Origin of the sequence: Natrialba swarupiae (assembly GCF_008245225.1) — an archaeon.
Taxonomy (GTDB): domain Archaea; phylum Halobacteriota; class Halobacteria; order Halobacteriales; family Natrialbaceae; genus Natrarchaeobius; species Natrarchaeobius swarupiae.
In genome coordinates, this window is the sequence record NZ_VTAW01000028.1 from 1 (window position 1) to 44,523 (window position 44,523).

Annotated in this window: 44 protein-coding genes and 1 tRNA gene; 16 read left to right on the forward strand and 29 right to left on the reverse strand. The window is 57.2% G+C overall.

Annotated features, from left to right (window positions below; genetic code table 11):
* Positions 1 to 156 precede the first annotated feature (156 nt).
* Both FYC77_RS16540 and FYC77_RS16545 read right to left on the reverse strand, forming a co-directional pair.
* On the reverse strand, positions 157 to 1,062 hold the full coding sequence (locus FYC77_RS16540) for an ABC transporter ATP-binding protein (RefSeq protein ID WP_149082604.1): 906 nt from the start codon (positions 1,060 to 1,062) through the stop codon (positions 157 to 159).
* A gap of 348 nt (positions 1,063 to 1,410) precedes the next feature.
* Positions 1,411 to 4,131, reverse strand: a complete 2,721-nt coding sequence (locus FYC77_RS16545) for a DNA-directed DNA polymerase (RefSeq protein WP_149082605.1) — start codon at positions 4,129 to 4,131, stop codon at positions 1,411 to 1,413.
* Positions 4,132 to 4,270: 139 nt separating this feature from the next.
* On the opposite strand from FYC77_RS16545, the gene FYC77_RS16550 reads away from it, so the two are divergent.
* The 3 genes from FYC77_RS16550 (at position 4,271) to FYC77_RS16560 (ending at position 5,540) form a co-directional block, all read left to right on the forward strand.
* A complete protein-coding gene (locus FYC77_RS16550) occupies positions 4,271 to 4,456 on the forward strand; it encodes a DUF7331 family protein (RefSeq protein WP_149082606.1) in 186 nt (61 codons plus the stop codon).
* A 92-nt stretch (positions 4,457 to 4,548) separates the two neighbouring features.
* The gene (locus tag FYC77_RS16555; RefSeq protein ID WP_149082607.1) at positions 4,549 to 5,073 is read left to right on the forward strand and encodes a DUF7322 domain-containing protein; all 525 of its coding nucleotides are present in this window, start codon (positions 4,549 to 4,551) and stop codon (positions 5,071 to 5,073) included.
* A complete protein-coding gene (locus FYC77_RS16560; RefSeq protein ID WP_149082608.1) occupies positions 5,070 to 5,540 on the forward strand; it encodes a DUF7346 family protein in 471 nt (156 codons plus the stop codon). Before FYC77_RS16555 ends, FYC77_RS16560 begins: the two co-directional genes overlap by 4 nt.
* A gap of 24 nt (positions 5,541 to 5,564) precedes the next feature.
* On the opposite strand, the gene rad50 is transcribed toward FYC77_RS16560, so the two are convergent.
* The 3 genes from rad50 to FYC77_RS16575 form a co-directional block, all read right to left on the reverse strand.
* On the reverse strand, positions 5,565 to 8,243 hold the full coding sequence (gene rad50 / locus FYC77_RS16565) for a DNA double-strand break repair ATPase Rad50 (RefSeq protein ID WP_149082609.1): 2,679 nt from the start codon (positions 8,241 to 8,243) through the stop codon (positions 5,565 to 5,567).
* Positions 8,240 to 9,616, reverse strand: a complete 1,377-nt coding sequence (mre11, locus tag FYC77_RS16570) for a DNA double-strand break repair protein Mre11 (RefSeq protein ID WP_149082610.1) — start codon at positions 9,614 to 9,616, stop codon at positions 8,240 to 8,242. The genes rad50 and mre11 overlap by 4 nt, the downstream gene beginning before the upstream one ends.
* A 114-nt stretch (positions 9,617 to 9,730) precedes the next feature.
* A complete protein-coding gene (locus FYC77_RS16575) occupies positions 9,731 to 10,000 on the reverse strand; it encodes a MarR family transcriptional regulator (RefSeq protein WP_149082611.1) in 270 nt (89 codons plus the stop codon).
* A 124-nt stretch (positions 10,001 to 10,124) separates the two neighbouring features.
* Here FYC77_RS16575 and pan1 point away from each other — a divergent pair, with 124 nt between their 5' ends.
* The gene (gene pan1, locus FYC77_RS16580) at positions 10,125 to 11,342 is read left to right on the forward strand and encodes a proteasome-activating nucleotidase Pan1 (protein ID WP_149082612.1); all 1,218 of its coding nucleotides are present in this window, start codon (positions 10,125 to 10,127) and stop codon (positions 11,340 to 11,342) included.
* Between the two features lie 88 nt (positions 11,343 to 11,430).
* On the opposite strand, the gene FYC77_RS20540 is transcribed toward pan1, so the two are convergent.
* On the reverse strand, positions 11,431 to 11,568 hold the full coding sequence (locus FYC77_RS20540; RefSeq protein ID WP_202911860.1) for a hypothetical protein: 138 nt from the start codon (positions 11,566 to 11,568) through the stop codon (positions 11,431 to 11,433).
* Positions 11,569 to 11,667: 99 nt separating this feature from the next.
* Here FYC77_RS20540 and FYC77_RS16585 point away from each other — a divergent pair, with 99 nt between their 5' ends.
* Positions 11,668 to 12,222, forward strand: a complete 555-nt coding sequence (locus FYC77_RS16585) for a GMP synthase subunit A (protein WP_149082613.1) — start codon at positions 11,668 to 11,670, stop codon at positions 12,220 to 12,222.
* Positions 12,223 to 12,293: 71 nt separating this feature from the next.
* On the opposite strand, the gene FYC77_RS16590 is transcribed toward FYC77_RS16585, so the two are convergent.
* Positions 12,294 to 12,839 (reverse strand): hypothetical protein, encoded by a 546-nt coding sequence (locus tag FYC77_RS16590; protein WP_149082614.1) that lies wholly within the window; start codon positions 12,837 to 12,839, stop codon positions 12,294 to 12,296.
* Positions 12,840 to 12,934: 95 nt separating this feature from the next.
* Positions 12,935 to 13,507 carry a SprT family zinc-dependent metalloprotease gene (locus FYC77_RS16595; protein WP_149082615.1) on the reverse strand — a complete coding sequence of 191 codons (573 nt, stop codon included), beginning with the start codon at positions 13,505 to 13,507 and terminating at the stop codon, positions 12,935 to 12,937.
* Between the two features lie 60 nt (positions 13,508 to 13,567).
* On the opposite strand from FYC77_RS16595, the gene FYC77_RS16600 reads away from it, so the two are divergent.
* Positions 13,568 to 14,587: a phosphorylase family protein gene (locus tag FYC77_RS16600; protein WP_149082616.1), complete on the forward strand. Its 1,020-nt coding sequence runs from the start codon at positions 13,568 to 13,570 to the stop codon at positions 14,585 to 14,587.
* On the opposite strand, the gene FYC77_RS16605 is transcribed toward FYC77_RS16600, so the two are convergent.
* Positions 14,584 to 16,356 carry an acyl-CoA carboxylase subunit beta gene (locus FYC77_RS16605; protein WP_149082617.1) on the reverse strand — a complete coding sequence of 591 codons (1,773 nt, stop codon included), beginning with the start codon at positions 16,354 to 16,356 and terminating at the stop codon, positions 14,584 to 14,586. The two genes, FYC77_RS16600 and FYC77_RS16605, sit on opposite strands and share 4 nt — an antisense overlap.
* A 735-nt stretch (positions 16,357 to 17,091) precedes the next feature.
* On the opposite strand from FYC77_RS16605, the gene FYC77_RS16610 reads away from it, so the two are divergent.
* Complete coding sequence (locus FYC77_RS16610; protein WP_149082618.1) at positions 17,092 to 18,249, forward strand: hypothetical protein; 1,158 nt, start codon at positions 17,092 to 17,094, stop codon at positions 18,247 to 18,249.
* 4 nt (positions 18,250 to 18,253) lie between these two features.
* Positions 18,254 to 18,655 carry a hypothetical protein gene (locus tag FYC77_RS20975; RefSeq protein ID WP_338016499.1) on the forward strand — a complete coding sequence of 134 codons (402 nt, stop codon included), beginning with the start codon at positions 18,254 to 18,256 and terminating at the stop codon, positions 18,653 to 18,655.
* Positions 18,656 to 18,791: 136 nt separating this feature from the next.
* Here the strand turns inward: FYC77_RS20975 and FYC77_RS16620 are convergent, their stop codons facing one another.
* The 7 genes from FYC77_RS16620 to FYC77_RS16650 all read right to left on the reverse strand — a co-directional run bounded on the left by FYC77_RS16620 (position 18,792) and on the right by FYC77_RS16650 (position 24,617).
* Entirely contained in the window at positions 18,792 to 19,928 is a 1,137-nt protein-coding gene (locus FYC77_RS16620) for an amidohydrolase family protein (RefSeq protein ID WP_394349030.1), read from the reverse strand.
* Positions 19,929 to 20,198: 270 nt separating this feature from the next.
* Positions 20,199 to 21,080: a class 1 fructose-bisphosphatase gene (locus FYC77_RS16625; protein ID WP_149082619.1), complete on the reverse strand. Its 882-nt coding sequence runs from the start codon at positions 21,078 to 21,080 to the stop codon at positions 20,199 to 20,201.
* On the reverse strand, positions 21,081 to 21,875 hold the full coding sequence (locus FYC77_RS16630; RefSeq protein WP_149082620.1) for a class I fructose-bisphosphate aldolase: 795 nt from the start codon (positions 21,873 to 21,875) through the stop codon (positions 21,081 to 21,083).
* 207 nt (positions 21,876 to 22,082) lie between these two features.
* On the reverse strand, positions 22,083 to 22,493 hold the full coding sequence (locus tag FYC77_RS16635) for a CoA-binding protein (protein WP_149082621.1): 411 nt from the start codon (positions 22,491 to 22,493) through the stop codon (positions 22,083 to 22,085).
* A 74-nt stretch (positions 22,494 to 22,567) separates the two neighbouring features.
* Entirely contained in the window at positions 22,568 to 23,194 is a 627-nt protein-coding gene (locus FYC77_RS16640) for an RAD55 family ATPase (protein WP_149082622.1), read from the reverse strand.
* Between the two features lie 292 nt (positions 23,195 to 23,486).
* Positions 23,487 to 24,335, reverse strand: a complete 849-nt coding sequence (locus FYC77_RS16645; RefSeq protein ID WP_149082623.1) for a geranylgeranylglycerol-phosphate geranylgeranyltransferase — start codon at positions 24,333 to 24,335, stop codon at positions 23,487 to 23,489.
* Positions 24,336 to 24,434: 99 nt separating this feature from the next.
* Complete coding sequence (locus FYC77_RS16650) at positions 24,435 to 24,617, reverse strand: DUF7511 domain-containing protein (protein WP_149082624.1); 183 nt, start codon at positions 24,615 to 24,617, stop codon at positions 24,435 to 24,437.
* A 162-nt stretch (positions 24,618 to 24,779) separates the two neighbouring features.
* On the opposite strand from FYC77_RS16650, the gene FYC77_RS16655 reads away from it, so the two are divergent.
* Positions 24,780 to 24,854, forward strand: a tRNA-Arg gene (locus FYC77_RS16655).
* 262 nt (positions 24,855 to 25,116) lie between these two features.
* On the opposite strand, the gene FYC77_RS16660 is transcribed toward FYC77_RS16655, so the two are convergent.
* Complete coding sequence (locus tag FYC77_RS16660) at positions 25,117 to 25,356, reverse strand: MarR family transcriptional regulator (RefSeq protein WP_149082625.1); 240 nt, start codon at positions 25,354 to 25,356, stop codon at positions 25,117 to 25,119.
* Positions 25,357 to 25,710: 354 nt separating this feature from the next.
* Between FYC77_RS16660 and FYC77_RS16665 the strand changes: the two genes are divergently transcribed.
* Both FYC77_RS16665 and FYC77_RS16670 read left to right on the forward strand, forming a co-directional pair.
* Positions 25,711 to 25,965, forward strand: coding sequence for a hypothetical protein (locus tag FYC77_RS16665; RefSeq protein ID WP_149082626.1), 255 nt, complete (start codon positions 25,711 to 25,713; stop codon positions 25,963 to 25,965).
* Positions 25,966 to 26,242: 277 nt separating this feature from the next.
* Positions 26,243 to 26,578: a hypothetical protein gene (locus tag FYC77_RS16670; protein ID WP_149082627.1), complete on the forward strand. Its 336-nt coding sequence runs from the start codon at positions 26,243 to 26,245 to the stop codon at positions 26,576 to 26,578.
* Positions 26,579 to 26,791: 213 nt separating this feature from the next.
* Here FYC77_RS16670 and FYC77_RS16675 read toward each other — a convergent pair whose 3' ends face one another.
* The 8 genes from FYC77_RS16675 to FYC77_RS16710 all read right to left on the reverse strand — a co-directional run bounded on the left by FYC77_RS16675 (position 26,792) and on the right by FYC77_RS16710 (position 35,552).
* Positions 26,792 to 27,427 (reverse strand): hypothetical protein, encoded by a 636-nt coding sequence (locus tag FYC77_RS16675; protein WP_149082628.1) that lies wholly within the window; start codon positions 27,425 to 27,427, stop codon positions 26,792 to 26,794.
* A 191-nt stretch (positions 27,428 to 27,618) separates the two neighbouring features.
* A complete protein-coding gene (locus FYC77_RS16680; protein WP_149082629.1) occupies positions 27,619 to 27,807 on the reverse strand; it encodes a hypothetical protein in 189 nt (62 codons plus the stop codon).
* Positions 27,807 to 28,064, reverse strand: a complete 258-nt coding sequence (locus FYC77_RS16685) for a hypothetical protein (RefSeq protein ID WP_149082630.1) — start codon at positions 28,062 to 28,064, stop codon at positions 27,807 to 27,809. The genes FYC77_RS16680 and FYC77_RS16685 overlap by 1 nt, the downstream gene beginning before the upstream one ends.
* Before the next feature lie 146 nt (positions 28,065 to 28,210).
* Positions 28,211 to 29,158 carry a DNA-processing protein DprA gene (locus FYC77_RS16690; protein ID WP_149082631.1) on the reverse strand — a complete coding sequence of 316 codons (948 nt, stop codon included), beginning with the start codon at positions 29,156 to 29,158 and terminating at the stop codon, positions 28,211 to 28,213.
* Complete coding sequence (locus FYC77_RS16695; protein ID WP_149082632.1) at positions 29,145 to 29,735, reverse strand: ComF family protein; 591 nt, start codon at positions 29,733 to 29,735, stop codon at positions 29,145 to 29,147. The genes FYC77_RS16690 and FYC77_RS16695 overlap by 14 nt, the downstream gene beginning before the upstream one ends.
* A 1,400-nt stretch (positions 29,736 to 31,135) precedes the next feature.
* Complete coding sequence (locus FYC77_RS21085) at positions 31,136 to 31,366, reverse strand: hypothetical protein (RefSeq protein WP_149082633.1); 231 nt, start codon at positions 31,364 to 31,366, stop codon at positions 31,136 to 31,138.
* Positions 31,363 to 31,917 carry a TATA-box-binding protein gene (locus tag FYC77_RS16705; protein ID WP_149082634.1) on the reverse strand — a complete coding sequence of 185 codons (555 nt, stop codon included), beginning with the start codon at positions 31,915 to 31,917 and terminating at the stop codon, positions 31,363 to 31,365. Before FYC77_RS16705 ends, FYC77_RS21085 begins: the two co-directional genes overlap by 4 nt.
* Positions 31,914 to 35,552 (reverse strand): Eco57I restriction-modification methylase domain-containing protein, encoded by a 3,639-nt coding sequence (locus FYC77_RS16710; protein ID WP_149082635.1) that lies wholly within the window; start codon positions 35,550 to 35,552, stop codon positions 31,914 to 31,916. Before FYC77_RS16710 ends, FYC77_RS16705 begins: the two co-directional genes overlap by 4 nt.
* A gap of 139 nt (positions 35,553 to 35,691) precedes the next feature.
* Here FYC77_RS16710 and FYC77_RS16715 point away from each other — a divergent pair, with 139 nt between their 5' ends.
* Positions 35,692 to 36,036, forward strand: coding sequence for a hypothetical protein (locus FYC77_RS16715; protein ID WP_149082636.1), 345 nt, complete (start codon positions 35,692 to 35,694; stop codon positions 36,034 to 36,036).
* Position 36,037: 1 nt separating this feature from the next.
* Here FYC77_RS16715 and FYC77_RS16720 read toward each other — a convergent pair whose 3' ends face one another.
* From FYC77_RS16720 to FYC77_RS16730, 3 genes are all read right to left on the reverse strand, one after another.
* Positions 36,038 to 36,460 carry a winged helix-turn-helix domain-containing protein gene (locus FYC77_RS16720; RefSeq protein WP_149082637.1) on the reverse strand — a complete coding sequence of 141 codons (423 nt, stop codon included), beginning with the start codon at positions 36,458 to 36,460 and terminating at the stop codon, positions 36,038 to 36,040.
* Between the two features lie 187 nt (positions 36,461 to 36,647).
* Entirely contained in the window at positions 36,648 to 37,022 is a 375-nt protein-coding gene (locus FYC77_RS16725) for a hypothetical protein (protein WP_149082638.1), read from the reverse strand.
* Between the two features lie 325 nt (positions 37,023 to 37,347).
* On the reverse strand, positions 37,348 to 39,075 hold the full coding sequence (locus FYC77_RS16730; protein WP_202911861.1) for a DUF262 domain-containing protein: 1,728 nt from the start codon (positions 39,073 to 39,075) through the stop codon (positions 37,348 to 37,350).
* A gap of 213 nt (positions 39,076 to 39,288) precedes the next feature.
* On the opposite strand from FYC77_RS16730, the gene FYC77_RS16735 reads away from it, so the two are divergent.
* The 3 genes from FYC77_RS16735 (at position 39,289) to FYC77_RS16745 (ending at position 41,327) form a co-directional block, all read left to right on the forward strand.
* The gene (locus FYC77_RS16735; protein WP_149082639.1) at positions 39,289 to 40,002 is read left to right on the forward strand and encodes a recombinase family protein; all 714 of its coding nucleotides are present in this window, start codon (positions 39,289 to 39,291) and stop codon (positions 40,000 to 40,002) included.
* A 453-nt stretch (positions 40,003 to 40,455) separates the two neighbouring features.
* Positions 40,456 to 40,674, forward strand: a complete 219-nt coding sequence (locus tag FYC77_RS16740) for a hypothetical protein (RefSeq protein ID WP_149082640.1) — start codon at positions 40,456 to 40,458, stop codon at positions 40,672 to 40,674.
* On the forward strand, positions 40,671 to 41,327 hold the full coding sequence (locus FYC77_RS16745) for a hypothetical protein (RefSeq protein ID WP_149082641.1): 657 nt from the start codon (positions 40,671 to 40,673) through the stop codon (positions 41,325 to 41,327). Before FYC77_RS16740 ends, FYC77_RS16745 begins: the two co-directional genes overlap by 4 nt.
* Before the next feature lie 813 nt (positions 41,328 to 42,140).
* On the opposite strand, the gene FYC77_RS16750 is transcribed toward FYC77_RS16745, so the two are convergent.
* Positions 42,141 to 42,332, reverse strand: coding sequence for a hypothetical protein (locus tag FYC77_RS16750; protein WP_149082642.1), 192 nt, complete (start codon positions 42,330 to 42,332; stop codon positions 42,141 to 42,143).
* Between the two features lie 134 nt (positions 42,333 to 42,466).
* Between FYC77_RS16750 and FYC77_RS16755 the strand changes: the two genes are divergently transcribed.
* Positions 42,467 to 43,543 carry a tyrosine-type recombinase/integrase gene (locus FYC77_RS16755; RefSeq protein WP_149082643.1) on the forward strand — a complete coding sequence of 359 codons (1,077 nt, stop codon included), beginning with the start codon at positions 42,467 to 42,469 and terminating at the stop codon, positions 43,541 to 43,543.
* Positions 43,544 to 44,523 lie beyond the last annotated feature (980 nt).

Here is a 44,523-nt window from a genome sequence, read left to right on the forward strand (position 1 = left end):
CCCTTCTCGGAGCGCACCGCGGCGTTCTCCTCTTTCTTGAACTCGAACCGGGCTTCAGTGTCGGTTTCTTTGAGGTGGTCTTGTTCGGAACTCATAATGTGATTGTGTATGTGGTTACGGCTGTAGGGTTATTACCGTTGTTCTAGCTGAATTTGGTTACGCCGTGCCGTAGACCTCTTCGCGAACCCAGTCGTACCCCTTGTCCTCTAACTCCTCGGCGAGTTCGGGACCGCCACTTTTGGCGATCTGGCCGTCGAGCATCACGTGGACGTGATCGGGCTCGACGTAGTCGAGAATACGCTGGTAGTGGGTAATCTGGAGAATGCCGGTGCCCTGCTCGTCGCGAAGGGCGTTGATGCCGTTCGAGACGTCTTGGAGTCGGTCGATGTCCAGCCCGGAGTCGATCTCGTCTAAGACGGCGACCGACGGCTCGAGGATGGCGGCCTGGAGGACCTCGTTCTGCTTTTTCTCGCCGCCGGAAAAGCCCGCGTTGAGGTATCGGCGGGCGAACTTCTCGTCCATGTCGAGTTGCTCCATCTTCTCCTGGAGAATCTCCTGGAACTCGGCGACGCCGACCTCGCCGTCGTCCGCGGGGCCCTCCATCGGCGAACTCTCGAATCCCTCGTCGTCTTCGTCGGCTTCGCCGTCGTCTTCCTCGAAGAGTTCCTCGCGTTCTTCGATCTTGGCGTTGAGCGCCGTCCGGAGGAAGTTCGTCATCGTGACACCTTCGATCTCCGCGGGATACTGGAACCCGAGGAAGACGCCGAGTGCGGCACGTTCGTTGGGCTCGAGATCCAGCAGGTTCCAGGTTCGCTGGTCCTCGTCGATCTCGATCTCGTCACCGAACTCGTCGTCCTCGAGATGGACCAAGACCTCGCCGTCGGTGACCTCGTAAGCGGGATGTCCGGCGATGACCTTTGCGGTCGTCGACTTGCCGGAGCCGTTCGGCCCCATCAGGGCGTGGATCTCGCCCGATTCGACCTCGAGGTCGACACCCTCGAGAATCTTCTCGTCGCCCTCAGCCACTTCCGCGTGCAGGTTGCGTAGTTCGAGACGTGCCATAGTACTCTGTCATATGAAGGGTGGGTCGTCCGACTCATAACGGTTTCGTATCCAACTGGATACGGTCTCGAATGCGAAATATTCGTTCTGGCGAACGGGCGAAATATTCCGCAACACGGAAAAATAGTTCCTCTTAAGGGAACTGAACAGCGTCGATAGCTATCGCTCTTGTCACTTTCATGTCGTACTTTCAATTAGTCTCACCCGACAAATCTCTCGGTTGAACACGAGGGTGACGTCGTCGCAAGCCGACCGTTCGCTCTCGCTCGTCGGCTGTCCCGAATCTTGTCCTCGGCGACGGCGATCCCGATTCCCCGTCTCTCGGGGCGTCGTTTCGCGGAACTCTCACTACATGAAACTGTCGAGGCCAGTCTGTTCCTGACCCGATTTGACCTCCTCCCAGGAGACGCCGAGTGCCTCGAGGATGCGCTCTATCGGCCCTTTGAGGGTCTTCTCGAGCATTTTGTCGTAGTCGATCTCGAACCCGTCGGGGATCTGGTCGTCGTACTCGAAACAGATCACGTCGGGGTCGCGTTTGAACGCGCCGTAGAGGTGATCGTGCTGTGGGTCGAATCCCTCCTCGTTTTCCATCCGGCGGAAGAACGCAGGATCGACCCGGTCGAGATAGAGGCGCTTCGGTTTGCTCCCCCGCTGGAAGTTGGTGCCCAACAGGAGGTTCGCGTACTTCGCGCCGCGAACCTGGGCCGTGTCGGTGTCGTAGTTGTCGAGACGTTTGCCGATCCCCCCCGGGATAGCGATCTCCTCGAGGCTCACGTCGCCTGCGAGGACGTCCTGGATGACGCCGTTGAGGTACTCCTTTGCCCCTTCGACGTCGCCTTCCTTGACGACCATCTCGATGACCTCGTGCTGGACTTCCTTGGTGATCGGGGCAATGTCCGAGCGCTGGTACTCGAAGCCGACAATGTCGACGGTGTCGACGTCCTTGCCCTCCTTCCAGGTGATGTGGCCGGCGTAGCGTTTCTTCTTGCCGGCCTGGAAGAACCGCCGGTAGAGCTTCTCGAATTCGATCTGGAACCGATGGCGTTCTGCGTTTAGATCCTCGCGGGCGAAGTCGTCGTACCGGCCGTTGATGTGTTCCTCGATCTCGAACGATTGCTCGAGGGCGTCTTCTTTGGGAACGCCGGGACCGAGCTCGAGCATGACGCTGTCGGTATCTCCATATGCAACCTGATAGTTCAGTTCGTTTGCGGCAGTTTCCGTAAACTCGATTACTTCACGGCCAGTGGCCGTAATAGCCGATGCCGCTTCCTTATCGTATAGTCTGAACTGTTCCCAACCTGACACACCGTAGAGCGAGTTCATGATAACCTTCACTGCACCCTGCTGGCGGTCGTACTGCTCGTACTCGGGAGTGCCGGGCTCGTACTGGTTCCGAAGCTCTTTCTTCTCTTCGCGCTCGGCGAGCAGTTCCTCGATCATCTGGCGGTTCACGCCGTCGGGTTCTTTCTGGAAGTGAGTCCCCGTCGGCGCTTCGTAGGTCTCGCCACCGTACGCCTCGGGATCGACTTTCGTCTCCGGTGAGGCGTTGATCGTCACCATACACATCGGGTACAGCGACTTCAGGTCCAGGACGGTGACGTTCTCCTTGACGCCAGTGATCGGCTCGAAGACGGCTCCACCCTCGTACTCCTCGCCTGCATCTTGCTGGCCCTTCGAGGGCAGTGCGAACTGTCCGTACGCCTGGTGGAGGACGTACATGTCGACCGCGTCGCCGGGCGTCGGGGCGTCTTCTAACTTGCAGCCGACGAACGCGCGCACCTCGTCCCAGAACGGGATGATCGACTGCTGGCGGTCGAGTTCGACACAGAGTTCGACGTCCCGAAGGTTGTACTCGAGCAACTGCGTCGGATCGTCCTCCCAGAGGTCGCCGATGTCGCCGGTGTAGCGTTCCTTGCCGACGCCGAGTTCGCTCTCGCCGACGGCGTCGAGACGGTAGGAGTCCAGTTCCGAGAACACCATCCGCTGGTAGCCATACAGCAGGTCGAAGACGACTCGGCCTTTGATGTCGGGCCCGCCCCAGTTGCTCCGCCAGACCTCGTCGACACGAGAGAGACGATCGATCGAGAGATCGTAGTCGTGGTGTGGCCCCTGTAGCTCCTCGAGGCGATCCAGGAGGTAGGGTGCGTCGAAATCCTCGAAATTCCACCCGCAGGTGACGTCTGGATCGGTTTCTTCGATATACTCGATGAACGCCTCGAGCATGGCTTCTTCCGCGTCGAAGGCCCGAACCGCGTGGTCGATGTCGCCCTCGATCGGCTCGTACTCGGTGATCTCGTCGGGGATGTCGCCATCCCCATCGCCTGCCGCACAGACCCACATGACGTACTCGTCACGGTAAGAGTCGTGGCTGGTAAGACAGACGATCGGTTCCTCGCCGTCCTCGGGGAAGCCGTGGCGGTCCTCGACCTCGATGTCGAACGTCAGGACGCGTGGGTCGGCATCGACGTCCACGGATTCGACTTCGTCGTGGGGGACGACGAGCGAATCGTCGTCGGCGCGTCGTTCCGGAACGCGAACCCCGCTTCTGACGTCCTTGTCGATCAGAAAACGGTTCGGAAAGAGAATGTCCGCTTCGTAGTGTTCGAAGTCGTCACGGATCTGTCCGACGTCCCGTGGCGTCTGGCCGAAGATCTTCGTAAGCTTCTCCCCACGGATACTCTCGTAGGGCTTGCCGTTCTCGTCTTCCGCTTCGCTTCTCGTGATCCGGTCGTACTCCTCCTCGGGCGGACGCTCGAGCGTGCTCGTCGGCGCATAGAAGTAGGGTTCGAAGCCGACGACCTGCACGTGCTCAAGTTCGCCGTCTGTGGTTCGACCGAACACGTGCATGATCGGCCGTTCCTCGTCGCCATAACCTGCAACCGTGTAGTCGACCTGCATCACGGCCAGCTCGAGTTCACCCTCGGGTTCGGGAAGGGTCTCAGCGACGACGTCGATCACGTCAGCGGCGTTCGATCCACCGTTTCCGGCGACGGCGACTGCCTCCTTGTCCGGCCGGTCTTCAGGCTCCGCGGCGAACTCCGCGAGACCGGTCTGGCCCGCCTCAGTCATGATATTCGACTTTGCAACCCCCGGATAAAAACCCCTGCAATCCGACTGTAATGGGTCACGCTCAGTGCCCGTTCGTCGTTCGAACGTGATATGCCGTGAGCAAAAAGACATATAATATGGTAACACATAGCATGAACTGGTGTCTGATGTGTCTTCCCTGAACGACGACGACGTGATGGATCGGAGCGAGCGAGGAACCGTCCCCGAGGGAACCGCCACGATCGAGTGCTACGAGATTGACGACGGCGTCGTCTTCTACGATGCCGAGAACCCACTTGCCTGGGTCGAGACGTCCCAGACGCTCACGCTCGCGGATCTCGCCTGAACGTCTCGAGCGCCGTCGCCCCCCGTACGTCGACGGCAACCGTATCAGCTGAAACGCGAATCCTTTTGCTCCTGGTTCCCCTCCGTTCGGACGTGATCGACGAACGGTCCGAGAACGAGCCGGACGAGTACGACCCGGAGGCCGAGTTCCGGGATCCCAACAGTGACTCGCTCACGATACCGCGCGTCGAGACCGAAGACGCCGGATCGACGCTCACCGAGGACCTGAAGTCGGATTTCGGTATCGGATCGGGAAACCCACACGAGCCGTCGATCGATACCTCCGACGTGCCGGCGGAGCTCAAGCGAACGTTCTGGGCGATCGTTCTCGTCGTCAACGCGGCGGTCTTCGCCGTCTCACTCGGTGTCATTTTTCTGATCTTCCACGGGATTTCGAACCACGCGATCGCGCTGTTGGTCGGTGGCGTTCTCCTGTTCGGGATGGCACACCGCCGTTACAGGAACTACCGAGCGTCACAGGACGACTCGCGTTCCACTGACGGCCGGGACGAACCGAGGACGGACGGCGACGAAAATGAATCCGATCTGTCACGCTCCGAAACGACTTCAAGGGACGTCTCCGAAGGGTACACACCGGACGACACCGACCATTCATGAAAACCGTCCAGGACGACACCGGCAAGCGGTACCTGTTGCTTAAACGATCCGAATACGCGAGTCTCGTTCGTGACCCACAGAACGGAAACGAGTGTTACGTCCAAAACGACCGACTCGAGTCGATCGACGGGACTGGCACACTCGAGGCCACAGCATGGACCATCTCCGAACCCGTTCGGACGTTCCTCACGACCGTCCACGACGAGGAGACACTCGGCTTGCTCCTCGAACTCGACGATCGCGGTCCACTTCGGGTGAAAACGTTACTCGACAGCTACGACCGCTGTGAGAGCGACCTTCACGGTCGACTGACAGTGTTGACCTCGGCCGACTTGCTCGAGGAGACGGACGTCAGCGGCGAACGCGGATACCGACTCACCGAACGATGTGAGACTGCCCTCGAGTCGATACTGGATACGGGCGACCGCGCCAGCCAACCGGTGACCCGCATCGAAGGCGAACCGTAAGCCACCAGACTCCGATTTCGACTGCTACTCCGGCGCAAGCAGCGCCGCTTCCGGGGGCCCACCACGCTCGAGGCGTGACCGATTCGACGTGGCGTCTTTCTCGACGCGGACCAGCGAGTCCGCCGCCCCGACGAGTTCCTCGTCGTGGCTGACGACGACGATCTGTTCGACCCCGAGTTCCCGCATCGATTCGACGAGTGCGATGAGCTGGGTGACGTGGCCCGAGTCGAGAAAGACCGTCGGCTCGTCGAGGATCAACGGCGGCATCGGCGCAGCCCCCTCGACGCCTTCAGCGAGCAGGCGATAGATCGCACACCGCAGGCTCAAGTTGAACAGCGCCCGCTCGCCGCCGGATAGCTGCTCGGGGTCGAGACACTCGCCGTCTTTCTGATACACGGTCAACCGGTAGTCGCCGTCCAGATCGATCGAGGCGTACGAGTCGTTCCGGTAGACCAGGTCGAACGTCTCGTTGAGCAGCCGCTCGAGCGTCTCGACGTTGCGCTGGCGAAGTTCCGCCCGAAGATCCCCGTACGTCGTCTGCAGCGTCTGTGCTTCCTCGTACAACGACTCGAGTCGGTCCGCCCGGTGTTGGAGGCGCTCGAGGCGGTCGCGAAGCCGCTCGAGCTCCTCGAGTTCGTTCTCGACCGCCCCGATGGCGTTCTGGACGTCGTCGTGTCGCTCCTCGAGCTCCACGAGCTTCTCGTCGACTTGCTCGAGGTAGTGGTCGGCGTTTTGCTTGTCTTCACGGGCCGTCTGGACCCGCCTCTCGTCGAACTCGGACTCGAGGTCGCGTTTGCGCTCGCGTTTGCTCGAAAGCGTCTCGCGGCGCTCGTCGTTCAACTGCTGCCAGTCCTGTCGGCGTTCGCGGAGGTTCTCGATCTCGGTCTCGAGATCGTCGCGTCTGTCGTCGATATCCTCGATACGACGCAGTGACTCCAGTGTGTCCTTGATCTCGCTTCGCTCGCCGTTGATTTCGCCGAGTTGGGCCCGCTTCTCGGCGAGGTCGTCCTCGTGGTCGCCGGCCTCCTCGCGTTTCGCGTCGGCGTCGGCCTCGTACTCGTCGGCGTCTTCGAGCAGTTGCAGACGCTGCTCTCGGCGCTCCGCGAGCGTCTCGCGTTTCTCTTCGAGTAACTGTGTGACGGTATCGCGGTTGTCCTCGAGCCGGTCGACGCGGCGCTCGTCCTCGCGGCGGTCCTCGGCACGTTCGATCCGCTCGTCGAGCTCTTCGCGTTCGGTCTCGAGTTCCTCGAGGCGTTGTTCGAGCGTCTCGAGTTCCTCGCGTCTGTCTTCGAGTACGTCGACGTGTGGCGAGTCCGTCACGGGTTGGCCACACTCGGGACACTTCCCCTCCTCGAGGAGTCGTTCGCCCTCGTCGATGGCGTTCTCGGCGGCTCTGATGTCGGCAGTGACGTCGCCGATCTCGTCGGTCAGTCCCTCTCGTACGGTCTCGAGTTCCGCGAGATGGGCGGCGGCGTCGCCGAACTCGATGGGCGCTGCATCGAACCGTTCGCGTATCGACTGGACCTCGTCGTCGAGTTCGTCGAGTTTCTCCTCGCGGTCCGCGATGTCGTCTTCGTCGCTGTCGATCCGTTCGCCGAGGTCGTCGGCGTCCGCGCGGGCCTCGGTCGCCTGGGACTCGAGATCGTCGGCCTCCTCGCGGAGTCGCTCGATCTCGCCGTTGGCTTTCGTGATCGCGACCCGGACCTCCTCCAGATCGTCCCGTAGATCCTCGTCGCGAGCCTCGAGGTCCGCAACGTGCTCTTCGACGCCGTCGGAGTCGCTACGTTCGAGGTCGACCTCGCTCAGTCGTTTCTCGCGTTCCTCGGCCAGCTCCTCGCGTTCGTCCTCGCGGTCCCGGATTCGGTCTTTCGCGTCCTCACGCTGCTGGGACGTCTCGGATATCTTCGACCGTAGCTCCTCGATTTCGTCCTCGAGGTCGGCGATCTCCTCGCGAGTCTCCTCGTGGCGCTCGAGGACGTCCTCGGCCGCGTCGCGCGTTTGCTCCGCCTGCTCGCGTTGAGTCTCGTAGTGGTCGATCTCCTCCGAGATCTCGCTGCGTCGTGACTCGAGACCGTTCAGTCGCTCGTGGAGCTCCTTGTCCTCTTTCCGTTCGACCTGCGTGCGGACGTCCTCGAGGACCTCCTGTTGGCCGTCGAGTACCGTTTTGACGCCGAGACGGGCATCGCTCGCCCGTTCGCGGTACTCCTCGAGTGCGCCGAGTTGCAGGAGGTCGTCAATCATGTCCTGGCGCTCGCTCGGCGAGGCGTGGATGAGTTTGTTGACCTCGCCCTGGCGGACGTACGCGCAGTTGACGAACGCGTCGGCGTCCATCCGCAGGAGTTCCGTCACTCGCCGACGAACGTCGCGAGCGCCCTCGATCGTCCCATCCGGTGTCTCGAGGACACACTTCGTGGTGGTCGCCCGGTCGCCCCGAAGCGAGAGGCGGCGTTCGACGTGGTATTCCCGGCCGTCGTGGGTGAACCAGACCTCGATCTCCGCGCTGTCCTCTCCGATCGTGATGACGTCGTCGAGCGTCCGATCGTCGAGCGCCTTCGAGCCGTACAGTGCGAAGAAGACTCCCTCGAGCAGCGTCGACTTGCCGCTGCCGTTGACGCCGTGGACGACGGTGACGCCGTCCTCGAGTCGCAGGTCGGCGTCGCCGTAGCACTTGAAGTTCTCCAGGCGGATTCGGTCGACTCTCACGCGAAATCACCCAGCGATGCATCCGCCGGTTCGTCGACCGGTTCTGTCTCTTCGGCCTGCTCGGTCGTATCGTTCCCCTCCGGGGAACCGACTTCGGTCGCGGCGTCGTCCTCCTCGTCGGCGGCAGTGTCCTCTCGGTCGGCGTCGTCGCCCCTCTGCTCGGTGGTCGCGTCCGGTTCGTCGCCGTTCTCGCCGTCCGTACCCGAAAGGTGGTCCGCGACGGTCGTCACCGTCTCCGGGTCGCGTTCGGGTGCCGGGTCGAACGCCGCGTCGTCGTCCTCGAGCAGGTCTCGAACCCGCCGTTCGACCGTCTCGCGGACGTTCGAGTCCGGGAGTTCGTCCTCGCGGACGGTGCGATCGATCTCGAGGGCGGCGTCGCTCAGCCCGAGTTCGCGGACCCGCTCGCGGACGGCGTCGTCCGGATCGGCAAAGCTGACGGTGACCGCCTCGTCCTCGTCGGGGAGTTCGCGGCGGTCGTTGACGCGGGCGACTAACGCGTCGCGGTCGGTCGCCAGTTCTTCGATCGCCGCGGGTGCGATCGGCCGGCCTGCCCCCTCGATCGTGACGACGACGACCGCCTCCGCGAGGTCGTGTTGGCGCACTCGGTCCTGCACGCGGTCGACGCCCTCGCCCTCCTCGAGTTCGACGTCGACAAAGACGAACTCGCGCGTCGAGGGGAGTCCACGGCGGCTGATCGCGACGTCGTCTGCGAACTCGACGATGTTGTAGCCTCGGCCCTCACGTTCGCTGGCGCTCGCGCGTTCGGTAGACCCGCAGTAGGTGACCCAGGTGTCGAGCACCTCCGCGGTGCCGGGGGCGTGGTTGTCCCCGAGCAAGAGGGCGTCGAAGTCGACAGTCGCGTCCTCGAGCAGGGTCTCGGTGTCCCAGTCCGCGTGGGCGAACGGCTCGAACAGGCCGTGGCTCACGAGCGTCGCGTGATCGGCCTCCTCGGGGACGGGATCAAACTCGTAGCTGAGGTCGTCCCGTCGCGACCGGGGAACGAAGTCGAGCCCGTAGAAGGCGGCGTCACCGACCACCGTTGGCTCGGCACCGAGTCTGGTCGCGAGGCCGAGGTCGGCAAAGAGGTCGAGCCACTGAGCGTCGCGTTTCCCCTCGTGGTTGCCGACGACTGCCAAGAACGGAATGTCGGCGTCGGCGAGCGTCCGGAGTACGTCGACGGTTCCCTGGAGGTCGATCAGCCCCGGCCGGCGGTCGTGAAAGAGGTCACCCGCGTGGACCACGGCGTCGACGTCGTCGTCGACCGCGTCCTCGACAACGCTCCGGAACGCCTCGAGGAAATCCCGTCGTCGTTCGGGCGCGTTGTACTGTTGATACCCGATGTGGGTGTCGCCCGTATGTATCACCCGCGTCATCTATCCCTCCATTGGCGTGTCGCCCCTATAGGGATTCCGCGACCGGAGCGAAAGTAAAGGGGCGTCTCGATGTCGGAGCTGTACACCCGAAGCGAGAGAGAAACGGAGAGTGCGTTAGGCGTCGATATCCAGCGTGTAGAGGCGTTTTCGCGCGTCGGAGAAAGAAAACCGGGAGTCGATCACGTTCTCCTCGTCGAGGCGATTCAGCGCGTAGCGAACCGTCCGCGAGGGGAGAAGCGTCTCGTCTGCGATCTGCTGTTGGGTCATCGTCTCGTTGTACTCTAAGACCTTCGCGACGAGTTTCGCACTCGGCGGGAGGTCGCGAACGTCGTCCCACGTCCCTCGTTGCTCGGCGTCCTGTCGAAACGTCTCTGAAGCACTCATCGTCTACCTATTCCGAATACGAGGTAATAATATTTACTGTTTCGTTTAATGCTTGGGAGTTATCTCCCACGGCGAATCGTTTCGACCCGAAGCCTCTTATGAACCAACACCCAAAGCTTGGGTGATGACCGACACTGTGGACGACGTCGACCTCCCATACGACGAGGACGAGGCGTCCCAACAGGAGAAGATCCAGGCGCTCGAGGAACGGCTGGAGATCCTCGAGGCGCAAAACGAGGAGATGCGAGACAAACTCCTCGACGCGAACGCCGAGAACAACAAGTACCAGCAGAAACTCGAGCGGCTCACACACGAGAACAAGAAGCTCAAGCAATCCCCGCTGTTCGTCGCCACGATCCAGGAGATCACGGACGAAGGCGTCATTATCAAACAACACGGGAACAACCAGGAGGCGCTGACCGAAGTCACCGACGAGATGCGCGAGGAACTCGAACCGGACGCGCGCGTCGCGGTCAACAACTCACTCTCTATCGTCAAGTCTCTCTCGAACGAAACCGACGTGCGCGCTCGCGTGATGGAAGTCACCGAGAGTCCGGACGTCAGCTACGAGGACATCGGCGGCCTCGAAGAGCAGATGCAGGAGGTCCGCGAGACCGTCGAAATGCCCCTCGAGAGCCCCGAGATGTTCGACGACGTCGGAATCGATCCGCCGAGCGGCGTGTTGCTGTACGGCCCGCCGGGGACGGGCAAGACGATGCTCGCGAAGGCCGTCGCGAACCAGACCGACGCCACCTTCATCAAGATGGCCGGCTCCGAACTCGTCCACAAGTTCATCGGCGAGGGCGCGAAGCTGGTGCGTGATCTGTTCAAGGTCGCCCGCGAGCACGAACCCGCGGTGATCTTCATCGACGAGATCGACGCCATAGCCGCAAAACGAACCGAGTCGAAGACCTCGGGCGACGCAGAGGTCCAGCGGACGATGATGCAACTCCTCTCCGAGATGGACGGCTTCGAGGAACGCGGCGAGATCCGCATCATCGCCGCGACCAACCGCTTCGACATGCTCGACCGTGCGATCTTGCGCCCGGGCCGGTTCGACCGCCTCATCGAGGTGCCCAAGCCGAACCAGGAGGGTCGCGAGATCATCTTCGAGATCCACACCCGCGGCATGAACGTCGCCGACGACGTCGAGTTCACCGAACTCGCGGACGAAGCGGACGAAGCCTCCGGTGCCGACATCAAGGCGATCTGCACCGAAGCGGGGATGTTCGCCATCCGCGACGACCGAACCGAGATTAGGATGGAGGACTTCCGTAGCGCCTGGGAGAAGATCCAGGCCGACTCGGACGCATCCGACGAAGTCTCCAAGACGTTCGCCTAGACCCTCTCCGTTTTCCGCTTCGAATCGCGTTTTCGCGATCGCTCGACCTCGAGTCGCGTCTCAGCCGTCTCCGACTCCAGACTCGTCCTCACAGCGCCGCGAACACGAGCCACGGGACGACGAACAGTGCGAGCGTCAACACGGCGAGAATCAGGAGGTAGCCGACGCCCGTTCCGGCTGCGGCGATCCACGACGGATGATCGAACGCGTTGCGATCGATTGCCATACGAATCGATGTGCAGTCGGGAGGATAAACGTACCGGAGCCCGAGAGATCGGATCGGTTTTCGGACCGTTTTTACCACCTGAGCGGCTAGGAGCCGCCAATGACGAAGATCGTCGTGGTCGACAACCACGGACAGTTTACGCATCTGGAGCGCCGGGCGCTTCGGGACCTCGGCGTCGAGACGGAATTGGTCGACAACGAGACGGCTCCGGAAGAGGTCGACGCCGACGGTGTCGTTCTCTCGGGTGGACCGGATATGGATCGCATCGGCAAGTCGGCGGCGTATCTCGAGAGCGATCTCCCCGTGTTAGGGATCTGTCTCGGCATGCAACTGATCGCCGAGGAACTCGGCGGTCGCGTCGGCGGCGGCGAGTATGGTGGGTACGCCGACGTCACCGTCGATATCGTCGACGAGGACGATCCGCTTACCGGCTCGCTTCACCCCGAGACGCGGGTCTGGGCGAGCCACGCCGACGAAGTCAAGGAACTCCCCGACGGGTTCGAGTTGACCGGGAAAAGCGACGTCTGTGACGTCGAGGCGATGAGCGACACCGACCGCGATCTCTACGGCGTCCAGTGGCACCCGGAGGTCGCACATACCGAGGAAGGCGACGAAATCTTCGAGAACTTCCTCGAGATCTGCGAGTCCAACTGACGGGCGTCCAGTCGTTCGTTACTTCGCGCATCTGCCTCTCTCCGACTCTCGTGGACCGCTGATCCGATCTCTCACCGCTCTTTGGCCGCCAAGAGATCCGTGTGAACGACGGCCCGATACTGACTGTCGGTCGCGGCCTCGAGTCGATCGAGCAACGCCGTCACGCGAGAGAACGACTCGGGACGTTCGAACGGATCGTCGACGTCCTGGTCGCGGCGCCGACAGAGCCCGACGAACGAAACGAGCGCGGGACGGGTGCCGGGGAGCGCGTAGACGACGCCGAGGTCGGCGTCGTCCTCGAACTGGTCGAGCCAGTGGTCGATCACCGGTTCGGCCACGCGACGCGGTCGTCGTCGTTCGTCGGCGAGTTCCGCCGCGTCGATGTCGTGGTCTTCGAGTACCGAATCGAGAGCCGCCTGGACCTCGTCGACGTTCTCCTCGAACGACGGTGCGTCGGCCTCGGCCTCGAGTAACGTCGCGAACGCCTCGAGTTCCTCGCGTCTGACGGCGACGGGGTAGACGAACTCGTGGGTCTCCTTCGGGAGTGCGTACGACTTCCCCTCGACGCCCTGTTCGCCGGGGCCCGAACTCCCCAGCATCAGGTCGAGTATTCCCATGGCTACAACAGGTCCGCTGAGCCGAATAAGTGTTCCGCGAACGCACCCCGTTCGCGGTGGTTCTGGGCGGCGATCGCGGCTGTCGCGACAGGCGACTACCACTCCTCTCCGAGTGCCGACTTCGCGCCGCCGTAACCACTCGAGGTCGTCCACGTCCGACCGCTGTCGGCGTGTTCGACCTCGTAGGTGCCGCCACAACAGCCACACCAGTACCGACCGGGAGAGGTCACCGGCTTCGAGGCCCGGTGGCGCGTCGCCGTCCACTCGCAGTCGGTCTCGAGACACCGGAGGACGTATCTCGGCTCGGCGAACGACCGGCAGTGACGCGGCGCGTCGAGCGTCGCAGCCTTCTCGCGAAAGCGGGAACCGTGACCCGATTCGCCAAACTGCTGGAACTCCCAGGCGTGGACGAGTTCGTGTCTGACGACCGCGGCGAACTCCTCCCACTCGTAGCGCTCGTAGGCCCGCCGCGTGAGGACGATCGTCGCCACTTCCCGGCGTGTATTCCACCGACAGGCACCCGCACGGCGTTTCGCCCGCGCCGAGACCGACCACTCGAGGGCCCCGAGGTCGACCTCGAGGTCGTACTCGCGGCTGACGCCCCGGGCGTGAATCCGCGCCCTGGCCAGGATCTCGTCGTCGATCGTGAGCCGTTCGCCGTCGGTCACGGGCCGACCGAGGGAGTGGCGGTCCGAAATTCTTTCCGTTTACCCCACGAGGTCGTGGTCATGAGCGACGATCCGACTACGACCGGTGGCGCGGCCGAGGCCGACCCGAGCGCCAATCGGGACCGTCCGACCCCCCGACCGGCGGACCCCGACGACCCGGTCCAGCCCTCCGCGCTCGTCCTCCCGGCGGCCGCCGAGGAGCCGCTCGACGAACGCCGACCCTGGCTCGAGCGCCGAGATCTCGAGGCTGCCTACGAGATTCCGGGTGCCGACACGCCGCTATATCTCACACCGGGCGGGGTCGCGATCACGACGACGGGAATCGGCAAGAGCGACGCGGCCACGACCGTGACCGCGTTGCTCGCGAACCCGGCCATCGATCTCGAGTCGGCGTACGTCGTCTCCTGTGGAATCGCCGGCGCGTCGCCGGCCACGGCCGCGCTCGGCTCCGTCGCGGTCGCCGACGTCGTCGTCGACTGGGATCGAAAACACCGCTGGGACCGCGGTGCGGAGTCCGTCGCCGGAGCCGACGACGGTGACGCCGCCGAATTCGAAACGATCGACCTCCTCGCGTACCGGCCCCGCGATTACGTCTCCCACCTCGACGACCGAGTCGTCGAGACCGGCCTCCGTGGTGCCCGATCCGTCGCGCTTGTCGAGAACGACGAAACGCTCGCCTACCAGCGCCGGTACCCGGACGCGCCGGAAACCGGCCCGATCGTCGGCGTCGGAACGACCGTTACAGGCGACGAGTTCTGGCACGGCGAGCGCTACGCGCGGGAGGTCGACCACCTCTGTGAACGCTACGGCGTCGATCCCTACGTAACGACGCAGATGGAAGACGCCGCGACGGCGACCGCACTCGAGCGATTCGGTCTACTCGAGCGCTACGTGAGCGTGCGTGCGATCGCGAACTACGACCGACCGTCGCCGGGCGAATCCGTCGAGGAGAGTTTCGACGGGAACGAGGCGAGTCTGGCGCTCGCGATCGAAAACGCCGCCCGCGCCGGCGACGGGGTCGTCGACGAACTCGTCTCGAGCGATCCACTCGGGATACGGGAGGGCGGCGTCTCGAGTTAAATGACCGTGCCGTGTTTCTTCCGCGGGAGTGATTTCTCGACGTCCTCATAGAACGCAAAGCGTGCGGCCAGCTCCTCGCGGAGCTCACTCGGCGGAACGATTTCGTCGATGACGACCTCGCTGGCCATCCGATGGACGTCGATGTCCTCGCGGTACTCCTCGCGCAGTTCGCGCTCGCGTCGCTCCCGTTTTTCGGGGTCGTCGATCTCGGAAAGTTTGCGGGCGTAGACGGCGTTGACCGCCGCCTCGGGACCCATGATTGCGATCTCGCCGGACGGGAGGCCGATGACGCTCTCGGGATCGTACGCTGGACCCCCCATCGCGTAGATCCCCGCGCCGTAGGCCTTGCGGACGACGACCGTCTGTTTCGGCACCGTCGCCGACGACGTCGCGTAGATCATCTTCTTGCCCGCCTCGAGGATTCCCTCCGTCTCGACCTGCGAACCGGCCATGAATCCGGGGGTATCACAGAGGTAGAGCAGCGGGACGTTGAACGCGTCACACGTCCAGATAAACTCCGCCGCCTTCTCGGCGGCGTCGGGGAAGATCGCCCCCGCACGGTGGGCCGGTTGATTGGCGACGATGCCGATCGGGCGGCCGTCGATCCGGGCGAACGCGGTGAGGATCTCCGCGCCGTAATCGGGGCGTAACTCGAAGTAGGTGCCGCCATCGACGACCCGCTCGACGACGTCCAGCACGTCGTATCCCTCGTTTGGGTGCTGTGGGACGACGGCGTCGATTCCTGCTGGCGAACGATCGGGCGGCGTCGGTTCGCCGCGTGGCGGCGTCTCGTCGGCGTTGTCCGGGAGGTAGGTGATCAACTGCGCGACGAGTTCGCGGGCGTGTTCTTCGTCTTCGGCGACCAGGTCCGCCGAGCCTGACTCCCGGGCGTGGACCTGGGGGCCGCCCAGCGCCTCGAGGTCGATCTCCTCGCCGGTCACCATCTGGACCATTCGTGGCGAGGCAATCGCCATCGCTGACATGTTCTCGACCATGATCGTGAAGTCGGCGAAGACCGGCGTGTACGCCGCGCCGGCGATACACGGCCCGTAGAGCACGCAGATCTGGGGGACGCGACCGGAGAGCATCGAGTGGTTGTAGTAGTACTTGCCGATCCCCTCGCGATTGGCGAAGAAGCCGGTCTGCTGGTCGATTCGACCGCCCGAGGAGTCCATCAGATAGAGCACCGGCCGACCGGTCTTCAGAGCCCGCTGTTGCATTCGGAGGAACTTCTCGACGCCCTTTGCGGCCATACTGCCGCGTTTGACCGTGTAGTCGTTGGCCATGAAGTGAACGTCCCGCCCCTCGAACGTCGCCGCGCCGGTGATGAGTCCGTCCGCCGGCAGCCGGTCGTCCGTCTCCTCACCGACGCCCTCGGGATGCCAGTCGTCGAACGCCCCAAAGCGCCCATCCTCGAAGAGCAATTCGTTCCCGTCGTCGCCGAACCACAGCTCGAGTCGGTCGCGGACGAACAGTTTCTCCCCTTCCTCGAGTTGTTCCCGGTAGCGTTCGGGGCCACCTTCGTAGATGTCCTCGATTTCCTCACGAAGCCGTCGTTCGCGGTCGGTCGGCTCGAGTTCGTCGGTCTCCGATTCCGTCCGGTCGGCTGGTGAGGGGCTCGCCGACTCGTCGTCGAACTCGTGGACGACCGCCGGCTCGTCGTCGTCGCCGACGTACACTTCGACGGTGTCGCCGACGTGTTCGGCCAACGCGGCGGCGACGGCCGATGCTTCATCGTCGGTCGCCTCCCCGGCGATTCGAACGTTCATAACAGTTGGTCGATGGAGAGAGACAAAAACCCAGCGCGGATCGGACCGTGATACGGTGGCAAAATGGTTGCTCTGTCAGCGACCTGGCGGTCAGCGAGGACCAATCGAGGGCGGTCGCGTCGGATCGTGGATGTGGGCGACTCGTCGGCGGCGCGTGGGGCGGAGAGGGGAGTGGCCCGCGCGACTCCATCACTGTGGTCGGTCCCCATCGGAGCGGTGGGGAAAGAGGGGATGTCGGGCGTGGCGCGGGGCCTCCAGAGAGTGGACCGTGCCTCCGTGGTCACCAACACGGAGACGATAGATCGTTGTCGGATGACGTACACCAACGCTTGCGTTCAGTGGTTCAGCTATTATACGGTTTCCTCTCAATCGGTACCGCAGAACCCGCGACACGTCTGCGATTTCAGCGGTAACACGGTACAGCAATCCGCAAATATGTTCGTCGTCGAACTGATCCACACCGACCGTACTCGAGCGGCCAGTCCAACGCTGCTCGCCGCTCGTCCGCGAGCGAAAGCAGACCACCGTCACTGTCTTCGATAGTGACGTCCGTCGATGTCACGGCGGTGGCCGTCGACGACACGTCCGGCGGCAGTTGCAGGCAGAACGCCCTTCGCCCAGTTTCGCCTCCTAGTAGGATAGCGAACGACTCTCTCCGTGTACGTGAACGTTAGCTTTGGTCGACCGAGACACAGTTGGGGACAGCGCCGGTTCGACGCCGAACCTGAGGATCAAATGGAGCGACTCGTCCATCGTCTCACGACGCTTCGTACCCGCCTCGAGTCGGGGATGGACCGTCGCGAGTTCCTTCGAACCGTCGCGACGAGTGGCTACGCCGTCGGCGTCGCCCACCTCCTCGGCGTCGAGGACTTTCTCGGCGTCGACGACGGCGAGGTGCCGATCGTCACGGCGCTCGTCAGAGACGACCCCGACGATCCGTCTTCGCTCCGGGAGCGAACCCGTTCCGTTTCGGCCGAGTGGTACGCCGCCGTCGAGAAAGCGTTCGAACTCAACGAGTTACTGGCCAGGGTCGGATTTACCGGGTATCTCGGCAGCGCCGTCGTCCCGGGTAACTACGACAGCGCGACCGCGAGCGTCTCGATCGGCGTCTCCAGCGAGGGTCAGTCGATTCCCGAGATGATCGAGGAGTTCGCCGATGGGGTCTCGATCGACACGGAGGGTATTATTCGCCTCGAGCGGATGGAAGACGGCCCGGATTTTACCGAACCGCGACTGATGGAGCGGCTTCCCGACGGAGACGTCCCCAGCGGATTCGCTTGTGAGACGCCGTCGAGTGTGGCGACGCTGGCCCCCGCATTGTACCACCCCAACGCGAATGGGCCGTTGTTCGCCACCGCCGAACACGCGTTTAAATCAATGTCGACGCTCGACGGCGAGACGCTCGGGCTTCCGATCGGCAGCGGTGAAACCCTCGAGTTAGGAACCGTCGTCCAGTCCCATCCGATCGAAGACGTCGCGGTCGTCGAACCGAACGGCGGGGTACTCCCCTCGAGTCGGATCGTTGCCCCCTCGGTCGCGCGAGTCCGAGGGCAATACACCAAGTACGGGCTCGCCGACCTCATCGCCCGAGATGAGGAACTCGAGAAGGTGGGTGCGCTCACCGGCCACACGACGGGGCAGATTCAGGGGATCGACGCCGTTACCTGCTTTACCGACGACTTCTGTCGTCGGGGGCAGATCCGCTGGGGCGGAGAGATGGATCTCACCGACGGGGACAGCGGCTCGGTGAGCTACCATCCCGATCCAGAGGGCGAAGACGGTGACGTTCTCATCGCTGGGTTCAACAACGCTCGCACCTGGTGGCCGGGTCAAAGCTACGTCTGGGGAGTGTCGGCGTACAGGCTGACCGAACAGCACGGCTATCACTTCTAGATACATGGCAAAACACGACGATCGGTCGAGCGATTCGGCGTCCGAAGCCGCCAGCCCAGCCCACAGTTCGGAGCCGGCCAGTGACGGGAACGAGCGCACGCCTGAACCGACCAGCGGCGAAACCAGGCGAGATACCGCCGAATCAAAAAAAGCGGATACGGAGACCGGAGGTTATCGACAGGACGGCTCGAGTGACGCGTCGGATGGCATCGTAAACACACTCGGCGTCGGCACCCGCCTCGTTCTCGACGCAGTCGTGATCGCGCTCTGGGTCCTGTTCTTGGCCCTTCTCTTTCTCGGGCGAACCTGGCCGCGGTGGGCGTTCTACGTGGCGCTCGTCGTCGGCGTGGCCGTTTACGTCAACGTGACCGCACCGTGGACTCGAGGCCGCGCTCAGCGGGATTAGCACCTCAACGCGGAGGATCGCTGAATACGTAACGCGACTATCCTCCGAGGCGTGGCTCAATTCCCAGAGAGGAAGCCACGACTCAGTCGTGGGTGACCGACGACGTCGATAGTCGATCAGGACAGCGAACGACGGTTCAGCGTAGCAGGGTCTCGATGTTTCGATGCCGAATATTCGCCCACGCATCGAGCTCGAGATCGAACTGTTCGAACAGGGCAAAGTGTGGAATCTGGTGGCCGGGAAAGAGATAGTCGGTGCCGAAGACGAGTTGATCGTGGTGTCTCTCGAGGAACGTCTGTCCGTACGCTTCGTCGCGGGTGAGCGCGTTCCATCCTCCAAGCGTAGAGATGTCTCCGTAGATGTTGTCGTACTCCGCGAGTAACTCCCAGACGCGGCCGGGAGCTTCGATCGGCCCCTCCGGAATCCGTCCGAGATCAAGCGCCTCGACGTCCGCGGACATATGCGACCACCAGCCGTGAGCGTGTGCGACGAAATCGACCTCGGGATACGACGCCAGTACGTTCTCGAGTCGGGGGAGGCCGACCTCGTCCCGCAACATCTGTCGGTCGGTGTGAAAGAGGATCGGCAACTCGTAGGTCGCACAGAGCTCGTACAGGAGTTCGAGGCGGTCGTCGTCGATATCCATCTCCATTTTGAGTTCGCCGAATCCACGTGCGCCGCGGCCGATGTAGTGCTCGAGGCGGTCGGCGGCGTCCGTTTCGTCGACGTCTCGCGGATCGACCGTACAGAAAGGAACGAGACGATCGGGGTACGAATCGACCTCGTCGAGCACCCACTCGCTCGGCGCTCGGACCGGATACGCTTCGGGAGCATCGAACGCGAGGACGACCGCTCGATCGACGCCGTTGGTATCCATCCACTCGACGAGCTGCTCGGCGAAGAGGGGGTCCCGACCCCGGGCTTCCGTCGGGATAACGTGTGTGTGGGCGTCGAAGAGGGGGAGGTCGTCGACGGTTTCCGGTTCGTCTTCGTCGGTCGCGGTCTCGTTTTCGTCGCCTTCTGTGCCAGTCTCGGTGATCCCCCGATCGTCGGACGGTTCATCGGTCGTCACCGAGGATTTGGACTTCGGTGTCGCCCCATCGGAACCGGTAGATGCACACCCAGCAGCGGCCGCAGAGAGCCCGACGCCTGTTATCGCGAGATATTGCCGGCGTGTCGTGGGCAGTGTTGAGTCCAGTGAGTCGCCAGCGTCTGCGCTGCCTGGTTCGGAATCTGCGGACGAATCGTCGGAGGTTAGGGACGAACGAGGCATAGCCTGTAGCTCTATGGAGCAGGATATATGATTAGCGCGTGTAGCAGGTGCTTAATTTACGCATGTCCAGGCGATCGAACCTCGGCACGGGATACAGCGCCGTTATGGTCTGTCTTCACCAGGCGGCCCAGGCCGAGTGTCTCGAGGTAGCTACACAGTTACCCGGACACGGCCTCGCGACGGCTGCGGAACACGGAGTGATGTACGCGAACGTGGCGTGGTCGGCGGACGGAGACCGTAATGGGAGCGACCGTCGACTGACCGGATCGCTTACGCGAGTGCTGACTCGAGGCGCTCGATCAGGTCGGTGTTGCCGACGTGGAGCGGGACGCGCTCGTGGACGATCTCCGGGTCGATCTCGAGGATCGACTGAGTGCCGTCCGAGGAGCGGCCGCCGGCCGACTCGATCACGTACGCGATCGGGTTCCCTTCGAACTGGAGGCGGAGTTTGCCGCGGGGACTGTCCTCGAGTGCGGGGTAAGCGAAGATCCCGCCGTAGGTCAGCACCTGATTGACGTCACCGATCATCGCACCGCCGTATCGTAGCTTGTGATCGGGATTAGATTCGATCTCGCGGACGTACTCTCGGAAGTCGTCGCTCCAGTGAGGGACACGTCCCCCGAAGCCGTAGACGAGCGGATCGTCGGGCAGAGTCACGTCCTCCTCGACGACGGACCGCTCACCGCCGGTGAGTTCGTACTTCGTGACCGTTCCGTCACGGGCGTAGGCCATCGTCGTGATCGGCCCGTAGAGGACGAACCCCGCCGCGACGAGTGCAGAGCCCGGTGCGGGGAGCGGTTCGTCGTAGATGCCAAACACCGTCCCCATCGTGTTGTTCGACTTGAGGTTCGAGGAGCCGTCGAGAGGGTCGACGGCGACGCAGTAGGCCTCGTCCTCGCAGTCGATGATCTCCGATCGCTCCTCGCTTGCGTACTGGGCGACGCCGTCGATCGACGTCAGACGGTCTGCAAGCAACTCGTCGGCCCAGACGTCAGCCTCGACCTGTGTTTCGCCGCTCGGGTTCTCCTGATCGGCGTCACTCCGTCGACCGACCAGCCCCTGACGGATCTCGACCGCCGAGCGAGCGATCGTGGCAACGACGACCTCGACCGGATCGTCCTCTGTCCTGGGGTCGGGATCGGCGACAGTCATCTATTCGGTTGCCTCGAGTGCGTCCTCGGCGGGTTCTTCCTCGTAGATAACCTTCTCGAGGGCGTCGAGGATTCGGGTCGGGTCCTCGCGCTGCCAGACGTTTCGTCCGACTGCAAGCCCTTTCGCGCCGGCCTGAACGGCGGCCTCGACGGTCGAGAGGAACTCGTAGTCCGACGTTTTGGACCCTCCGCTCATGACGACCTTCATGTCGCCGGCGGCCTTACAGGCGTGTTCCATCGCGTCGGGACTGCCGGGATACTTAACCTTCGCGATGTCAGCACCTAACTCGAGGCCGAGGCGAGTCGCATAGGAGATGACCTCTGGCTTGGTATCGTTTTTGAGGCCCTGGCCGCGGGGATACGACCACATGACGACGGGGAGATCGTGTTCGCGGGCGTCCTCCTGGACGTTGCGGAACTCCTCGGCCATCTCGACCTCGTGGTTCGAGCCGCCATAGAGGGTAAAGCCGACGGCGTCGGCGCCGATCTCGGCCGCGTAGTCGACCGAGCAGTTGACCGCCGAGTCGTACTCACCCATCCAGAGGTTCGAGGTCCCGTTGACCTTCAACAGGAGGTTGACGTCGTCCTCGTAGCTCGGGTAGTACCCCTCGGCGATCCCCTTCTGGACAGCCATCGCAGTGACCGCATCGTGGGTTGCCGTCTCGAAGACCGTCGACGGGTCGAGTTTTTGCGGAACCTCTTCGAAATCGACCGGTCCGTGCTCGAGGCCGTGATCCATCGCGAGAATCAGTGACTTTCCATCGCGCACGATCGGGGAATCGTCGATCGGAATCATCTGGTAGATCCTCCAACAGTCGGCTATAAATCTCTGGTGATCCTAATTATCAAAATTACTCATTTGAGTAGTAATCATATCTAGTACCCACTTGATGAGACGAACAGAATGTGGGTACGAACCCCCAATACGGACTACTGTGAGTCTATACGGGCCGATCACGGTACAGCGACCGATCCCGACAAGATGGTGGGAGAGCAATCGGCCTCAGCCAGAGAGACGCCGGTGTTCGACTTTCATACATCGATCCTGGACGACGTTGCGGCCGTCGCGTTCGGCTCGCTTGGCCGCCTCGTCATCACGAATTCCTTGCTGGGTCCAGATCGCCCGGACGTCGTCTCGCTCGAGTGCATCGTCGACGATTTCGCTGACCTCCCCGCTTGGGCGGAAGATGCAGACGATGTCGACATCTTCATCGACGTCCGCAAGCGTATTAGGAACTGACCGGTCGAAAATCTCGTCGGCAAACGGGTTGACCGGAATTACGTCGTACCCCTGCCGGCGAAGATACGCCGGAACGTCGTGGGCTGCTTTCCCCGGTGTACTCGAGCACCCGACGACGGTGATGGTCTCGGCTGACAGGACATCTCGAAGCGCTTCGTCGGATTCGATCGTCATACGCAGCCGTACGTGGCCCAGAGAGAAGTTTTCGGCGGTCTAACGGTCAGCGGAGTACCCGATAATCGATACAGTTAGATAGAGAGTCCAGCAGTCGTGATCTCTGGCTCGTCACCGTCACTCTCTTCGATTTCGATGATGCCGTCGAACAACTGCTTGAGCGTATTCATCGTCTGGGTGTCGTGGGCTGTCGAATCGATGACGTAGACGCCCAGCGCGTCCGCACTCTGGATCCGACCCGTGAACACGTGAAGGAACCGAAAAACCGTCTGCAGATCCGAGTACATGAGCAGCGTCGACACCGAGTGCATGAGCACTCGGTTTTCGGTTACGTTTCGGTCCTCGTAGAACTCCTGGAGAAACTCGGAGAGTTTGATTCCGATCCCCGTCATATCGATCGGTGACGAGGTGTACTTGATCCGTGGATCGTCGTCGATCGTCCCCATTCCCCGCTGTTTCGTCACACAGTCGACGACGCCGATGTTGGCGTTGTCCGCGTCGATCGTGTCCGTAAACTCTTCGAGTACCTTCTCCGCACTGTCTTTCGTCGTGACGATGATCGACCCGTCACCACGATTCGTGCCGCTTTTTAGGACGTCGAACGCGATTCGACGTTTCCCGGTCATGGGTGGGCCCGCGATGAGAACGTTCGTTCCCGGATCGATCTCGGCGTCAGGAACGACATCTACGAGGTCATACATGCCAATTATTCACATCCATGCACAGTTGCAGTGGCGAACGAATCACACCGTCGTCCCTGTACACGTCTGGTAAGAAAATGTCGTATCCTGCTTATAGTATTTTTGATTACCGAGCCGTTGTACTCGGTAATTTCGAATCGTACTGACCGTACCGATTCCGTCGTTGACACCAACTGCTATGTCGATGACTGGTGATTACTGTACCCGCTCGAACGATCACTGGTACCGAACGCTACCAGTCCAGATGAAACTCTCGCCACGAGATGCCAGCCCATACGGACGGTAAACCGTATCAGGTCACTCCAAACGCCAGAACTGCCCGTCCGACGACAAACGCAAGCGCTGCCAGAAACATTCCGTACTTGAGCTTCGACTGGCCCGCCGTCGGATCGTCGAAACTTTCGTACGCAGCGTACACCATGATCGCGTCGGCAGGGACCACGAGAACGAGGTACGCAATCCCGAAGTATCCAAGCACGTACGGCACCGGACTGGCGAGGACCCCGACCACGAGCAACGCCGCCGCGACCTGAAGCGCTCGACGTTCGCCGATCGCAATCGGGAGGGTGTTCAAGCCCTCCTCGCGATCACCCTCGACGTCCTCGACATCCTTGACGATCTCTCGTGTCAGAGTCGCGATCGCCGCCAACACGAAGAGGACGACCGACGGTTCGATTCGCTCGACTGCCGCGGCTCCGAACAGGAACGTGCTCCCGACCAGATACGCGACGAGTGCGTTTCCCACGCCGGGCAACCCCTTGAAGAATTCCGTATACGCGACGAGCGCGACGAGGTTAATCGCTGCGATGGCGAGCGCCTGCCACGGCAACATCAGTGCCAGCGCCACGGCCATTCCGAAGAGAAAGACACTGAACACCAGCGCTGTCCGTGGACTCACTGCCCCACGAGGGATCGCCCGATCCGGCTGGTTGATCCGGTCGATCTCACGATCGAAGTAGTCGTTGATTGCGTTCCCGGCACCCACCGCCAACCCAGTTGCGGCGACTGCCGCCACCACGTCGAACTGTGCGAGATCCCCGCCAGCGACGAACGCGCCGATGAACGTCAACACACTCGCCGCGATTACGTTCACCGGCCGGGTCAACTCGACCAGCCCACGTACCGTCTCGCCCGCTGTCATCAACTGGGTGTGCTCAGCGCTGGCGGTTAAACGGTACGATCGCCGGCGGATGTCCAACGAACTCCGAACAATACCGGTTCCTGTGCTACCGACAGCGGATCAGCGCCACTCCTCGAGATCACAGATCGAGTCGCCGTCGATCGAGAGCCACTTGCTCACCCGCTCCTCACCGGAGGCGTCGACCGGAACGGCGGTCCAGACCCCCTCGTCGTCAGTGAGCAACTCGAGCTGTTCGTCGCCGAACTTGCCGTCCGATGGAACGGGCGCGTCGTTCACTCTCATAGCGTATTCGAAGGTAGGAACCCGGACACAAAGACCCTTTCCCGTCATTTTCAGCCGCTGGGAATCGACCACTCGAGGGTGACTGTCCGCGGTGTGTCGATCGGTGACGAAAGAGGCTGAAACCGAGTGACTTATACGGGGTCGAAGGAAACGAATTGGTGAGGGCGCTTAGCTCAGTCTGGACAGAGTGCTTGGCTTCGGACCAAGTTGCCGCGGGTTCAAATCCTGCAGCGCCCATCCGAAATTTACTATCGCGCCTGTAGCGCCCATCGGTCCTCAACTCCATCAAGAACCAACAGACGGCGTCGAGTCTTTATATACTATATCAGGTGTCTGAGGGGCGCGCCATAGTTTTGGTAACTTGGAGGTCTACGCAGTCTTGCGGTTTTACGAACGCCAAAGACAACTGGCATATAAGTTAAGCCATCCAGTATATTGAAAGTGATATGAGGATAGTGGGCGCTCTATCGCACAAATAGCGCTGTTAACGTTTGAATCGTTAATAGAGGTCTTCGTTGATTTGGTATACCCCGTTCCCCCTGTTTTCAAGTATATTATGCTCTGTGAGCCGCTTTAACCGATGATGGATGTATGTTCGGTCATAATCGAGTCGTTCGGCGAGGTTGGCCGGGACGTCGGCATGGTATTCGCATAATTGGTGGAGGATGCCCCAATCCGCGTCGTTAAAATCGAGGTCTGGCAAGTCGAGGTCTTCCGGCATATCAGGTGGACTTCTCATACCGGCGTCTACATACCGTCATTATTTAAACGCTGTCGTCGCTCATATGGTCCGGACACTACGTTCGCGGCTCAAACTCGACGTCGTATATGGTTCCGCACTTCGGACAGACCACAATGGGCTCAACGACGAATCCTCGTTCGTCGGTGTGCTCATCTTCGGCCGAAGGCTCTAATAGGCGTCCGCAATCGCATTTCCAGTTGACGACATCCCAGTACGTCGTTTTCATACGCGTATCTCTCGCCCGGAGGCATTCAGTGTTCTGTTGGACAGATGGAATGACTACTGTATTTCAGACCACCCTACAATATGTGTAGGGCAAAGTTTATTTTTATTGAATTTTATGGATGTGGTATGAAGTCGAACACAACCGGTGCGAACGACGAATCGAACTCGAACTACGCGACAAAGGTCAACATCGAAATCCGATGCCCGGACTGCGAGACGCCCAACAACGTAGACGCTACAATCACTCGCGACGGAGCCGTAACGGTCGGGAGCTACCTGTGCGGGTTCAACTCGTACCGGGATGGATGCGGCGAAGACATATTCGTCGAGCCGTTCCACATGGAGATGACTCAGAGCGTCATCGAAGGAGTTGACGCCTAATGTCGTCGAATACCTCAAGATACGTCCAACGAGTGGACCCGACACTCTCGGACGAGGAAATCGTCGAGGAAGCCCGCGCGTTCCTCAACTCGCATGAGTTCCACCGCGGACCATCGCCGGAATCAATCCAAAACCGGGTTGAGCGAGCGATTGATGAGTTTGAGTATTTCAGCACAAAAGGGGGTGCAGAGGACGCTCAGTGTTCCGCTGACCGAGTTCGAGACGGGTGCAGAGACCTTGAAAAATACATCGCCCACAGCTATGGTGGTGACGCCTGATGACGTACGATATTACAACCTCTGTTAGAGCGGTCGAAGAGGAACTGAACAGCTACTCCAACGCGTCTCTTCGTTTAACTCGGAGTGACTGTGACTCAGTCAAAAAATTCGTCATTGCATTCCGAAAGTCCTGTGATACGATGACTGTCCCCGGAGAGCGCCTCGCAATCATAGTCAACGAGGCCAGTGGAGAGTTCGGCGAGGAACAATGGTTTCGAGTGGCTGCTGCATCAGGCTCTGGTGAGTCTGATGATGACCTTTGGGAAGTGGATGGGCGATTGGAAACTGTCGATAACCTCGAAGATGCAGTTTCGGCTGCGGTGAGAAAATTATGAGCGACGGTTTGTTACTCTCCGACCGTGAGCAGGAGGCTTGGGAGCTTACCCGAACGATGTCTCGGGACAACGCCGCGGAGGAGATGGGAGTAACCCGCGATACGCTCGAAACGTATCTAGACCGGTGCTACTCGAAGCGTAAGCAAGCCCGAGAGACAATTGAGTGGATGAAAGCAGCCTAATAACTTGATTCCTACCGGGACGAGGCTAGAATTAGTAGGATTCCTCATCAAAGTATTCTACCCTCTTCACGTTGTTCTTCCCAATCATGACGGGAACACCCTGTGCAACTGCCCGGTTTAGAGTACAAATGTAGTACACATCAAAACTGTCTGACGCCGACTCGTAGATGGAAATTGCTGGTTCTCCCACTTTCGGAACGTTGCCTCCGACGGAGACTTCGTAGGTTTGGTCCGTATCACCATCGTAGTATTTGACACTATAGATGCGAGGTTCGCGCTTAACTTCACCACGCTGTTTTTCGACGAATTTTGCAGTAGCTTCAAACACTTCCTCGGCCTCGTCAGCATCCTCAGCATGGGGAATGAAGAACTCCGGCATTGTCGCCTTGTTTTTAGCCAGATGAAATAAATCCTCGTCCATATCCTTCCTCCGACTACTCGGAATGAGGCACGTTGATGGTTGGGTCGCAGCGTATAGTGGTGGCCGGAGGTCTCGCAGGTGGGCGTCGATGACGATGCAGTAGCGCTCAAGCCCTACGGTGTAGAACCGACCCGACACATCCTCATGTATGCCGATGACCAGCCCGTGTTCGCCGTGCCACTCAAAATCAGGGTCCAGTTCGTCGGGAATATCGATTCGTACTCGGTCACCAAGTCGGGGGTACATATCTGCGATTGGTCGCGGTATCGCACTTAAAATCTCATTGGCTCAGTTACAAGGCCCACTCAATATCCCATACTGTGATGGCGATGATGCATCATTCGCACAGCGTCATTCTCCTACTTTTCCCCAGTAAGTCGTGTTCTCTTTGCGAGTGTAACCCTTGCAGCGACACTTGGGACGGCCTGCGAGGTGAATCAATGATGCTGTACTTCCGCTAATTTCTCCACCAAGAGCTCTGGATTATCTAATGCAAGCTCAACGATGGCCTGATAGACTTCCCATTTTTCTGCGGTCCACACTTCTTCGTGCTTGAGTTCGATTTCAGTGAGTCGACGCTGGAGTTCTCTCCGGTTTCGGACACGGAGGGTAATCTGGTCACTCATCAGTCGCCTACCTCCTCTGCAACCATATCGATGATATCTTGTGGAAGTCGGGTCACAACGCCGGGTTCGTCGAGAGGGCGGACGAGGTAGCAGAGGTCGCCAGATGACCATCCGCCGAAGTCGATGACGCGGTATTCGACATCGCAGTATTCGATTTCAGCGCCCTTCTCGAAGTATGGGTCAGTGAATCCACCGCGGATGCGGGCGATTTCCTCCCCATTCATGTCGCGGATGATTTCTTCAATGTTCTTAGTCATGATGTGTTATACCGTTCTAGTTTCCTGCATATTGGTTTATGGTCGAACAATTTCCAAGATGAAGCCTCTGCTGGTCAATAATATGTGCTCGACGCAAAGTAGCGGTATTACACCAATATAGACCGGCCCGTCACTGTTACTCTCCTTCAGTAGTCATCTAATTTAGTCGGAGTTGTTGAATCAGGGTTCAAAGGAGTGAAATCTGAGTTCAGCAACTTTCTTAGTTCATCTAAAGTATGGAATCCTCGGAACCCTTTCTTATAGAGCTTGTCTGGTGACTGTCCATCGTCAATTTCTGATTCATAGAGAAATCGTGGCTTCTCCTGTTCCATAGCGAAGTTTGCCTGATGGATTGTACCACCGGTTTTTCCAGACGCTCCAATAATTACTGCCGTAGAAATACCAGAGGTAATTCGGTTCCTCTCAACAAATCTTCCGCGGTGAATACCAACTTTACTGCTTGTTTCGCTCACCAACGCCCCTTTTTTCTGAATTTGTTCACCTAGCTCTCGATTGCTTGCCGGAACGATTTTCTGGACTTCACCGGGTAAAACAGCAATTGTGTCACCATCGGCTTCTAGTGCCCCTCGGTGAGCAGCGGCGTCCACACCGTTAGCCAAACCGCTCACCACAGTCTTGTCCATCTCTACGAGTGCCCGGGCAATTTCACGAACAAACTCCAATCTATGCTCAGTTGCACTTCTTGTTCCGACAATCGCGACTCCATCACCAAGCAAGTTCACATCCCCATCAACATACAAGCAAAGTGGTGGGTCAGCAATCTTCCACAGTCGGTCTGGATATTCAGGAGCGTAAAACGGTACGAACCGGATTCCGTTTTTCTCGATATTTCTAATGTAATCACTGTAAAAACCTATATCGATAGTTGAAAGCTGACTTAGTATTTCAGACGATAATTCAGAATACTCATCGCCTTCAAGCTTCTTTATTTTAAGGTAATCCGTGAATATCTCTTGTGATACAACCTCTGGTCCTCTTTCTGTGAACAAGTCCACAAAGAGTTCTAAAACCTCTTTCGAATTGAGGTTTTGATTATCATTGAGGCCTGCTACGATTGGGTCAAGGTCGTTCATCTTCGGGAATTTCGTCTTCTGGTATATACACTTCAGCGTCTACTAGGTCATCAATATACTCAGTGCGTGCAATTGCGAGCCCGACTACCTTTGAAGCACCAGCTTCTTTGAGAGCCCTCGCGCAATTTTCGAGTGTTGCACCAGTTGTCACAATATCGTCGATAACGACTGCGAAAGGCGACGTTCTGAAATCCCGGATACATTCGATATTCCCTTCAACATTCACCCATCTTTCTTGAGCACCAGTAAGGCTTCTTTGGGAATCATACTCTTCTGATTTGTGGAGGAACTCGTGAAGTGGTATACCCACACGTTCGCTTAACACCTTTCCGATTTTCGTCATATGATTTGATTCAGCATCCTTTGTTCCGCGCGGCGGTGGAACAAGGATATCACAGTTTGAGAGATTTCCAAAATCTTCTAACCCCCATTGCAAAATCTCTGCCATTTCCTCAGTATACTCTCCCGTTTTCACATCATCAATAGCATTTGTTAGCTTATGGTCCCTGAATTCGTATACGTAGATTGTAGCTGTGAAGATTCTGTCTATATATTCAAACTCATTGTGGCCTTTCATACAGAAACTACAGATTCCAGTCATCTTAGCAAAATATGGCGAAATAGCGTGGCCGCATTTGCTACACTGGTGCTTTGGATGCAATATATCATTCCCTTGAAATTCGCCAATAGAGATAGTATTTTGAGGTACCGGATAATAAGTCGTCATCATTCATCGATTATCACAGTAGCATATTTTTCTTTGGGATATTACCTACGGATAGATAGTCTATTTCCGAATCAAGTCTTGCAGTCGTCGACCCGTTTCGACCCCGATGGTCACTACTATATCAACAATTGTCCTACATAACCACATTAGCGCAGAGACGAGTATTCCCCCATAGTATCGCATATAGCTATAATCTGACCGCCAGAGGTCTCTCAGTACTCCTCCGATGAATCGAGCGGCATTCAGCGGCAGGTCAACTAACAGCTTGTACACCAGCGCACCAATTGCAGTCAACCCTCGGTGCGTCAAAATTAACAGTGGAGACTCCCCGGTTGACGCGATGTCTCGGCTGACGGGCCGAGTAATACGATTCCCGCACCATGGGTCTCGCAGCCAACCGAGGAAACTACTGGTCTTTCGCCAGAGAGAGCTTATCATATACTAACAAATGATTGTCAACCACTTAAGCCATTCTCAGCGTTTCTTATTTTCGGGTTCTCTTTAGGTCATTAAGGATTCACGAGGCCCGTATCTTCAGAGTACTCTTTATCATGATTGAGACATTTCGGTCTATATTCTGAGGTGGGTATCTATCCAAGCCATACTCATACAAAAAATGGACCTTTTTTGATTTCTGATTACCTTGATTCACCCAGAGGCTTTCTCACTCTTATTCACGGGGGTGTGTCTATACAAAGTAGTCGGCGCGGGGCTCTCCTGACAGTTGCTGACGATACTGCCGATAATTCGTTGTCGACAGCTACTGTCCTCTAATGTATTTGTTTCCTGACTTTAATTCCAATGGGAGAGCCATGATTCTATTTGGCATATGAAAATTGGTGAAGGTTTGCGTGACATCGTTCACGCTGTCGGTCGCAAAGACGGCGCAACATCAACTACTGAGATACAGCGAGTAACCGGGTTCGCCAATTTGTCTGTAAGATATTAATTCGATAAGCTTGAACGGCTTGGGCTCTTCGAGACCGACTACGATGCTTCCGCGATATCCACCGGAGTCGCCCCTCTCATAATCACTACCCCACTGACTTTGCGTACGAGGAAGTTCATAAAGGATTAACGGTTGAGGTCGAGCGGCGTCGAGCTACTATTGAACCCGTGGATAACGCAGAGCGACTCGATGAACTATAGCAGCGTGTTTCGATAAGAGAGGAGCAATGCACAATTTAGAGGTTTGAAGCACGGCTACGGGAACTGAGGCCGCCAATCGAGATGGGCTCCAAAATAACAGATTAGAGTGTGGCCGGTCGGAGGTCTCGCCATCGGAAGTCCATAGTGGACCCGTGGTCAAACTCCACGCGGTAAAGAACACTATCACGCTCGTCTCCGGTCTCGGTCCCTGCATCGTCTTTGACCACGCTTTTGACCACACCGTGCTTCCCGTGGAATTCATCGAAGTCCGGGTCCGTTTCATCAGGAATGTCAACGCGTACCCGGTCGCCTTCAGTAAATCTCTGACTCACGGCTTGAGTACCTCGTCGACACGGTTTCGAATGTAATCGAACGCTTCTTCGGCAGCATCAAGAGTTGGTGCTCCCGTCACCACGCACTTGCCCGACCCGAACAGCAGAATCACACACGGATGCTCCGCTGGGCGATGCACTAAACCCGGAAATTGCTCGGGTTCGTATTCGCTCTGCTCTAGCCCAAGAGCAATTGATAGCCTATTCAAATCTATAGTGTATTCGAGGTCGGCCGTACAGACTATGTTATTCACCCTGAATGAGTCATCTTCTGGACGGTCGAGTATGCCTTTATCATTTAGTAATGACAAGAATTGGTCTTTTGTGTCGAAGAGCTCCGATTCTGAATCCGCACCTGTGATGATGTACTTTCCTGTCCGATACACCGTGATGAGGGGACCGGATTCGTTGAGACGAACGTATAATCCGTGGTAGTTGTCCGGGTTATACGTCACTTCATATGCCTCTAAATCGTTTGATACTACAGCTACGTCTACTTCGATACCGAGAGTCCCAGTTCCGACGATATTCTCTATTTGGACGCTTGTCATCGAACCTTGCTTTTCAGTGGGTCCTCTGGGACGAGAATTCTGTCTTCAACAAGCCTCCGGTGTTCCTCGCTCAACTCGAATAATTCGTAGACAGCTTCGTGTAACTCGTCCTCCACAGCTTGTAAACGGTTACCTGCCCCATCAGTCGTCTCGACAGCCTGCTGGTGCGCGTCCAACACGGCTTCTAGTCCTTCCCGGGTTCTCGGGTATTCTGCGTCCAGAAGCTCCGTGAGCGTAGTTATGTTAAGAGCGTTCAGGAGGTCGTAGAAGGATTCAGCGAGGTCCTCATCGTTAAGGTCGATTGATTGGTGGACATTGAGTCGAATGGTTGAACCGTCGATGTTTGGTTGTAGGTCCGCGTCATTCGCTCCGTCTGAGTCAGGAATATGAGAAACATATGCTGTACGAGTTAACCCGACTCGGTCCACGTTGGCTGTATCCAGTAGCTTTGACGGGTCACTGAGGAGATTCTCGGCTTCTCTGTACTCTCTGATGAGGTCCTGCATTCGGCGGGCCGTCGAGTCAATACTTTCCACGAGGTCGTCATCTACGTCGTCATCGTCCGGGTCCGGGATAGGAATGTCTCCGACGTACTCGGATTTGTATCGAAGATAGTTTCCTCGATACGTGGCTGCGTTCCGTCTGATGTAGAACTGTGCTAAGTCGCTATTCAGAACCCCCGCCAGATACCACGCGTGGTCCTCGCTTTCAGGCGAGATATAGTACGTTGTGTCCAGACAATAGAACTCCCCGCCTTCATCGACCCAGTAGTTGTTGTAGTACGCGATATCCGGTGTAACGATTTTTGTCTGTTCGAACAGGTCGGGGTCTTTCGCTTTGTCGAGTGCCCAGTAGTCTTCGTTCTGCTCTCGGACACAGTATCTGTCTTCGAGTTCGTCCCGGTTGTCACCATCGTTGTAGTACTCCACAGTGTTCGGGTAGTCGTCAATATCAATTCCGGGTGGAGTGTAGACAACGTAGTCACCGTCCCACAAGTCCTCCCATCGTTTCACCTGCTTTCCTCCGAGGATTGGATGAACGAGTTCTTGCTCGATGTCGTACTCGTCGATAGTGTCTTCCTCAACGAGGAATACGGGGTTCTTCCCCGTTCGCAGTCCTCGTTCGATTTTGTTCCCGTGCCCGTAGGACCGGAGTTCAGGGCCACGGTCCTCCAGCCAGTTTAACACCTCTTGCTCGTCTGCAGGCGCGAACTGCCAGTCAGAATCCGAGACAGCATCCGAGTGAACGGGGTAGGACTGGAGCGGAGGTTGGTCCCCCCATGAAATCGTGTCCGGTACAGGAATGTCTTCCTCTTCAACTAGACTCGGAATGTCAGGAGACTCTCCCCCCCATTCAACCGGGAGAGCTAGTGCGAGCAGGTCTACAACCCGATGGTTCTGCTCTTTCCCAAGGTCGCCAATCCCGTTCCCGTTCCCTGAGTCCCATCCTGAGATAGCATCTGACTCTATCCAGTCCTCCATGGATTCGTTGACCGCGACGTACGAGAATCGGTAGTCGTCGACAACGAAGTCTTCCGCAGACCGGATTCCCTCTCGGTTCAGCCCTTCCATCACCATGATTATCGGATACGTGGTAGCGTGTGCGAACACGTCCACATCTCCGATGTTCACCATTTCTCCAATTCGATACCGCTGAGGAATCAACTCCCGGGCTCGCTCCCCGTAGCGGCTGTCAAGGAACTGGTTCGACGTAATGATGCCTAGGTTCCCTCCCTCTCGGAGCCAGTCGCTCGCCTTCTCGATAAACAAGAGGTACAGGTCGTAATTGTGGTAGGCTGAGTAGTATTCGTTGTAATCCTCTTTCGCCGGGCCTTCCGCGATATTCTGAATCCTAACGTACGGCGGGTTCATCACCACATATCCGTAGTCCCCCCGATTTTTCGCGCTGTCAGCCTGTCTTCGCTCTTGCTCATACTGACGCAAGAGTGCATCACTGAACGTCGCTGTCACCGAGGTCTGTGTCTGACTGCGTAAAGAGTCCGTCTGGTAGACGTTGAACCGGTCCAGAGAGTAGTCCGGGTTCTCCTCTTTGACCTCCTTATACAGGTCGATAACTTGGAATAGGAGGTTCATTTCTGTAATATGGCAGGCGAAGGGATTGATGTCGAACCCCCATAATCGGTCCTGCATGATGTCTACTGCTTCCTCCGGTGGAACGTTTCTATCCTTTAGCCTTTCCAGCAGCCGACCAGCAGCACGAACGAGGAATGTCCCACTACCACAAGCAGGGTCGACTAAATCGTGTTCGGGTTGGTCAATCGGCTGGTCAGACGTGTACCCGACGCGGTCGAGTATGAAGTCAACGACGGATGTTGGTGTATAGAATTCCCCCAGTTCTTTTCGTTCCTCGGGTGGGAGGTGACGTTCATACAGGTGACCGAGCACGTCTCGGTCCACATTTTCGAAGTCGTAGTGATTCAGGTGCCAGAACGTTTTCTTGACGACATCATCCAAATCTTCGTCGTCAGCGTTCAACTCCCAGTCGAAAATCTGCCGGGAATAGAGACGGTCGTAAATCTCGCTCAATTCCTCAGACGCGACATCGAACAGGTCCACATAGTTTCGGTCAACATACCTTGCAAAATCGTCCCAGAACGCGAAGAAATCAGTCACACCCCCGTCGCTAATCATCTCCTCGGTTAGGTCCTTGTCTTCAGCAATCCGGATTAACAGAATCTTATTTATCTGGACGTAGATACTCTCTCGGCAGAAAACACGCTTATTCTCATCCGCATCGTTCTCTTGTCGGTTCGACAGGCGTACCCACGTCTCGTAGTCAGAATGAAACGCCCGGTACTGCTCGTAGTCATCACGGAGTTCCGCAAGCTGCGATTCCAACTCTGCAATTTCCGTGTCATCTCCATGACCCTGTTCTTCTAGCGTTTCAATCTGTGCCTGCAAATCGTCGGCCTTCTCTCTGAACTCTTCGTACCGTTCCTGATATTCGTCGAAAGCACGAACGGTGTATGGTGTCCAGTAATCATCCAACACCGTCGTCAGGGTACTCAGTAGATTGTCGAACCCTTCGTCATCAGAAACATCCTGCCGGTCGCTAATTTCAAAGTCATCGTATCGCTCTGGGTTTACGATATCGGATTTACGGAGCCGGGTTAACTGGCTAATAGAATCTAGTTCTTCCGATGGGATTTCGTCCGTGAGCGACTCCCCTACCTCTACATTCCGAACGCGCTCGAAATTAATGGTGGCCAGTAATTCGCCACTCACTCCGTACCGCGTCTCGTCCGCATCCTCTTCGTCACACCGTCGATAGAGTAGCAGCTTGTCGAAATTAGTGGCGATGAGGTATCGTGTGTATGGACTATCAGACGCGTACTCGAACGCTTGGTCTATTCCAACCTCGACGTCCCGGTCCCGACGCTTTGCCTCGATGATTATGACTGGGTGGCGCTCATCGTCGTAGAACCGAACGTCATTCCGGTCGTCCTCTTGGGCGTAGTCTGACTCGTCCCATCCCAGCGTTTCGTTGCAAAAAAGAAGACGCGCAAACCGTGGCGTCAGGTCCAGTTCGTTTCGGTCTCCCTCCTCAATTTCGTTGTAAAAATCGTTGTACGCACCGATGATGGAGGTTGTAAAGTCCGAAGTGACCGTTGACATACCTGCATTCTCTCGCCCCCTAAATGTTAAAGATACGTTTTAACGGCAATTCGACTTTCTCCAGCGCGTACTCTGGAAGTTCGCCGTATTCGGCGAAGCACTTATAAATTCTACGACTGCTACGAATCGATGAACGCCCATGGAAGACGTTCCCGCGCCCGACTTGGTGAAAGTCGGCACGAAGGATGGCCGCCTCCATCTCCAGCTTGAAAGCTGGTTCTATGACTATGTTACGGTCATCGTCGCTGCGATTGAGAGAGCCCGAGACCTCCCGGTCAACGCCCGAATCACTGCCCCAGCAGCAGACTTCGGACGTGAGATGCTGGACATCACTCTCTCGCTGCCACAGTTCGGATTCACGATAACCGTGTGTGCCTTCGCTGCCGCCGAATTCATTGTCCGAAAGGCGATTACAGTGGGTCGGAAGACGACCATCAACGTGCCGACCACGACAACTACCGTGACCGCTCACCCACCAGAGTAGACTAACCTCGGAGACGTTTCCGAGTATCCTTCAATACCTCGATGACATCATCCTGCGTCGCATCGAGCGCATTCAGGAGATGGCGGAGTTGGTTCATTTCGTCTTCGAGCTTCTGGATTCGCTCATGGTTGTCTGCGGGTTCGATGGGGGCCCTTCGCTGCTCGGATTCTGCGGTCAACCCTGTCTGAATCTCCTCCCGGGCAAGGTCTGTCAACGACGCGACTGTCAGTGGGGCGACGCCCTCGGGAGTTGCGTCAGGGTCGTGTTCCGTCTCTACCAAGCCGAGGTCTTCGAGTTTACCAAACCGGTATCGAACAGCGGAGTTTGATAGCCCCGTGTGTCGCCGAATATCTGTTGTGGTGGCTGTACCGTCCTCACGTTCGAGCACGTAGATAATGTCACGAGAGTTTTCATCAATCCTCATGTTTGTTAGTGGCGAGTGATTTAATATTGGCTTTGGGGTCAAAAAACAAAGGCGTTAGAGGGCAGTAGCCGTCGGCAGAAAACCGTTCGGAGTAACCTCAACACCCGTAGACAGTCAGGGCTCCTGACACCCTATACATAACAGAGGGGTATACAAGACCTCTTAGAAGAGAGGAAGTGTTAATCAACTATCCGTAAACTTCGGCGTGAGCTTCTCGGAGGTCAGCGATAATATCCTCAACCTCGTCTTCGTCCAGATAGTATTCGTAGAGAGCTTTGTTGTCGTCCAAATCGATGCGAGTCGCCAGCTTGGAGAGTGTTTCTTCTCGTTTGCTCTCACGCTCGACGTAGATTTCAGCGTACAACGGCTCCACTTCGTCTTCGGAAAGGTCAAAGTCCACGTCTGCGTCGAAGGCCTTGCCGTTCAGTTCGAGGGAAATGTCAAGCATGAACCAGCCGATGCCGTCCCCGACTCCTGTGTCGGGATATATTTCCTGTCCGGTTTTCTCTTCGACTAGCTCACGGAACTGTTCGAGTCTGTCGTCGTAGGTTGGTTCTGGCACATGTGGACGTTGGACGAGGTGCATATGAAAGTATTTGTGAAACTCGCCGTGTCGTATCTTGAGGCAGGGGGCGATGGACGATATTTGCTCGATGGCTGTGACAAATAGCTATGAGCGACGGAAGAGGAAAACCAAGACCCCCGAAGCATTCGCTGAACTCTCAGGCGACGATATGAACGAGATTGCGGTCGCGTTCCGCGCTGTGCGCATTATTTGAACGACGACAATGGGTCAACGAAGAGTACCGTAGTACCCTCAAGTAGTTACCGAGACAAAGTATATGACCGCCGTTATTCGTGGATACAGATTGGCGATTTTAGTCCTTTCAGACGTTATCCATACTCCAAACTTTGCAAATTATCTCTGCCATCTTTTCGCTACGGTCTCGGATTTGCTCAAGTCCCCACTCATCGTACTCTTCTACGATGGCCTGTGTCATTAAGAAGTCAGTGTTATTCTGATAAATGTTGCATTTCTGTTCAAACGGATTGTCCGAAGCGGTTTGATTCAATCTATTCTGCAGAAGAGTAAGATTCCCGATTCGCTTTTTGTACTCGTCAAATTCCTCTTCTGAACAGTTCAGATACTGTTTCCACGGACTGTACTTTTCGGCAGTCCACACCCGCTGTGGGGCAACATGTTCAATGTCAACAGTAGACCGGTCTCCAACCGATTTTTCACGCCCTCCTGTTCGCATGTAATGTTCCTCTTCAATCCTGTCAAGAATATATTTCGTAAAGTCGTTATTTTTGAACTCCCTGCTCACCACTCGCTCCATAATAATGGTATCATTCGGCGCTCTCTTTTCAGCCATACGACGGAGGTATTCGTTAGGGTCTTCACCTCTTTCCATCATTGAACATGTCCTAGACCAGAAACGGTCGCGACTAGTGTTCGAATCGCGTCCGGCTATTTTGTCCCGGGTGTTGAGTACTTCTAAGATATTGAGCGCCTCAAGAACATCATCTGCACTCTCATAGTCATTTATAATCTTCAGAAGGAGCGTCCGAATCCGGTCATTCTTTATTTGCGTGGACTCTAATTTTGAATTTAGTTCTTGAAGTTTATTTGCTCGAAAATTCTCGTTAACCTCACAATTAAATATATCTACATAAGTCCTCGACTTCTTGAGCATATCTTCGAGCATTTCCTCCACTGTTAGACCTTCCTCGGCCAAGCCTTCGTTCAAAAGCTCATCCACGTAGTCGTAGAGTTTGTTCTTGGACACGTTGTCCTTTGTCTCGGGGCGAGAAATAGACATGAAATAGTGGGAGAAGAAGCGGTAATTCTGAGTCAGTTCCGGGCGAATGACCGTCATTATTTCTTCCCAGAGATGTTTAACTCGGTCCGCGTCTATCTCGCTATTTTCATTGGCCTCCATGAACAACCGATTTTTAACAAGGTCGACAGCACCAAGGTCAAGTCCCTTATCGTTTAGACTCTCGAATAACCGAAAAGCAGAAACTTCACTGCCACACTCAATCTGAACGAGATAAACAGAGTTTATTAGGGCATCATATATATCCTGAACTTTTTCTGTATCGTGCTTCTCTAATTTCGAATAGTAATATTCGTAAGCATTTTTCAGTTCCGAGTCGCTAACGAGGTCTGCGTTTCCTTTGAGGATTCGATTAAAATCGCCGTTATGAAACTTGTTGAGTCGTAACTTCTGATGACGTTCACCCGTTGTACGACTTTGGATTTGTAGAAATCCATCAACTAATTCAGAGAGTTTTTCAAATTCCGAATCTTCTTCAAATCTATCTCGTATTGCACATAAGAAAATTGAAATTGTTGTAAGTCGTTGTTGGCCGTCTACTAACTCCAACGCTTTCAAATCGTCATCTTTGTTTTCGATTACAACGATAGAACCTAAGAAGTGATTATCTCGTTCGCGGGTGAGGGCATACACGTCATCCCACAACTCGGACCACTGGTCCTTTCCCCACGAGTATTCTCGCTGATAATCCGGTACTCGGATTTGATGTGACCCTTCGAGCACCTCACTGATGTCGTAGTCATCAGCCCCGAGGTTAAACCCTGATGTTGACATTATACGCTGAAATAGTATCAAGACCACATAAAATCTATCCAATACTTATTTCACTGATTCTCTGTTTGAATTATATCGCCGCTTAAAATGTCACTTGAACTTCTTCTCGGAGCCTCACAAACTTAACCTACCCAAAAACATCTGTTCTGGGTAAGTTACCCAAAACACCCCCACTTTAAATATCACTAACCCGTAACCCAAGGTGATAAACCAATGAGCCAGAAACACATCGCAATCTACGCCCGTGTGTCAACCAGCAAGCAAAACAACGACCGGCAGTTCGATGCCATCCGTGACTACATCGGAGACGACGAGTTCCGCGACGCAGTCAAATACGCCGACGTAGCTAGCGGCGCGACTAGCGACCGCACCGACTACCAGTGCCTTCTCGGCGAGATACAGTCTGGTACAGTCGAGCGTGTCGTCTCCTACGAAATTAGCCGTATCTCACGCCGACTCTCTACCGCTGCCGAGTTCATCGACCTGTGCGTTGAGGAAGGCGTACGGCTGGAGACCGTCGCCGACAGTTTCCCGACGCTGCGGGGCGACGGTGACATGATGGATAAGATGATGGGCCAGATGGTCGCGTGGTTGATGGAGTACGAAGCGCAGATGATACGCCAGCGCGTCCAGAGCGGCGTCACCCGCGCCATCGAACAGGGCAAGTGGGTCGGCCGCCCTCCGTTCGGATTCTCGACTGACTCCGACGGTTACCTACAGATAGAGCCGGAGGAGTACCTCGCCATGCAGTCGGCTATCGAATACGCCCGCGAAAATCCCAGTCAGAGCGTCAATAGCATTGCGCGGGCGCACGACGTTCCGCAGAGTACACTCAACCGTGTGCTAAAAGACGACGAGCGAGCAGTTCTGTACGTCGATGGGAAAAGTAACGATAACCGTGTGACAACCGCGATTGACGAGTTCTAAGTAACCATATGGACGCTGAATACGCCGCGTCAGGTGGGTTACCGAATCTGCTTTGCAGCCTATGTAATTTCACCCCAAATATGGGTTGATTGGGGCAAGAGATATATACACGTATTTAATATCGAGAATAATGACAGAATCTACGCCCATCACCAGCCGAGATACGGTTTGGGACGCGGTCTTGTTCCACTTGGCATATACTGACTCGACTGGATTCAAACGCTCAGACCTCGACTTACCCGACAATGTAAGCACCAACACGGAGAAGCGAACACTGCAATCAATGCGGGCGCTTGGATGGCTGAAGAAGGAATCGGAACAGGCTCATACTTGGCAACCCAGTGATAGACTACTCTTCCTTGCGGCGGGTCTCCGGGCACAAGGAGAATAATACGACTCAAATATGGGTCGTCTGAGGGAAGACCTATATTCATCAGCTTATACTAGAAACACATGTGCAAGTTATCTGACAACGCTGGTGCAGCCGACGAGCAGCTAGAGACAGCCGAAGCCTGCCAATTCCACTTTGGGGGTGAACTCCCTGCCCTCGCTGTCCGACTCCCGGACAGGCGACGAATCAACGTCGACCTCGCGAACGGGGAAATCTACATCGAAGGGATGGACGTCGAATACATCGACCAACATGAATTCTTCGCGGGTGATGCGGGATGAGCGATGAAGACCGCGTCGACGACCTCGAACGTAAGCTCGAAGAGAAGGAAGAGCGAATCGAAACACTGGAAGAGCGACTGGAATCGTTAGAAGCTAAACTCGAAGAAGAACTTAAAGCGCGGACCGACCCCATATGGAAAAGGCTCGGGGAAACAAACAAACGGGTCAGCGACCTCGAAAACCTTCGAAGGGTCGACGCCCTCGACCTCGAAGCTCAACTCACCCCGCTCGAACGCATGCTCATAGGGCAGGACGAGCCCGGAAACGTCGTCGAGCAACGCGCGCTCTGCCTCATGCAAAATTGGGATGAAATAGCGTCCAGAGTGGCAGAAGGCAAGCAAAACGCAATAGTCGGGCGAGACCCCATCAAGGAGGTTATCGAGCGCGAGTTAGATGTAGACCTGTCGCCCCGGCTCCTCCACCGCGTCCTCAACGCCTTCGACGCGAAGGACGCCGAACATGGTGAAGGCATGGAATTACTCGGTGACAAAGCCAAGGTCGACAAAACGGAAGACGGCCGTAAGCGAATCAAAATCGGTGAGCCGGGGAGAGTATACTTCACTGAGGATAAATTCCATGAGGCACTCCGCGAACGCGATGCAGGGCGGTCGATGGAACAGAAACTCGCCGAGAACAGCGGCGAAGATTACTAAATTGACTACTTTTGTGCGTTAAACCACTGTGGAATTTCTCACTTGACAAATTTTGTCAAGTGGACCAATTTGAACGGGCATAGGTTGACAAATGTCGTCAACCCACTGGAGGCATATTTGTCAAGCTAAGGCGTTCCTTTATATACCTCACCCTCTCCATACCCCATTTACTATAAAGCGAGTAATCATTTCTATCAATTAAGTGATTGTCAGTCTGGCACACTGTGACACACAACATATATATACTACCAACCCACTTGTACATGTAGTTAGCGTTGAGTATATTATTAGCTAAGTAGTGTAGTGTAGCGAAACGGAGTTAGCTAATAAGCTGGAGGTTGACCCGGAGGGTTGACGACATTTGTCAACCTCTCCAACGGCAGTTGCGTCGGGGCTGTATCCCTTGCCTATCTATACTTGAGGCTCTGAATCGACTGAATTACCGTTGAAAAACGAGACTGACATAGCCCGACGCCGAATCAGTAAATTTCGTATTCGCTGCATGCCGGGCATCGATGCATCGCAGGGAGGCCATGCGAGTCGAGCGAGGATTTGCACCTGTCGCACAAATGGACTCCACAGTTGTCACAGGACGACCGTCCCCATTCTGAGCAAAGGTAGCAACCTGCGGCCATCAGTGGTCGAAGATTCCTTTGGGTTTCAATTCGACGTAGGCTCCCGAAACCTCACTGGTCTGTTTCATTTGCCAGCATTGTAGCTCCCTCGCGATTTCTGCGAGTTCAGAGGGGTCTACTTCATCTGATGCCGAAAAGTCGACTGAGAGTGCTCCAGCCGTTAATTTCACATGTGGCATTAGTCGGGCCTCACTACGTTGACGTCTGTCGCCCGAACAAAGGCCATGTCATCCTTGTTCCAGAGGAACATGAACTGGGTATGGCAGCATTGCGCCACTGATTCGAGGCTGTCCTCTCCGGGTACACCTCTGGCCTTTACATAGACGCGGTCCTCAGCGGCGAGCATTTCGACCTCTGGTCCTTGTTGCATTACAGCTACTGTATTGTGGGACCACTATTATATAGTTTATGCTGTAATCTAATCGCCGTCAATATGGTTAAATAGGGGTATCCCATACGAGGAGTTAGAGCGTCGGACAGACGGGCGCTCGCGAGAGTCAAACAATGAGACAAGAACTGGAAGACATCGCCCCACAGGACGCACTGGACGACTATCTCGACGACCGAGAAGTTGAGGGGGCCGCGGAGTGGACCCTATACGCACACAAGAGTCGACTCGGGCACTTCGTCGAGTGGTGCGAAGAGAAGGGCATCGAATCGATGGCCGACCTCCGGTCGTCCCACATGCGCAAGTACCGCAAGTGGCGGAAAGACGAGGGAGACATCAAGAAGGTGACGCTGAAGACGCAGATGGATACCTTGCGGGTGTTCGTCAAGTGGTGCGAGGACTTCAACCATGCACCGGAAGAACTCCACACTTCGGTCCGGTCACCTAAGCTCGCCAAAGGGGACAACGTCCGCGAGGAGACCATCGACGGGGACATCTGCATGGACATCCTCGGCCAGCTACGCAAGTACCACTACGCGACCCGGAAACACATCGTCTTCGAGCTAATCTGGCATACGACGATGCGCCGCGGCGCTATCCACTCGCTGGACGTCGACGACTTCGACCGAGAGGACCAGCAATTAAAGATTCGACACCGCCCGAAGGAGGGGACGACGCTCAAGAAGAAGGGAGAATCCGAGCGCATCATCAATCTCTCCGACAAGATGACGGAGGTCCTCGCGGACTGGGTTGACGACCAGCGTCCGGATGTCGTCGATGAATACGACCGCCGCCCGCTCATCGCGACGGAGCATGGCCGAGCCCACCTGACGACAATCTCTTCGGATATCTACTGGGTGACTCGCCCCGGGTTCCGCGGAGAAGACTGCGGTTGCGGGGATGAGTGCCCCGCGACCTGCGCGAACAACGCCTACGCCTGCGAAGACAGCGTCTCACCGCACACCGTCCGCTCGGCCAGCATCACCTACCATCTGGACCAAGGGTGGCTCATCGACCTCGTCGCCGACCGCGCCGACAACACCGCCGACGTCATCAAGAAGCACTATGACGCGGCGAACGAGGAAGAACAGGCCCAACGCCGGAAGGAATTCATGGGCCTCCTCGAAGAGGAGGATGAGGAAGACAAAGACGACGAGGGAGAAGACGGCGCACCAACCGCAACCGCCGATTAGGGCAATTTAACGCAGTCTACGCGCTTGTTAAGGCTGCCTCGAAAGTACCAGATTTAGTATCAATACGAGAAATAGATAACACTGTTTGTATTCTAGAGACAACTATACACCATCAATATTGCCCCTGCAGCGCCCATGTTTCTGTCGCGAACAAAATCGTGAGCGACAGAGACTGCATCGCGAAGGGTTTGAACGAGACGAGACGCAGCGCGAACGTCGTGAGCGACCGTCTCGGCGTGGTTCACAATCCTGCAGCGCCAATCACAGATTTTGTAAAACTGTTCTGTTGAAGAGCGATCTACTCAGCTGATATCGGGTTAGAAGGATGAAATCGAGGAAATCGAGGTTAGTATGGAAATCGACATCCTCGACTCCATCCTTCTAAGTCGTTCTATCAGCCGAGTAGATCGACATTCAATAGTCACCCAATTATGTCAATAAAGAAACAGTATACAACAACTGATACGGTCCACGATGGCTGATTGCCGGTCGATCGCCGCCGTTCTTCGATCGACCGGTTCCGACACATCGCAGTCCGTACGATGGGGAAAATGTATCGCTCTGGTGGCGTTCCAAACCTGAACTGGTGGGTGGAACCGATGGCCGTCGTCTCGTTTCACCCATCAGTCGACGTTTGGAACGGTACTAGCAGTACTTCCGAAGTATAACCACACGTTCCGTGGTCTACGGCTGGGTCTGACGGATAATCACTCGATTGAGAGAGGAGAACCGTTTGGCCAAGTGGAATTTGTAGAGAGGAGATCAGATTTTGGTGGTGTAGGCGTGCGTAGAATGGTCGACGAGTGATCAAAAGGATGGCTCAAGAGAGCGCTGCCGCTGGAAGCGGCAGGCTCTCTGTCTGTTTCCACCTACCAAGGCGAATAGCCTTGGAGCATATACTCGGCTAACTCCTCTGCCCGATCTCGGTCACATCCTTTGTCTTCGATCAATCCTTGAATGGCTGACTCACGAACAATCTG

Excerpts from the sequence above, each read along its gene's own strand:
- FYC77_RS16540 (WP_149082604.1), bottom strand. The coding sequence starts at position 1,062 with ATGGCACGTCTCGAACTACGCAACCTGCACGCGGAAGTGGCTGAGGGC.
- FYC77_RS16545 (WP_149082605.1), bottom strand. The coding sequence starts at position 4,131 with ATGACTGAGGCGGGCCAGACCGGTCTCGCGGAGTTCGCCGCGGAGCCT.
- FYC77_RS16560 (WP_149082608.1), top strand. The coding sequence starts at position 5,070 with ATGAAAACCGTCCAGGACGACACCGGCAAGCGGTACCTGTTGCTTAAA.
- mre11 (WP_149082610.1), bottom strand. The coding sequence starts at position 9,616 with ATGACGCGGGTGATACATACGGGCGACACCCACATCGGGTATCAACAG.
- FYC77_RS16575 (WP_149082611.1), bottom strand. The coding sequence starts at position 10,000 with ATGAGTGCTTCAGAGACGTTTCGACAGGACGCCGAGCAACGAGGGACG.
- pan1 (WP_149082612.1), top strand. The coding sequence starts at position 10,125 with ATGACCGACACTGTGGACGACGTCGACCTCCCATACGACGAGGACGAG.
- FYC77_RS20540 (WP_202911860.1), bottom strand. The coding sequence starts at position 11,568 with ATGGCAATCGATCGCAACGCGTTCGATCATCCGTCGTGGATCGCCGCA.
- FYC77_RS16585 (WP_149082613.1), top strand. The coding sequence starts at position 11,668 with ATGACGAAGATCGTCGTGGTCGACAACCACGGACAGTTTACGCATCTG.
- FYC77_RS16590 (WP_149082614.1), bottom strand. The coding sequence starts at position 12,839 with ATGGGAATACTCGACCTGATGCTGGGGAGTTCGGGCCCCGGCGAACAG.
- FYC77_RS16600 (WP_149082616.1), top strand. The coding sequence starts at position 13,568 with ATGAGCGACGATCCGACTACGACCGGTGGCGCGGCCGAGGCCGACCCG.
- FYC77_RS16605 (WP_149082617.1), bottom strand. The coding sequence starts at position 16,356 with ATGAACGTTCGAATCGCCGGGGAGGCGACCGACGATGAAGCATCGGCC.
- FYC77_RS16610 (WP_149082618.1), top strand. The coding sequence starts at position 17,092 with ATGGAGCGACTCGTCCATCGTCTCACGACGCTTCGTACCCGCCTCGAG.
- FYC77_RS20975 (WP_338016499.1), top strand. The coding sequence starts at position 18,254 with ATGGCAAAACACGACGATCGGTCGAGCGATTCGGCGTCCGAAGCCGCC.
- FYC77_RS16620 (WP_394349030.1), bottom strand. The coding sequence starts at position 19,928 with ATGCCTCGTTCGTCCCTAACCTCCGACGATTCGTCCGCAGATTCCGAA.
- FYC77_RS16625 (WP_149082619.1), bottom strand. The coding sequence starts at position 21,080 with ATGACTGTCGCCGATCCCGACCCCAGGACAGAGGACGATCCGGTCGAG.
- FYC77_RS16630 (WP_149082620.1), bottom strand. The coding sequence starts at position 21,875 with ATGATTCCGATCGACGATTCCCCGATCGTGCGCGATGGAAAGTCACTG.
- FYC77_RS16635 (WP_149082621.1), bottom strand. The coding sequence starts at position 22,493 with ATGACGATCGAATCCGACGAAGCGCTTCGAGATGTCCTGTCAGCCGAG.
- FYC77_RS16640 (WP_149082622.1), bottom strand. The coding sequence starts at position 23,194 with ATGTATGACCTCGTAGATGTCGTTCCTGACGCCGAGATCGATCCGGGA.
- FYC77_RS16645 (WP_149082623.1), bottom strand. The coding sequence starts at position 24,335 with ATGACAGCGGGCGAGACGGTACGTGGGCTGGTCGAGTTGACCCGGCCG.
- FYC77_RS16650 (WP_149082624.1), bottom strand. The coding sequence starts at position 24,617 with ATGAGAGTGAACGACGCGCCCGTTCCATCGGACGGCAAGTTCGGCGAC.
- FYC77_RS16660 (WP_149082625.1), bottom strand. The coding sequence starts at position 25,356 with ATGAGAAGTCCACCTGATATGCCGGAAGACCTCGACTTGCCAGACCTC.
- FYC77_RS16665 (WP_149082626.1), top strand. The coding sequence starts at position 25,711 with ATGAAGTCGAACACAACCGGTGCGAACGACGAATCGAACTCGAACTAC.
- FYC77_RS16670 (WP_149082627.1), top strand. The coding sequence starts at position 26,243 with ATGACGTACGATATTACAACCTCTGTTAGAGCGGTCGAAGAGGAACTG.
- FYC77_RS16675 (WP_149082628.1), bottom strand. The coding sequence starts at position 27,427 with ATGTACCCCCGACTTGGTGACCGAGTACGAATCGATATTCCCGACGAA.
- FYC77_RS16680 (WP_149082629.1), bottom strand. The coding sequence starts at position 27,807 with ATGAGTGACCAGATTACCCTCCGTGTCCGAAACCGGAGAGAACTCCAG.
- FYC77_RS16685 (WP_149082630.1), bottom strand. The coding sequence starts at position 28,064 with ATGACTAAGAACATTGAAGAAATCATCCGCGACATGAATGGGGAGGAA.
- FYC77_RS16690 (WP_149082631.1), bottom strand. The coding sequence starts at position 29,158 with ATGAACGACCTTGACCCAATCGTAGCAGGCCTCAATGATAATCAAAAC.
- FYC77_RS16695 (WP_149082632.1), bottom strand. The coding sequence starts at position 29,735 with ATGAAAGGCCACAATGAGTTTGAATATATAGACAGAATCTTCACAGCT.
- FYC77_RS16705 (WP_149082634.1), bottom strand. The coding sequence starts at position 31,917 with ATGACAAGCGTCCAAATAGAGAATATCGTCGGAACTGGGACTCTCGGT.
- FYC77_RS16710 (WP_149082635.1), bottom strand. The coding sequence starts at position 35,552 with ATGTCAACGGTCACTTCGGACTTTACAACCTCCATCATCGGTGCGTAC.
- FYC77_RS16715 (WP_149082636.1), top strand. The coding sequence starts at position 35,692 with ATGGAAGACGTTCCCGCGCCCGACTTGGTGAAAGTCGGCACGAAGGAT.
- FYC77_RS16720 (WP_149082637.1), bottom strand. The coding sequence starts at position 36,460 with ATGAGGATTGATGAAAACTCTCGTGACATTATCTACGTGCTCGAACGT.
- FYC77_RS16730 (WP_202911861.1), bottom strand. The coding sequence starts at position 39,075 with ATGTCAACATCAGGGTTTAACCTCGGGGCTGATGACTACGACATCAGT.
- FYC77_RS16735 (WP_149082639.1), top strand. The coding sequence starts at position 39,289 with ATGAGCCAGAAACACATCGCAATCTACGCCCGTGTGTCAACCAGCAAG.
- FYC77_RS16740 (WP_149082640.1), top strand. The coding sequence starts at position 40,456 with ATGTGCAAGTTATCTGACAACGCTGGTGCAGCCGACGAGCAGCTAGAG.
- FYC77_RS16745 (WP_149082641.1), top strand. The coding sequence starts at position 40,671 with ATGAGCGATGAAGACCGCGTCGACGACCTCGAACGTAAGCTCGAAGAG.
- FYC77_RS16750 (WP_149082642.1), bottom strand. The coding sequence starts at position 42,332 with ATGCAACAAGGACCAGAGGTCGAAATGCTCGCCGCTGAGGACCGCGTC.
- FYC77_RS16755 (WP_149082643.1), top strand. The coding sequence starts at position 42,467 with ATGAGACAAGAACTGGAAGACATCGCCCCACAGGACGCACTGGACGAC.